This window comes from Flavobacterium sp. S87F.05.LMB.W.Kidney.N (genome assembly GCF_004366435.1).
Lineage (GTDB): Bacteria > Bacteroidota > Bacteroidia > Flavobacteriales > Flavobacteriaceae > Flavobacterium.
In genome coordinates this window covers 173,015-230,685 of the sequence record NZ_SODX01000006.1, presented here as the reverse complement: position 1 = coordinate 230,685, position 57,671 = coordinate 173,015, and the positions used below count along the sequence as shown (strand labels likewise).

Genomic DNA, 57,671 nt, shown 5'->3' with positions numbered 1-57,671 from the left:
GAAATTTGGAGGACGTGTTTCTTCTGTTTTAGACGTTACACAGCAAACCGGCGATTTTGAAAATTATAAAGTTAACGGAGGAATCGGAATTATTTCCAGCCGACTTTTGGTTCAAGGACCAATACAAAAAGAGAAAAGTTCGTTCATCCTTTCCGGACGTGCTTCGTATGCGCATTTGTTTATGAAACTGGCAGATAATAAAAACTCTGCCATGTTTTATGATTTGAATGCTAAATTCAATTACCGTTTTAACCCAAATAACACACTTTCTTTTTCTGGTTATTTAGGAAATGATTTATTCGATATCAACGAACGTTTTTCGAGTACTTACGGAAGTACAATGGGTATTTTAAGCTGGAAACATAAATTTTCTGATCGTTTAAACAGTAATCTTTCTGGTTTTTATAGTGACTATAAATTCAACTTAGGACTTTCTACAGAAAATTTCGAATGGGAAAGCAGCATCAGCAGTTACGGACTAAAATACGCTTGGAATTACCAAACATCAGAAAAATTTAAAATTAATTACGGAATTGATGGTTTGTATTACAACTTCAATCCAGGAGTTGTACAGCCAACAAGTTCAGATTCTCAGTTCAATTACAAACAGCTGGATAAAAAATATGCATTAGAAACTTCTGCTTACATCGATTTTGAAAATCAAATTACCGAAAAGCTGAATTTCCGTTACGGACTTCGTTACAGTTCATTTTATCGTTTAGGAGGCGAAGAAATCAGTACTTATGAAAATGGTCAGGCCGTAGTATTTAATCCGCTTTATAAAATTTATGAGGAAGGAACTCCAACGGGAACCATAAGTTATAAAAAAGGACAAGCCATAAGCACTTTCAATAATTTTGAGCCAAGAGCTGCTTTGTCTTATGCTTTTAATGATGAAACTTCTGTAAAAGCAAGTTATAATAGAATGGCGCAGTATATTCATATTTTATCAAATACACAGTCTCCACTGCCTATGAGTATCTGGACTCCAAGCGGCCCTTTTACTAAACCTCAGCTTTTGGACCAATACGCAATGGGTTATTTCCAAAATTTTAAAGACGGTGATTATTCTTTTGAAGGAGAATTATTCTATAAAAAAGTTCAAAACCGTATCGATTATATTGATGGAGCCGATGTTTTGGCCAACAATAATATCGAACAAGTAATCCTGAATGGTAAAGCCAGATCTTACGGACTGGAATTGTTATTTAGAAAAAACGCTGGTAATTTCACCGGATGGGTTTCTTATACTTTGTCTAGAGCAGAACAAAAAACCGTTGGAAGAACGCCTGAAGAACCAGGAATTGCAAATGGAGATTGGTATTTATCTGGATATGACAAACTTCATAATTTAAGTGTTGTAGGAAGTTACGAACTGAATCCGAAATGGTCTTTTAATGGAAATTTCACTTTACAGTCGGGTCAGCCGGTTACTTATGCCAATGGACATTATGAATTTGGCGGCATCAATGTTCCTAATTATTCTTTAAGAAACGAAAACAGATTACCTCTTTTCCACCACTTGGATGTTGCTGCAACTTACACTCCAAAACCAGACAAAAAGAAAGGGTGGCAAAGCTATTGGGTATTCAGCCTTTATAATATTTACAACAGAAAAAATGCTGCTTCTATGAGTTTTACAACTAATGACGATACAGGAGCAAATGAAACCAGAAGACTTTCGATCTTCGGAATTGTACCTGGAATTTCTTATAATTTTAAATTTTAATGCGATGAACAGATTGAAAAAATATAGTACAATAAACAAAGCGCTGGCAATATTAACACTTTTCCTGGCTTTGTCTTTTACTTCTTGTGAAGATGTTGTAAACCTTGATTTAGAAACTGGCGAAACAAGATTGGTAATTGATGCTGAAATTATCTGGAAAAAAGGAACTGCAGGAAACGAACAAACTATAAAAATCAGTAAAACAGCTCCGTATTACAACGATACAACACCAAAAGTTTCGGGAGCTCAAGTACGCGTTGAAAATAGTAATGGCGACGTTTTTACTTTTACTGAATCTGAAGCAGGGGTTTACAAATGCAATAATTTTGTTCCTGTAATCGACATGGATTATAAATTATTTGTTGAAGCCGAAGGACAAAGTTTTACAGCAACAGAAAAACTAACTTCTGTAACGCCAATTACGAAGGTAGAACAAGCCATTGTTCCCGATTTTGGCGGAGAGGATGTTATCGAACTGACTTTTTACTATACTGATCCCGCAGATCAAGTTAATTTTTATTTAACCGATTATCAAAGTGAGTTTTTAATTTTTCCAGAATACGAAATTACAAATGATGAATTTTATAATGGAAATGAAATCAGTACAAGGTTTTCTGATGAAGATATGAAGTCCGGAAATACGGTAAAAATTACACATAGAGGTGTTTCTAAAAACTTTTTCAATTACATGAAATTAATTTTAGAAGCTTCAAATTCAAATCCGTTTTCTGTTCCTCCTGGAAACATTCGCGGGAATATAATCAATACCAACAATGCCAATAATTATGCAATGGGTTATTTTAGACTTTGCGAAGCTGATCAGGTTGATTATTTGGTGAAATAAAAATGGTTATCCATAAAAATACAAAAGCCTTAAACGAGAATGTTTAGGGCTTTTGTGTTTTGGTGTATTAATGGAAAAGCCTTGGGTTAGGAAATGAGGCTTGTAGAAAAGTTTTGTTTGTATTGTTGTTTATTCTGCTTGTAGTAATCTTTCATTAAAGAAATTGCATTTAGCTTGCGGTTAGTTTATGGAAATCTTGACTCGAAGTACACTTTTTCAAAACCTTTATTTTAAACAATGTAAAATACACAGTATTTATAGCATATTTGAAGAATTTTCAGCGGAACCATTGTATCCGTAAAACAAAAAGTGCTAAAAATATACGGACACTGCAATGATTTATAAAAAGTAATATTACAAAACTTTTCTTATCTTAGTCTTCAACTAGCATAAACATATTTATTAACGAGTTGATAATAATCTAGTCATGTCAATACCCGAAGCACAATTACAAACCTGGTCAAACCTAGGCGCGACAGTTTCATCTTCTACTACATACAACTCTATAAAAACTTGTATTGAAGGTCATACATGGAACGATGATATTAGTTTCAATATATATTTGCAAGGATCTTATCGTAACTCTACTAATATCAGAGGAGATAGTGATGTTGATGTTGTTGTTGAATTTTACTCGATATTTTACTCCAATAAGGATGAATTAAGTTGGCAGCAGCTACAGGATTTTAATGAATGTTATTCTGATGGGAAATATTCATTGACTTCTTTTACAAATGCTATTATTGAAAGATTAAAATATTATTTTGGGGATGCTTATGTAAAGGTCGGTAATAATTCAATTAAAATACTTGCTAATTCAGGAAGGTTAGACTGTGATGTCATTTGTTGTGCTGAATATAGAGAATACAGAAGTTTTAGTAAAATTAACACGACCAATTATGCCAAAGGCATAGTCTTTTGGACCAATGAAACTGATGAAAAGGTTGTGAATTTTCCTAAAATACATTTTGATAATGGTACCTTAAAAAATCAAGTTTGTAATTCTAATTATAAATCTACAATAAGGATAATTAAAAACATAAAGTCAAAACTTGTAAATGGTGCTACAATTCAGAGTTCACTTGCTCCTTCATATTTTATTGAAGGATTAATGTTTAATATGCCTGACAGTAATTTTCAGAAGACCAGCCACTATGCAAGAGTTTTAGCAGTATTAAATACATTCTACAATTATTCTGATTCTCAATTAGAAGAGCTAGTATGTCAAAACAAACAACGTTACCTGTTTGGAAATACGAATCAGCAATGGAGTGTTGCTGATTGTAAGATGTTTAGAAATCAATTAATTAAATTTTGGAATGATTTTCAATAAACTATGAGCTATGAATGTATTAGTATTAGATGGCGGAGGATCTAAAGGAGTATACACTATAGGAGTTTTAAAAGAACTTGAATTGAGACTCGGTAAACCCTTATGTGAATTTTTTGACCTAATTTATGGAACAAGTACTGGCTCGATAATAGCTGCTTTAATCGGTGTAGGATTTTCACTAAACGAAATTCAAGTGCTCTATTTAGAACTTATACCGACCATAATGAGAAATAGAAGTAAAGCAGCAAAAAGCAAAGCTCTTGAAAGAGAAGCGAAAAAAATTTTTGGCGATAAAAAATTCGATGCATTTAAAACTGATGTTGGAATTGTAGCTTTAAATTTTGATACTCAAATGCCATTGATCTTCAAAACAAATATTAAACAAGCTCACGGAATGAAACAGTCTTTTATTCCAGGCTTTGGTTGCAGTATTGAAACCGCAATTCGTTGTTCGAGTGCAGCATATCCATTTTTCAATAAAGTGAAAATTGAAACGGAAAATCATGGAGAGATTGAAGTTGTGGACGGAGGATTTATCGCAAACAATTCAACCTTGTATGCAATGATTGACGCATACAAATCTATAGGAATCAATGAGCAGGATATCCATATTTTAAATGTTGGCGTAGGACATTACATCGAAAATACATCAGGCATAATTTCGAGACTTTTAAAAAGAATAGGGATTTTTAACTTTTTTGAGCGAGTTTTGAACGCCAGTACAAACAGTAACACAATTGTTTCTAAATTATTGTTTCCAAATTTAGACATGCTGAGGATTAGTGAGTCTTTTCCAGAACCTAAACATGGAACAAATATGTTTGAGTACGACTTGAAAAAGTTAAATAAAATGATTCAGCTTGGAAGAGCTTCATATGCCAAATATGAAAAAGAAATTTTAAAACTCTTAAACATTCCATAAATATATTGTTCTTATATAAATAAGGAGAAATATTATTAAACTATCGCTATTTGACAGTCCTCAAATAATGCCAGTTGCTTCTATATTTTTTTGCACAGTTTTTATACTAGTAGACTAATTATTCAAACAATTTGTGGAAGAAATCTCGTTTTTCATCACTACTTTCAGATAATTTTTTATACATTCTTCGTAATTATTATTGTTTATCTTCAGTTTTAAAATTAATCATAATATCTTGTCTCTTGGACCAATCGCAAAGGGGCCAACCTTGCGTTTCAAAAAAGTCGCCAATTTTATTTTCATTAGTCAAGCAGACATGTTTAATATTAAGCAATAGTTCGCTTAAATTAATCGAAATTGTTTGCTTTTTATCCACTGTTTGCAATGTGATTGAACTAATTTCATTAATAATTTCGCGGTTTTCAGGTATCTTAAAAGTCAACTTAAATCCATAAGCAATACCACTTACCAGTGCTTTTGGTGTCAAAACTTCGGTATTTAAATTTTTGTGATACCAAACCAAAATTCCATAGAAAGGTGATCTGTTTTCATACATTGACTCATCTATTCGTTCATGCAAATGCTGAATAGTATTTCTAAATGCATTTACCTCTAAAATGCTTTCAAGTATTTTGTGATTACTTTCTGAAGGAAGTTTTTGAAATAATTTAATTAGTCTAGAACTATGATCAATAATTGCCCATGCACGAGAGAAAATTTCAGATGTATTTTCTTTAACAACATCATCTTGTGATAACTCATGAAGTTTATTTTCTAACAATGCATAATCTACTTCTAACATTTCAAACGTAATTCGAATTGCGTCGAAAATCATTCTTTGATATTCATCCATTTGTAAAGGAAGCATTTTAAAAGGTGACCTTTCAGAAAGTATTTTCATATTTAATTAGTTATTTTATTTATAATTAATTCTATAAAATCATTTTTGCCTCCCTTAAGTTCTTATCGTATTCTCATATCATACTTATTATTGTCTCTCAAAAATTGTTTTAATTCAGGATGAAAAACCACAACTTTTTTATCAATATAGTTCTGGATGAAAGGGGCAATTTCATATTGACAATCTTCAGGAGGAGTCAGACCACATTCCAAATGATCAATCATATCAGTTGAAGCTATTAACGGAGCCTCTGTCATAATTATAAGAACCAAAAATAAAGTAATTATATAGGATGTCCTGATATTTATATTTTTTAGATAAATATCTAGATTTTGATTATATTCCTTTATTAAATTGTGAGATGTGAACTGAATTCCATTATTATGGACATAGTCATTAAGCCTACTTCTTAATGTTTCCCAATAATGTTCCAAATTATAATTTTCAAGTGTTTTAGTTATGTCTTCATTTTGCTTCAAATATTTCATATAATTTTCAAAGCTTAATTTCATTTTGATCTTGTTGGGAAGTTCCGAAACTGTATTACCAAGCCATGCTTCAACTGCTTTTTCGTTTTCAGTGAGAATAGAATCAAATTTTAAATCTAATATTGAATTTGTTCGCTTATTTGCAACATCCAAAATATAAATATATAGGATTAAATCATCTCTTAGCTTCCTAATCAAGGTATTTGCGTCAGCAAAACTCCCAATTGAACAACACAATTTAATACTCTTTAATGTCTGGACTGAATTATCTAACAACGTTGTGCCAATGTTGTAAATTTTTTTATCCGTAAAAAAGGAAATCATTCTCCCTCTAAAACATATGAGATCAGAAAAATTATCAAGAAAATCAATATTACCATTAAATTCTTAAGTAAAAATCTCAAATGATTTTGTATTTCCAACTATGTTTTCACTAAAATTCATTTTATATATTTTTTGTTATTGTAATGAACTCAATCCATTACAATTAAATTTTTAAAACTGTTGTCAATAATATGCTTAAAAAGCTCTCACACATCAGTTGAGTTTTAGAATGTATCAAGTAAACTTTGAATAACATTAACGGATTTTTTATCATGAATTAGTGTGTTAAAACATTTTGTGCAAATGAAATTTTCAATTTGATAAAATAATTCTAAATCCGCCCTTTCAATTTGATTATTATGTTTGCAAACAGGACATTTAAACATTAAATGATTGTAAAAATGCTTTAAAATTTTTTCATTCTTTTTTTTAGTTGAAATATTAGCAAACTCAGTAAAAAATAAGTACGCAATTATTCGACGAAACTCTTTTATAACTTTAACTTGTTTGTTTTTTTCATCCTGTAAGAAATTAAAAGCTATTTCATCGATAACGGAGACTGCATAAAATAATAAATTAGGTACAACAAAATAATAATTTGCAAAATAGTTATCCATATCCTCTTTTATAGAAAAAACAAAATTTAGATTTTGCTCAGCAGTTTTGTAATTTTTATCTTTTGTAACAATATGTAAAGCTTGGTTAGTATAACTATTTATTCCTGACTCAAAGGATTTGTTATACCTTAAATCATAAATTAAGTCAACATCATAAAAATAATTAAATCTAATCTTACTTATAGCTTTCTCAATAATTTCTTTTTTATCAATTTTGGAATTACTTGGATCATATTTTTCTGGATTACCATCATGAAAAAATCGTTTAATGAAATCAGTTCGATCTACCAATAATTGTTCTAAAATAAATAATTCATCCAAAAAAGGTTTCCTTAACAGAGAATATGCTACAGTCATTTTCCCTCTTTTAGCACAATGTAATGACTCAAATATGAAATTTATAAGATCTGATGTTACAGCTAAAAAAATATGTTTTGAAATTATCAATTCTATTTCATGATCTAAATTATTTGCCTTTAAATAATCTAGCGCATGAATATCTCCCGCATTTAATTCATCAATAAATTTTTGATGTTCTTCCGTTATAATTTCAGTTTTAAGAAGATTTTTATAATTTTTCTCTATATAAATTTCTGTAAGTTGGTCGTATATAATTGCACATAAATCATTTATTTTTTGATATTTTTTTGATATAAAAACTTCTTCTCCCTCTTCAATGGATAATGTTAATCGCATATATCTTTTAGTATTTATTTAAGTGTCTAGTTTATCGTTATTACTCAAATCTATTTTCCTCTGCAAACTAGCAACTAAATGTTTATCATTTACTTGGGAATGCAAAAAATTGATACTTTCTTTGCTATGCTCATCTTTAGGATTTCTTTTCCCACCGTAAATACCTATTTGCTTATCAAATTGATCATCTTCAATACTAGCAAGTATTAACCTGATTTCTTCACAAATTAAGACGTATTCAATCGACAACTCTCCAATATCTCTTGTTTTTAAATCTGAAATAATATAGCGATGTACCATTCTATTGCGATCACTATATAAATATTCTAATCTATTAAATATATCTTGATTTATAATTACTAGCTCTTTCGCTAGCTTATAAATATGTCTTTCAAATATGGGTTTATCATTTTCTTCTTGATATAATAATCTAATATCAATTTCATTTGTGTTTGATATTAATTGTTTTTTCATAACAATTGCTAAACGCAAATAAGCATCAATTTGATTTGCTATAATTATTATTATTTCAATTTCTGAGCTGTTTTTATAGGCTATATTTAATAAATCAAAAGACGCCGCAAGAGAGGACATGAATTTTTCATATTTATCAATCTCAATAGCTTCGGCTCTCCTTTCAGATGACAGTAATTGAAGTGTTTTTAAAGCTTTCATAACTTTAATTAACTCTTCTGAAATTTTTTCTGACTTTTCATCTTTTGTATCGTAAATATACTTTGCCATAAACAAATGATCTTCAACCACAGCATAAAATAAGTGCATATTGAATCCGCCTCCATCCATTCTCTTTTGAACAAAATCAAGATTATCCTTGTTGCATTTTTGCTTCTCTAGATTTTTAGGAATACTTTTTTCATTTTCATGATAAATGCTAATTTGAAAACAACCTACAGTCTCTTCATAAAGTTCAAAACTAAACGGAGGTTCTTCCTTTTCTCCAACAGCAACATTTTTATACTGCCATTCCACTGGTAATGCTATAATAAATTTCCCTTCTGGGTGAGTAAAGTGTTTTATCATTGAAAATTGTTAATTGAAAAAGAACCAAAGTATTTTAAAATATAAAGTTTATTCAAAAAATCTTTTTTTTAAGAGTTGATTAAACATAAAATAAATATAGTCAAATTTCTCAAAATGATATAAAGATAGAATCTTCGTGGTTACGAAATTTTAAGACCGATTCCAAGCTTATTTATAATATAAAAAAAAGACTGATTTTAAAAATCAGTCTTTATTACTTAGGGGGACGAATAAATCTTACTAAAGCAAAGTAGAGGAAGTACCCGAACCCCTTTCTGTATGTTTAATTATTTTTTCTACTTTTATACAAAAGTAATACAATAATAATTAAATGCAAAATATAGATCTTCAATACCCAACTAATAATTTAGAAAAATTGTTTATAGAAAAATCTGTTGAATCTTTATATCAAAATACAATAGATAGTTATAGACTCCGATTACATAATCCAAAAACATTAATTGAAGAATTAATCACTGTCACTCAATCATCAATAAACGGAATCTTAACTAATAACGATTACGTCAATTATACTTCCAAAGAACTAAAGAAAATTTTAAATGAGAACAATGACGAATTAAAATTTATAAAGATTAACAAAAAACATTACACTGGTATTTTAGAAAAAGCTGAGAGAAAAAATTACAAGTTAATTATACAATCAAGTAAACTAATTTTAAAAGATAATCAAGAATACTGCTCCAATATATTTGACAAAATTAAATTAATAACAGAATCATATTCTAACTTTTTTGATGAAGAAGGCAACTTTATTGAAGCTCAAAAAAAGATATTTGATGATTTAAAAAAAAACTTAATTGTCCTTGTTGATTACCTCTATATTGAATTACTTAGTAAAGGATTTACCAAACAGTATCTTTACAAAACATTTCAGAGTATATTTATTTACAATAGTAATACCCCAACATTCTCAGATAAAATAGCTGTTTTTAAATCTATAATAGACAAAATAGATGAAAATTTCACAGTTATATTTTTAATTAATGATAATTCATTTCAATTTCCAGAACTAAAAAAAATTGACAATTCTTACAATTTAATTGATAAAAAATATAGGCGAATTAACAAAACTAAAATTTCAGACGAAGTCTATAATTTTTTAGAGAAAAACAAAGAAAAAATCCTTATATCCCTTGATTTCAAAAGTAAAGACTATTTCAAAGCAATTCAATTAGGAATAAATAAGCTATCTAAAGATTTAGACATTTATCATCTCGGATATAATAATAAACATTTTAAAATTGATTCACAATGTGCCACAATTGGAGAAAAAGAACCTTTAAAAGCATCTATTAGTCCTAGCAATTTTCAAATTGATGGTTACTTTAAGAGCGATTCTGATGTTTTCGCAGATCTGTTGCAAAAAATAACTACTATAAAAACAAAAAATATTGATCCTGAAAGTTTTGACAAAATCCTTAGTGCTATTAGATATTACAGGACTGGCAGTGAATCACCTGAACTTGAGACAAAATTGTTAAATTATTGGATTGGACTGGAATTTATTTTTACTTCTTTCAATTCTGATGAAAAAACTATTGATAGAATAAGAAACTATTTCCCTAAGTGTCACAGTTTAATCTATGTAAAACGCAACTTATATGATTTTCATAGATCATTGAGAAGACTTGGATTAAAACCCAATATTACAAATTACAATGATGATCTAAAATATTTAATTGATCACAATAGTTATAACACAATCAACAATAACACTAATTCTGAGCTACTTAAATTTAGAACTGCTTTTTTTAAGAAATGGCATGAAGAGCCAAACAAAATTGAAGATGTTTTAAAAAAACACCAAGATAATCTGATATGGAACATAACGAGATTATATCGTATCAGAAATGAAATAGTTCATAACGCCGCGATAAAAAATGGAATCCACACACACATCGCGCATCTAAAATATTATTTATCCTTTACCTTAAATTCAATTTTAAATTTTATGTCTGATGTTACTGTTGATGTTAATAATGATGGAAAGGTATCGATTGATGACTATTTTATTACACAAGAAATTATATTGGGTGCTTTGAAAGGTGAAAAATTAGAAAAATTCTTAGAGATTGACAATCCCAATGAAATTTTTCAATAAATTTCAATCAATAATAGAGGCTCAATCAATTCTTTTTTAAGATAAACTGAAACATGATACAATTTGATATTTATAGAGATGCTACAAAAGAAATTTATGCTGATGATATACCTGAATTTTGCACTTCTGAATACTGGGGAAATTTAAGCAACAAGGTTCATTTTGTATTCAGTAGGTTAGATTATCTTAACGATATTTTAGTTTCGATATGTGAAAAAGTAGAGCTTTATAACATTAATTTAAAACAAAGAAATGGCTTAAATAACAAAAGGACGGTTATTACTCCTTACATTGAGATTATACATGTAATGTCAGATTTGCGAATGATAATCGATGAATTAATAGCTTTGTTGTATATAGTTGAAAAAAGAAAAGAATTGGGAGACTATCCGAGAAAAATAGAAGTAGAAAGCATTGGTAATTTATTAGGGAAATGGAATGAGAATAAATTTGAAGAAGTGAGTTTTTTTCTTGATTATAAAACCCTTTTAAAAAACGTAAATGACATTACAAATACTTACAAGCACTCATTCATTAATGATCATGTACTATTCTATAGACAACTTGAAAAACCTACAGTTTATGCTATAAGAAACTTTAATTCGGAATTTGATAGACAAAAAAATAAATTACTTACAGTACCATTAGAGAATTTAATAAACGATTTTAATATAATGTTTAAAAATTATATTTCATTACTAAAAGAAATGACAAATGAACAAATTGTAATTGATTACGAGAACAAGAAGAAAAATTCAAATAAGTGAAAAATTCAAAAATCCCCATTGAATAACGATAAAAAAACATAACTAAGCCCTGATATCAATACGTTATTAATATTTCAAATATTATCGGTAAATCTTACAGTAGTAAAAAAAAAAACTTAAAAATCAATAATATACTGGAAATACCATTAAAGAGTTTCCTCAAACGCATTCATATAAGGCCTGAGATCAAGGTACATTTGTCTGGTATCCTCGCCTTTGTCTTTTTCTGTTAGAAAATTAAAGCCTAGTTTTGTATAAAAATCTAGCGATTCACTGTAGGCATCAACAGTAATTAGCTGACATGCGCAACTACTGTTTTGTTCCAGTGCTAAATTGATAACATAGTTAACAAGACTTCTGCCTATTCCTTTTCTCGTTTCTTTTGTTTGTTTACAAACAGCTAAACGACCTATTTTAATTGCAGGGAACTGCCTTAAATGTCTCTTTGGATGGTCGATTATTTTTTTTACAGTTCTTTCTAATGCACTCTTTGACGCAAAGTTCTTTTCCTGAACAGCCAAGGCATCATTATATATGCTAAGATATGCGATAGTCTTTTCTTCGCTTTCAAGTATATATGTTGTAGCAAGCAATTCTTTTTTGTAAGCAATAGCTTTGTTAGAAAGAAAACTATTTAAATCTTCATCACCACATTCAAAAGGAAGAATATTAGTAGCAGAATTTAGCTTAGAAAATTTGAAACCAGTAAACGGCATTAGTTCACCTTTAGAAGTTCTTTTAGTTTTTGAGCATCAGTTCTAACTGAATTCAAAGCTGACGCACTAATTTTCTTATCTTGATTTAAATCAATAGATTTGTAAAAGGTAACGGCTTCTTTACCTCTTAATACGGGAGTATTTTTGATTGGCTTTGCCATTGTGTAGTGCTTTTGATTAAAAAATGAGTTTGTTGTCTAAATACCTCAAATTATATATACGTATATTTACGGAAAACCGTACTATTCAAGTATTTTCGACTTCGCAAATATAAAAATGTTAAGTTACCGTTAATCGTTAAAAATTAATTTAGAACCAATCTAAATAATACATCGCATGCTATAATAATTAGTCAGCAAAAACAACGCCAATACTTATATTGTTAATGTTAATATTTTGCTATAAATATATCGTCCAACAATTATAGATCGACTCTTACTCTAAAGGTACAAATTAATTATCAATTTTTTAGGCAAATCTATATTAAATCTTGGTTTAACAAGTACGTAGAAATACCTGTTTTTTTGGTTTATTAAAATTCGGTGGAGCGAGCACTACAAAATTGATATGATTTGTTTTGGGTTAGAATTTCGATATCATTAAAAATTATTTTAGATAATAAGCATTGTTCGAGAACTTACGGAGTAGTTCGATCATCGAAAATTTATATAAAATCAATTTGATCTTCTTAAAACCTCAATATTCAAGATAGATATTCGCTTTTTTTACTTTATTAAACCTATATTTCTCAACGAAATTGATAAAAATTTCGAGGTACACTTTTTTTTCTGTGCTGGCTCTTAAATAGCAGACAATCTTAGTATTTACAAGGCTGGTTAATAATTCAAAGCGGAACCTCTTCATCCGCCAAAGAACCTCAACAGCGATGCTTATTATTACTAAATATCTCTCTTTAAAATCATTAAATCCTAGAGTAAAAAACAATCATATAAAAGCCTTATTTTTTAATATCTAACTCAACTCTAAAAACCTCATCCAACAACTCCATTTCATCATTAGGCAAAAGTTGCAAAGCCATTTCAACCAAAACCATAGCATCAGAGAAAGGCTTGGTAGAATTTTCGCTTTGGAGCATTGTAATACTTGCTTTCAATAAAGCGGTAACTATAATATTCAATTCACTGTAACAAGACACATTCAACGTTGCGGATAAAGAATCATTGTTAGGTTTGAGTTTATTAAAATAGTTTCCTTTATTCACTATTTCTAATAATTCTGTTACGGCTTTTTGTTGTGTTTCCATAATTATAATTGACGTTTTTTGATAAGTCAAAATTGAATTATTATTCTGGAATAGAGGTTATCACATATGATAACTGCTCAAAAAAGTAAAAATAAAATTCATTAAAACCAAAAAACCTCCAAAATCAAAAATTTGACTTCGAAGGTTTTTCACTTTATTTAAAACTCTTATTTATATTCGGCTTCTTTCTGAGCGTACCAATCTTTCATTACATAAAAAGCTTTCTTTTTAATTCCTTGATCGGAGATTAAACCTTTACGATTAAAGAAATCCTGAATATTTGGCAATTGTCTTCTTGGTGATCTAAAGTCAACTAAAATCCAAGGCGAAACTCCTGCTAAACCTTCGATTCTATTGAACATCTGTGTGTTTTGAATATATAATTCTTCTTGATATTCTTCGTTCCAGCGTTCTTTTTTATCGCCGTGACGACCTTGTAAAGCCTCGCCTCCAAATTCACTGATGATAACCGGCTTGCTATACGGAATTACCCATTGCATGTCTTTGCACGATTCGTTTGTTCCTCTGTACCAGCCTAGATATTGGTTGAAACTCACAATGTCTACATATTCGTTCATATTATCGTGAAGTGTATTAACATTGTTTGGACTTTTGGTTACTTCCATTGCCATACTTATTAAACGAGAATTATCTTGTGTACGCGCATATTTGGCCAATTTACTCAAGAAAATATCTCTGTCATCTCCATGCGGCGTTTCATTTGCAATTGACCAGATTACAATGCCGCAGCGATTTTTATCTCTGTAAATCATATCGTGCAATTGACGTTCTGCATTCGCGTAAGTGTCTGGATTCGTCCATGAAATGGTCCAATAAACAGGAACTTCAGACCAGATCATCAATCCCATTTTTTCAGCTTCTTTTACCATTTTTTCGTTATGCGGATAATGCGCCAGACGAACATAGTTACAGCCTAATTCTTTTGCCCAAGTCAATAAAGTAACAGCATCTTCTTCTGACCAGGCTCTTCCTGATCTGAAAGGGGCTTCTTCGTGAATACTAATACCGCGTAAAAAGACTTTTTTTCCGTTTAACAGAATCTCTTTTCCTTTGGTTTCTATAGTTCTAAAACCAATTTGATCTGCAATATTTTCGTCGGCTTTGCTAATCGTTACTTCATATAATTTTGGTTTTTCTGGCGTCCATAAAATAGGATTGGCTTTAATTTCAAAATACGCCATTCCTTTGGCATCAGTCGTAACACTCTTTTTGATTTTTAACTCTGGAATCGAAACCGAAACAGACTGGTTTGCTGTTTCACTATTCAGCTTTACCCAGCCGGAAATTTTTCCTTTTTCTTTTTTGTCCAATTGTACCAAATAATCTTCGATAAAAGTATTCGGGACTTGCGCTAAAGTCACATCTCTTGTAATACCGCCGTAATTCCACCAATCCATATTTACGGTCGGGACATTATCTTTATGGCGTTTGTTATCAACTTTTACAACAACAAAATTATTGCCGTCCACCAATAAATCGGTTACATCAAAATTGAATGGTGTATAACCACCAACGTGAGTTCCTGCCAGTTTTCCGTTTACATAAACCTTTGCATCGTAATTGACTGCTCCAAAATGAAGAATACCTTTGCTTTGAGAATTCTTTTTGTAATTGAAGTCTTTCTGAAACCAAACTGTTCCTTCGTAAAAAAACAATCTTTCGTCTTTACTATTCCAGTCAGATGGAATATCCATCGTTGCAGAAGTCGCAAAATTATATTCGGTTAAATCTGTGGTATTCCATTTCTTATTTTCGAAAAATCCGTTGTTTTTAAACGGCATTAAACGGTAATCGTAATATCCGTTTTCGAGCGGGTCTACAATATAACTCCATTTTCCATTTAAAGTAATATTGTTCCTCGACGAAATGTTGGAAACTAACGGAATTTCCTGCGCCATTGCTTTCCCCATCAGCAGAAAAGTACAGCACAGCATTATTATTTTTCTCATATTCTAAATTGTTTTTTATTTTTAAGTGATTTTAATCCATTTTTCACAACGATAATCATAATCTTGTCATTTCGACGGAGGAGAAATCTCCGCAGGAAGCTCGACATACATAATCGCCAATCTTTGTAGAGTTTCTTGTGGAGATTCCTCGTTCCTCGGAATGACAAGATTACGCGTACTTCCGTTAAAAAATTAATATTTATTTCTTATCAAAATAACGCGTCAATTCAAACGCATTATCGTTGATTATTTTCATCTCTTTTAATAAAGGCGCGTAAGGCTCAAATGCACTGTTCACAATACCTTTATTCGAATCTCGGTTGGAATAATCGGTGGTTAAATCTTCTGGATCGTTATCCATATATTTGAACCAATGCCAGCCGACAGAATTTTTATTTTTAAGTAATTCCAAAGTGAAATTCTGATAGAAAAGTCCTCTTTCTTTCTGCGTTCGAACCAGCCAGCCCGCGCCGGTATTATTGGGCAGTCCAGAATCTTCTCCTTTGGTATACCATTCTGTAATTAAAAAAGGTTTTCCAGACCATTCTCCCCAATTGTTCATTAATTCCTGACTTGGCTCCCATTTTCTATAATGATTTATTGAAATGATATCCATGTATTTTCCAGCCACTTTAAAAATCTCAGGATTTGTCAATTCCTGTTCCTTATCCTGATTGAAACGGCACCCTAAATAAAGATGGTTCGGATCTGCTTTTCGAAGTGCTTCTGTGACTTTCTTCATATAAGTTTCAAAATAAAAAGCGGTAAACGCCATTCTATCTTCCTGATTTACATCAGAAATTGAAGCATTAGAGCCTTTTCTTTTGTCCAGCCAATCTTTTGCTGCAATATATCCTTGTTCATCTTTGGCCAATAAAGTTAAATGTTTATCTAATGCGTCGTTATACCAAGGAAGTTCATTATCAGTAAAATAACCCATCAAATACTTATCATTTTTATATTGAGAAACGTCTTTTACGGATTTTTCTACGTAGGCATCAAATTCTTTATCGAAAACCATTACGAGATCAAAACGGTAATTCTGCCAGCTGGCTTCTTTGTATTTTCCTCCGTATTTTTTAATATGATCGGAATGATACATGCCCATTGGCGAAATAATTATGGTATAAACCAATGGATTTTCAGTTTTTCGAACCAAATCAATATTCGACCACGCGCCTACTCCATTAAAACCATTGTCACGAAGTAATTTTGTTTCCTGCTTCAGCCAATTTTCTGGACTTCCGTATTTTTTATCGAATGCTTTCTGCTGATTTACAGAGCGTCCTGCGTTGAAAACTGCAACACCTTTGTAAATGAACGGATAACCTTCTGGATCAATAATCCACCATCTGTTGTTTACTTTCTCTGTTCTAAAAAATCCCGTCGCTTCTTTCTGCCAGACTTTTGATCCGCCATAAATCGAAATCGGTTCTTGCTTTTTAATTTTAAATCCAGGCAGCTTGTCAACTGTCTTTGCATCGTACGCAACCCATTTTGGATCTAATGCATTTTGTCTGGCTTCTACTTTTTGGTACGTAATGTTATTCTGTGCATTTGCAGTAATGAGGCTTATAAAACAGAACAATACATAAATGGAATGCTTCATTAAATTTGTTTTTTAATATGTTAACACATAGAAACATAGATTCTATTTTGGGCTGAGAAAGGCGTTTTAGCTGATACATGCAAATAAATTTCTATGTATGAGAAACTAATTTACTTTTACTCTTTCAAGCCTAAAAAACCTATGCCTCTATGTGTTTGAAATTATTTAGATAAATAGATATGATCGAAATCGAATGTGTAGTTATTTAAAGCTCTTACATCTTCTGGATCAACACTTCTTAATACCAAAATATCTTTGATTTTTGTCAAGTCTAATGACGGATTTTGTTTTTTGTAATCAGCGATTGGAATTTTAACCATGTTCCAGCTGCCGTCTCTTTTTAGTCCGTATAAATTACTTGTGGCATCAAATTCTACATATCCGGTATTGGAAGCATCTTTCATTCTAAATCTGATTTTTCCAGTACTGGTAGTTCTTACCGCCATATTGATATAAGTGTAAGAAGAAATATCGGTAAAATTTACAAACGATAGAATTGCCATTGCCCATTTAGCTTCTGCTGCAGGCGGTGTTGCTGGAAGAGAAAAATTTCTGTAAGCTCCTTCATAACCATCAGTAGCAACTTCTTTAATTACAAATTGATTGCTTGAAACCCAGTTTAAGACAGGAGCTGTTTTTGTGAAATCAGGATTTTCAGAATAAATTTTAAGGGCATCAGCCGGAATAACGATTGGCGGAGTTGCAGGTGCTTCAACTTCAACATTAAAAGTTTTCTTTTGGGTGGTATTGTCAACAAATGTAATTTCTAAAGTGGTTGTAAAAGTACCGCCTTTGGCATATTTTACCTCAACATTGGGTTCGATAGAAGAACCTGGAGAGCCGCCTTGAAAAGTCCATTTTACAGCACGCACTTTTGTCGACGAATCGGTATATGTAATGGTTTCTCCTGCTTTAACAGAGGTATTGGTGGATTCTGCTTTTAATTCTCCTTTTTTATAAAGATATACTTCGCGTACATCATCTTCACAGGAAAACAAACTTGCAAAAAGTACTAAAAGGAAATATTTCAATTTAGCGATATGATTTAGTTTTATAGTCATGGTTTTGTGTTTTTTGGTTATTTTTTTTAGAAATGATGCTTCATTTAGAATATAGAGTATAGAACATAGAGAAAAGATTTTCTAAGAATCTTAGATCTCGCTTCTTGCCTCTATTTTCTATACTCTATATTCTATATTCTACACTCTTAAAAACTCTATTTCAATCCATCTAAAAATCCTTGGTATGCTGGTTTCTTATTATAGTCGGCATCTAGGAGTAACGGGTACTCTTTTGAGTGCCAAAAACCGGTTAACCAAGTATATTTGTCGGTTACGCCCCAAGTTGAAATGGCGAATTTTTGGGTTTGAGGCAATTCTTCGTACATCGTTGTGATGTATTTATAGGTTTCAGCTTGTTTTTGTGCTTCGGCATCTGTAAAAACATACGAATCCGATTTAGCTGTGTTTACTTTAATGTCTAATTCTGAAATATGAATTAACAATCCTGTTGAAGCCATATCAGTAAACCCAGTTTTCATGGTTTGTCTGTTTGTATCTGTTGAATAGTGAAATTGATCTCCTACACCATCAATTGGAATTCCATTGGCTTTGAATCTGGTTACCATTTTTTTAATGGCAGCTCTTTTTCCACCATCTAAAACTACGCTGTAATCGTTGTAAAATAATTTAGCCTCTGGATCTGCAGCTTTTGCATATTTAAAACACCTGCCGTAAAAACCTATTGGGTCATTAAAAATTGGTTTGATTACGGTTTCATTTCTTAAAGCTCCGCCATCGGCAAAAACTTCATTGACAACATCCCAGCTTTTTACTTTTCCTTTGTAACGGCCGACAACATCTGTAATGTAAATTTTGACTTTTGACTCAAATGCAATGGAATCGTATTTTGCGTTTTTAAACCATTCTGGAAAGGAATCGTACCAAACTAAAGTATGTCCGTGCACTTCCATATTATTGTCTTTTGCAAAACCAACTAAATAATCGGCGGCTGTAAAATTATAAGCTGTTGCAGATGACCAGATACTAGCCATTTTCATTTCGAACTCAGCCGTAATCTGGTTATAATGTTTTAAAACTGCATTTTTATAATTGGCTTCTCCTTGTAAATCTTTCATTTTAACCGCTGCTCCAATCTTAAACTTTGCCTTTTCTTTCAAGGTTTGAGTAATCGGATTTGGATTGCCGGTACCGCCGTCTTCATCTGCATTTATAAAAACTACTTTTTCGTCGTTGCTGCAAGAAGCAAACAGCAAAACAGTTAATAGACCTAAAATATATTGTTTATTTATCATCGTGTTTTTTTTAGTTTGATCCGGAAATCAAATTTTATTTTGTTTCCCGGATCGGGTTATTACTAACTTTAACCTTAACTCTTTGGAAAACATATAAAAACATCGTTTTTCAAACTCGAAAAAGGCGTCCAATCTATGTTACTATGTGCTAAATATTAATTGTATCCTACATTAAATCCTTCTGGTTTTCCCATCAAATCGATTTGACTTTGCGGAATTGGCATATTGATCATTGCAGGAGTCATTTTTAAGGGCACTTCTCCAGTAATAGTTCCAGACGGACTTGAACGGAAATATAAATTTTGTCTTTCTACCAAAAGTCCAAGTCTTTTTAAGAGAAACCATCTGTTGTTTTCAAATGCTAATTCTCTAGCCGATTCGTCTAAATAATTATTTAAAGTCCAAGCTGTTAAATCAAAAGTGGTTACGGTGCTTTCAGGATTTCCGGTATAACCTCTTCTTCTTACTTTATTTAAATATGCAAGGGCTTTTGTATCGTTTCCTAAATTGTGATAAGCTTCAGAAGCCAACAAATACGTTTCTGCCAATCTGTAATACATATAATCTTTGTAACTGTTTGAAGTCATTGGCAGTTTTTCTGTATCGTGGTATTTTTTCAAACTCCAGTGCCAAGCTCTGTAATTTCCATTTGGAGCTGCAATTGCGGGATTTGTAATTGGCTGTCCGAATTTTGGATTTCCTGGAACATTAATTTTATAATCCTGATAATTATCGGAATAATAATAGGTTTTAAATCTCAAGTCGTTTGTTTGATCGTAAAGTGATTTCAAATAATTATTTGGGTAAAACCAGCCTAAAGCCTGACCTCCGTATGCCACATCCTGAACCAATTCGCTGGTATTCAATTCATAAGTTCTGTGTGTAAAAACACTGCTCAGCCAAGAACCGCCGCCTCCAGCTAAATTATCATCAGGACCTAATAAAAAGTCTTTTTGATAGGTAAAAAGAGATTCTTTATGATTTCCGTTTTGTCCCCAAACATCTGCAAGTGCAACTAAACCGTGAGTTCCGTCATTGATAATAGCATCAAACTGCGCCGCCGCACCTGCCCAGTCTTGCTGCCATAAAGCACTTTTACCGCGAATATGTCGGGCAACACCCTGACCGTAACGTCCTGGATCTACTTTAAAAGGAAGATTAGCAATTGCATAATCTAAATCAGCATCGATTAATCTGTAAACATCTGCGTCACTTGCTACTTTGTATTCTACAGGATCGTTAATATTTTGAGGAGTTGTTGGAATCGTATCGATTAAAATACCACCATACATTTGTTTTAAATCCAAATACAATTCACCTCTAATAACTCTTGCCTGCGCTACTAATCTTTTCTTAGCTGCGTCATCCATTTGAATTGATCTTGCAGCAGTGATAATTGCCGAACATCTGTCGATAATCTTATAGCCCTGAATCCATTTCGAACCTGTGAACGACTGCGGATTATGACCTGTCCCGTATGGTGTATTCCACGTTCTGTGCAATCCTAAATCCGTTGCCACCATAAAGAATACATTGGCCCACAAATCGCTGTTGTCACCAGATGGCAGATTGTAATAACGCATCTGATTGTATAGTGCATTAACTCCAACTTCTAATCCTGCTGGAGAACTGTAGACATAATCTACAGAAACTTGATCTTTTACCGTTTCCTCTAGAAAATCTTCACACGAAGTAAGTCCCAAAGAAAGACCGAATATCAAAACAAATAGAAAATTTATATTTTTCATGATCTTGTTATTTTTTATTTTATGAATGTCTTAAGCTGCGTTAAAAACCTACCTGTAAGCCAATAACACAAGTAACAGGTTCAGGATAATCGTATATTTCTTTTTCTGGACTATAAGACTGGTAATCTGTAATGGTAACCAAGTTGCTTCCTGTTACATATAGTCTCATATTGCTTAATCCTAGAGATTTAATTGTACTCTCTGGAAATTTAAATCCAACCGAAACGTTTTGAAGACGAATGTATGAAGCGTCTTGTAATCCTAAAGTATTGATGTAAGGCGGATCATTTCCATCTCTTGGTCTTGGCCAGTTTCCTCCCGGATTTTCTGGTGTCCAATAGTCTTGTTTGATACCGTTTTTAACCCCTCTTAAAGATCCTCCTCTTACATAATCATATAAAAATGGATTGTCTCTTGTAATGCCTTGAACCGTATAAATATCAGCTGAAAAATCGAATTGTTTGTATTCTAAAGCCAAAGAGAAAGTACCAAACCAATCTGGCATTTTGGAAGTGATCACTCTGTCCTGATCCGGATTTGGATTGGCACCATTTGACGGATCTGCATCATATAATTTGATATCTCCAGGATACAAAGTTGTTCCTGTAACCAGCGGAATATTTTCGCCTTCCTGATAAATTCCAACTGCTTTGTATCGGTAATAAACATCAATTGGTTTTCCAATAAACCATAAGTTTCCAACTGCATCATCTTCTCTTCCGTCTCCATCTGCATCTTTTCCGTAGATACTTACTATGCTGTTTTTATTTTTAGTGAAAGTTGCTCCAACATTTAACCTGAAATCTTTCTTTTTAATTAAGTCTCCGTTCAAAGTAACCTCCAGACCTTTATTGTTTACTTTTCCAATATTTGAAAGTTTCAAAGTATATCCCGTATTGGCATTTAATGTTTCATAAATCAGCAAATCTGAAGTATCGGTATTATAAACCTCAACTGTACCTGTTAATCTGTTTTTGAACAAACCAAAGTCGGCTGCAAGGTTGAGCTGTGTTGAGGTTTCCCATCTTAAATCTGGATTCGATAATTGCGTTCCTGGCACATATCCTGAAACTTTTACACCATTGATAATATAATCTCTCTGAACGGCAGTTGCCATACTTTGGTAAGGATCTTTTGGCTGGTTACCAACTTTACCATAACTTGCTCTTAATTTTAAATTGCTGATAACTGGAACGTGTTCTTTCATGAATTCTTCATTTGAAACATTCCATGCTGCATTTACCGCTGGGAAAAATCCCCACTTATTATTCGCTCCAAATACTGAAGATCCATCGGCTCTTCCTGAAACTGTGAAATAATATTTACTGTCAAAATCATATTCTAATTTTCCTGCAAACGAAATAAGAGATCTTTCGTTTCCTCCAATTAAAGGTGTATTTAAGAAAGCACTTTCTAAACCGTAAATACCCAAAATATCACTTGGAATTCTGCTCGCTGAATTACTAAAATCACTATACTCTGATGAGGTAATTTCATAAACCCCAGTTGCATTAAAATGGTTTTTTTCGGCTAAGTTGAAGTTGTAATGCAAAATATTACTTAACTGATATTCTACATTGTCTTTATAAGTAATGCTGCCGCTTCCCTGTCCTGAGTTAGCAATCCCAGAAAGCGATTTTGAAGTATTAAAAGACAAAGCTTTATAATTCCACGATCTGCGGCTGGCATTTAATTTATAGGTAAAACCTTTTGCCAGATTAATATCTAAGAACATATTCATGATGTCATTACGGTTCTGCTCGTTTGTTGTCGTTTCATAAACATCAATAAGCGGATTTGGTGTTTCCTGAATTCCTCCTGGAAGATAACGGAAAGAGCCGTCTGGATTATAAACCTGCCCTAACGGTGATGTATTTATAGCATTATTTAAAATGTTACCCACATTAGGACGATTTGATTCTGAGAACTGAAGCGAAACATTCATCCCTACTTTTAACCAATCTGTAACTCTCTGATCCACATTTACCCTCATAGCTACTTTATCATAGTCTGAATTTGGAACCACTCCTGAAGTATTGATATAGTTGATGCTCGAAAATATACTTGTTTTATCTGTTCCAGATGAAATACTCAAACTATGGTTATTAGTCACGCCTGTTCTTAAAACCAATTTTTCCCAATCAATATATTTTCCAGATTGAACAGATTCTAATTCTAATGGAGTGAAAACCTGATTGTCTGGTCTGTAAACGCCGTTATTACTAGTTCTGTACGCTTCTCTTTTCAGCTGTGCAAATTCTTCTCCGCTGTAAACATCAAAGTTTCTATTGACAGTTTGAACGCCAGAAAAACCATTATAAGAGATTTTTGCTTTTCCTGTTTTTCCTCTTTTGGTAGTAATCAGAATAACTCCGTTGGATGCTCTTGCTCCATAAATAGATTGTGCAGCCGCATCTTTTAAGATTTCTAGAGAAGCAATATCATTCGCATTAATATCATTAATATTTCCAATTACGATTCCATCGGCGATTACGATTGGTTCGTTGCTTCCGTTAATAGATTTTTTCCCTCTAATTTGAATTGAAGAAGAACTTCCCGGTCCGCCATCGGCCAAACTTACCTGAACTCCTGCTGCTTTACCTCTAAGCATTTCACCAACATCAGAAGTTGCTACTTTGGTCATGTCTCCCGGTTTTACCGATGCAACAGAACTAATTACGTCACTTTTCTTTTTCGTGCCGTAACCTACAACGATAATTTCGTCCAGCGCTTGAGAACTTTCTTTTAATACTACTTTTAAATTTTTCTTGTTTTCGGTATCAATAGAAACTTCATCCATTCCGATAAAAGAAAAAACTAACGTACTTTTTGCCGGGACACTGATTGTAAAATTCCCGTCGAAATCGGTTTGTGTACTTTTTGAGGTTCCTTTAGCATGTACATTTACACCCGGAAGCGGAAGTCCGGCCTTATCGACTACTTTTCCTGTAATCGAACTTTCTTGTGCACTCACTGTGGTTGAGAGAATACACATAAAAAGCAATAAAACTAGTTTTAGATAATTTCCTCCAAGAAAAAACATCTTTACATGTTTGTTTTTTTTCATAAGTTATTTTTTTGGTTAGTTAGATAGAAATCAGTCATGATTTATGTTGCAAATGTGACTAATAAATGAAGTTTACAGGGGAGAAAAACATTCGCATTTGGGGGCGTCAATGTGTTTATTTGCGAATTTAACACGTGACATACCCTTAAAAAACGGTATTCGTAATAAAAACCTTAAAAAATTATTGGGTACTTAATTTCATTTTTTTATAATTAAAATTTTAACCGCAAAGTCCAAAAGGAAAAACGCAAAGTCCGCAAAGCTTAAAATTAAACTTTGCGGACTTTGCGTAAACCTTGGCGATCTTTGCGTTTAAATATGCGGTTAATTTTTAACTTGAGCGCTTTTATATTCAGTAGGAGAAAGATTGTAGAACTTTTTAAATTCTTTACTAAAGTGTTTTCGATCATTAAAACCAACCATATACGTTACTTCAGAAACGGAATAACTGGTATTGGACAAAAGACTTGCCGCTTTCTTTAATCTCATGTTTTTGATAAATCCTGCCACGGAATGATTTGTCAGCATTTGTACTTTTTTATAAAGAACTGTTCTGCTCATTCCAATTTCATTTACTAAATCATTTACATCAAAATCTGTATTATCGAGATTGGCTTCGATGATCTGAGTTAGTTTTTTTACAAACTGACCTTCCGGCGTACTTGCATTTTCCTGCTCAGCATCTGCAATAAAACCTTCGCCGTATTTTTGACGCATTATTTCTTTGGCAGATAATAAATTGGCAATGGTTAATTTTAATTCCTCAATACTAAAAGGTTTCGAAATATAAGCATCTGCGCCTGTCGAAAGTCCTTCAATTCTATTTAAAGTCGAAGATTTTGCCGTTAAAAGTATCACTGGAATATGATTGGTATTTTGACTCGTTTTTAAAATTTTACACAATTCAAAACCATCCATTTCGGGCATCATAACATCTGTCAGGATAAGATCTGGAATTTCTTTCTCCATATATTCCAAAGCTTTTATGGCATCTGTAAATCGCAGCACTTTATAATCGCTGTATAAAATATCGTTTATAAACGAAAGTACTTCTTCGTTGTCCTCAATTACGAGAACTGTCTTTTTTGTACTGTTTTCAGGTTCGTCCAGATATTCCGGTTCATAAATATCAATTTCGGTTTTAACATCAGAAATCGGATTGGCGTTTTCATCTATTTTAATTGCATTTTCAACAATCTGCGATTTTTTAAAATGCTCTTTCCCTTTCTTTAATGTAATGGTAAAAATCGTATTGAAATTGGCATCTGCTTCTGTTTGTACTTTAATTTCTCCGTGATGCAGTTCTACAATACTTTTACTTAAAGCAAGACCAATACCGCTTCCCAAATTGGCGCTGCCACGTTCGTCTAACTGAAAAAAGTTTTTGAAAATTTTCTTTTTTCTATTTTCGGGAATACCAATTCCGTTGTCTTTTACTTTTATTTCGATAGAATCAGAATCTTCTTTTTGCTCTACAGCCAAAGTGATTTTTCCATTTTTACTAGTGAACTTAAATGCATTCGAAAGGAGATTGTAAATCACTTTTTCCATCTGATTTTTATCGAAATAAAGCAGCGCGGTATTAATATTAAGTACAAATTTGTAATCGATCTTTTTCTCAACGGCAATTCCGCGGAACGATTCATAAATATCAAAACAGAACGAAACAATATCCTGCTGTTCACAATAGATTTTCATACTGCCTTTTTCGGCTTTTCTAAAATCCATTAGTTCATTGACCAATTTTAATAAGCGGTCAGAATTACTTTTAATGGTTTTTAATTTATGTTCCAGATTCGAATTCTTTTCGGCACCGCTCAAAAGTTCTTCGACTGGTCCGCTTATAAGCGTAAGAGGCGTTCTAATTTCGTGCGAAACATTCGTAAAAAAATCGAGTTTCATTTTATACAATTCTTCTTGTCTTTCTTTCTCGACCTGATCCAAATAATAGGTTTGTTTTAATAATTCTCGGTTTCGTAAAAAACGGAATAATAAAACTGCGGCGCCGGCCAATAATCCTAGATAAAGAATATAAGCCCACCACGTTTTCCACCACGGCGGCAGCATAATAATTTTTAGGGTTTTAATTGTCGGATTCCATTCTCCGCCTCCATTTGAAGTTTTTATTTTTAGCAGATAAGTTCCAGAATTCAAATTCGTTAAATTGATATAATGCTGCGAACCGATATTATGCCAATCGTCTTTATTAAACGAACTTTCTAATTTATAAGCATATTCGCTTTTTTCTGGCGAAATAAAATTCATCGCACTAAATTCTATTCCGATATATCCCTGATCGTGTTTTAAGGTGATTTCTGAAGTTTCGCTAATTCGTTTTTCCAGCGTGACTTCTTTATTTCCTGGTTTAATTTCTTCGTTATTAACGATAAGCTTCGTCAGGACAATTGGCGCTTTATCTTCTGTTTTGATTAATTTCGAAGGATTAAAAAGCACCAAACCATTTGAACATCCAAAAACCAATTCTTTTGCATTGAGCTGTAAACTGCAGTTGTTCGAAAACTGTTTGACTTTTAAACCATCTTTGGAAGAATACGATGTGATCTCAAAATCAGAAATTCTAAAAGCTGGACTTAGGTTTTTGGTTTTTATTTTATAAAGCAGGTTATTGTCGCTAATCCAGATATTTCCCTCAGAATCTTCTGAAATACTTTTTATAGTCTCATCCGTAAAACCCATTGAGCGGTTAATCTCGAAAAAACGGCCTTTCCGTTCGTCAAATAAATTCACACCTCCGCTTTCGGTACCAATCCAAAATCTATTTTTAGAATCGGTAAACATGACCGTTAAACTGTTGTTCGACAATCCGTTTGCAGAACCTGTTTTAAATACTTTGGTAACTTGTTTTAATTTTTTATCAAAATAGTTTAAGCCATATTGTGTGGCAATCCAAAGTCCGTCTTTCCTGTTGATAATATCTGTAATGAAATTATCGCTCAGTGAATTGGAAGTTCCATCTGCCATGTAAATTTCAACCGTTCCATCTGGCATTACTTTTTTTAATCCGTTGCCATTTGTACCCACCCACAAATCGCCGTTATCCATTAAAAGAGACGTAATTGGACGTTCTCGTTCTTTGGAATCTTTTCGCGAAAGCGATATAAATTGAAACGTTTTACTGTTTTTATTGAACTTAAATAATCCGTTGAAAGTTCCGCAAAACAAATACTGCTCGTTTTGGTTGACCAAAGCAGTTATCATATTTACGCTTTTGTCAAAATCATAACTTTCAATAGCATACGAAGTACTTTTATTGTTTCTAAAATCAAGATAATTCAAACCGCCGCCGTTGGTTCCCACCCAAACCGATCCGTCATTTTCTCGTGCAACGGCATTTACAAAAGCAGTATTTAATCCGAAATTTGGTTTTATAACTTCTCTTACGCTGGTAAAATTGGTGTTGGTTTTTTGAAAAAAGTTGACACCGCCGCCGTTTGTTCCAATCCAAATATCATTATGGCGGTCTTTAAGAAAACATTTCACATCATCGTCTGAAAGACTGTAACTCTCCAGCGCATTATGACCGTATTTCGTGAATTCATTTCTGTCTTTCTTGTAAACACATAGTCCGTTTTTTGTAGCAAACCAGATCGTATTGGAATCAACCTCAACAATATCATTCACCCAATTTGACGACAAACTTTTTCTGTTACTGGTGTTCAGCAGAAAATTGGTTATTGAATTCTGACTTGCATCAAAATGGAATACGCCATTGGCTTCGGTTGCAAACCATACATCGCCATTTTTTTCTTTTAGAATCTTCCAGATTTTAGATTTTAACAAAGCTGTATTATTACTCCAAATTTTTGGCAAAGTTTTCTTCGAACCGTTTTTAGGATCAAAACATTCTAAACCTTTAGAAGTACCGACTAAAACGCCATAATTACGATCGTAAAACAAAGACAAAACTCTGCTTTTCCTAAATGGCGAATTATAATCGTTTGAGATTTCTTCCAATACATATTTTTGCCTGTCCAGACGTTTGATACCGCCAAAAGTCCCAACCCAGATTCTGTTTTGATCGTCTTGAATTATGGATGAAATGTAGTTTCGTCCACCTTTGACTTTCTGAACATCAACTCGTAGAAAACTCTTTTCATTTTTATTAAAAAGGTTTAAGCCATTATTCGTTCCTACCCAAATTTCTCTTTTATTATCTTCTAAAATTACATTAACATGATTGTTGCTGATGCTGTTGAGAATATCTTTATTATACACATATCGCAGAAAATCATAGCCATCGTAACTAATCAAACCATTCGCTGTTCCTATCCAGATAAATCCTTTTTTGGTTTGATGAATACTCGAAATCATGCTTTGGGAAAAACGGGTATCATAATTAATATGATCAAAATACAAATCTGAACTTTGAGCATACGAACTCACAGCAATTGCAAAAAAAAGAATAAAACTTAAGATGCCGTTTTTAATGTTTTTCATAAACGAAATTTAATAAAAGCTCGAGTAATTTAATTGCAATAAACCTATGAAAAAAATCAATCGAATGCTTTGCAAAATAGAGCTTATGCAAAAAAAAGAGGTGGCAGTTTTTTCTTTTTAAGGGGTGTAGATGTACTTTTGAGCAGGTTTGAAGTTGTTTTTTATAATTTGAAGCTAGTTCCAGCTATATGCTATATCTTTTATGGCGAACCCCGCCATAACAGGATGCCGCTCCTATCTGGGCTAGGGCAATCATTTTCAAAAGTCTATTTTTTAATGAATCAAAATCGAAATACTTACATATTGATTTTTAATTTATATTTAATCAAAAAAAAGACTGCTTTTCAAAACTAAAAATGGACCAATTAGAAAATATAATAAAATACGTTTCAACTAAAAATAAAAGAAATCTTTTTACCTTTTTGACAGGAGCCGGACTTTCTTCAGAAAGCGGCATCCCAACTTATAGAGGTGTTGATGGCATTTGGGTTAAAGGCACTCAATTTCATAAACCAGAGGAGTTTGGTACTTTTAAATATTTTAAAGAGCATCCAGAAGAAGTCTGGCAATATTCTTTATTCAGAAAGAAAATGTTTCAAAATGCTAAACCTAATGAAAGTCACTATGACCTGGTGGAAATTGAAAGCATCTTAAAAGACCGATTTCATCTTATTACTCAAAACATTGATAACTTACACAGACAAAGCGGAACCGAAAGAATTTTCGAAATTCATGGTAACAATAGAGAAATAAAATGTTCCAATGGCTGTAAAGGAATTGTAAATCTGCCAGAAGAAATAAAAGGAAAAGAAATAGATGAAGACCTAACTAAAAGAGAAATTGAGCTTTTAAAATGTAAAAATTGCGGAAGCTGGATGAGACCGAATATTTTATGGTTTGATGAGTATTATGATGAGCAAACAAATAAAAAATTCAGTTCTTTAAACATTGCTAAAAATTCAGGAATATTATTTATTCTAGGGACTTCGGGTGCAACAAATCTTCCCATTGCAATTGCAGAAACCACCTTAAAATATGGTGGAACTATTGTCGATATTAATATAGAAGATAATCAATTTACAGCTTTGATAAAGGACAAAAAGAATAAAATTATCATTCGTAAAACATCTACTGAAGCTTTAAAAATGATAAAGGAAATCATTAAAAGTATCCACCTCACTTAAAAAAACAAGTATAAATCTGTTTTTTTGATTTTACTATGTTTTACTATAAGTTGCTCGAATAGTGTAAGTGATATTACTAAAGAATTACTGGACTCTGTATATGAGATACCTATACAGAATAGGGCCAGTTATTCATTTAGAGGAATTGAAGAATAAGATTACTGATAAAAAGAAATAGCTTCTCTATTCAAATGAATTATTATCATTCACACAGGGAAAGTATTTAGAAATGGTCAAATTATTGATAATTAGACTGATAATTCGAACAGATATGATAATTATTTTATTTTGAGAGGTGCAACTTATGGCGTTAATGCTAGAAATATTACGAAACCTGTTAATAAAGAAAAGGCAAAAGCATTTGGATTATAATAAAAAATATATATTTATGAAAATACCTATTTATATTAAACATCCATTAACTCAAATATTATTGTACGTAATTTTAGATCAAATAATTTTATGGATAGTAAATCAGTACAAGCTGATTCATTTAGATGTAAGTATTGGAATTAGCTTAAGATATCTTTTTTATTTATTCTTGTTATTCAGCATCATACAGTCTATTATTTTGTTTTTTAAAAATGAAAGCAAAACATTTTATTTAGCAACTTTATATTTAATACTCTCGTTTGTTTTTTTTGGACTTAATAGCAAATTAATATTAATAATAATATTATTATCATTAATTTGTTTTTTAGTTTCTCAAATTATTTATAATAATAAAAAGGGATAATATATCATATGTTGATGGTTAATAATTACATTGTAAATTGTCAGATAGTAATATCGCATAAAAATTAAAACAGCCTTCGGTTTGTACAAAATAAAAAAAAATCCATTTCAACTAAGAAATAACCTCTGTCTCTTCAATCAATCCCAAAATTTTACCATAAGCAATAGCGGCTTTATGCACCTGAACGGTCCAATCTTCGGCTGCATTATCATTGGCGCCATCAGAAATATATTTAAGGCATAAAAACGGAATGTTTTCTTTCATGGCGATCATGGCTAAAGCATAAGCTTCCATATCTACCACTTGATAAGCATCAGAACAATGACCCATTTCGAAGTTGTCGCCGGTTCCGCAGATTCCTTCATGCAAATTATCCATTAATAAACCATATTCTAGAACTGGAGGCAAACCTGACAATGGCGTTTCATATTGTGTAAAACCTAATCCGCGAACATCCATATCACGCTGCACAAATTTGGTACAACAGATAACTTCGCCTTTTTGAAAACAACTACTTCCCGCCGATCCAAGATTTATAATTATCGAAGGCTTTTTCTTTTGAATTGCTTTTGTCAATTCGTAAGCCGCATTTACTTTTCCGATTCCTGTAATTAAAGTATGATGGCCTTTAAAAACTTCGGCCGCCTCAGACTCTAGGGCAAATGAGAATAATATGTCTTCTATGGCAAAAGATGCCGTTTGATTAATTTGTATCATGCGTAATGGTAATTTTCAGTCCACAAAAATACGGTTAAAAGATTACGTAATAAAGCTTCTGGTGAATTTCTAAAAAACACGTTAAATTCTGTTTTCTATGGTAGATTTTAAGTTAGAAAAAATACTTTTGTTAAAATCAAAAAACAAAGAATTTCAATCCTTAAAAATCAGAAAGCGCAACTGTATGGATAATGAAAAATTTATTTTCTGCCTTGAAGGTGTTAAAGATATAGACGACATCAGCCCGACACATGTGGTAAAATGTCTGGAAGAACTGGCGATTGACCAAGGTATTTCGAGCATTCATAAAACTTGCGACACGATTGAAGGTTTAGAAGAAAGTTTGAATATTTTACTTTATGAAGACCATAATTTCAAGGATTATGAAATCATCTATCTGGCAATGCCGGGACAGGAAAATAACATTTGCCTTCATGATTATTATTACAGTTTAGAAGAAATTGCCGAACTTTTTGAAGGAAAAATGAAAGGCAAAATTATTCATTTTGCAAATCTTAAAGTTTTAGATTTAAATGAAGATGAAGCTCAATATTTTCTAGATATTACGGGCGCAAGAGCTATTTCTGGGTACGGATCTACTTATAATAAAATTGCGAGCTGCAGTACGATTGATAAAGCATTCTTTAGTTTGTATCAAGAGAACGATAATCTTTTTGAGGTTGTCGAAGATCTTTATATGAAACACTATAATTTGTGCAAACTGCTTGATTTTAGATTATACTATTAAGCATGAAAACAAAGGGAGCTGAAAAAATAAAAACTTACGAAGCAAAAGGATTTCGGGAGAAATTTTTAGGAGAAGACAATCCGATACATTTGCTTTTCAAATCAAATTCTGATCATTTCTTTTGTCTTGAGATTGAAGAAGTAATGCAGATGCAGCATCCTGTTCCGCCTTCTAAACATTCTTGTCATACCTTAATTTTCATTTCATCAGGAAGACATGTCATGAAACTGGGTTATCAGGAATATACAACGACCGATAATGAAATGATTATGATACCTGCGGGTCAGATTTTTTCGCTTGACAATGTTAACAATATACACAAAGGCTATGTCTGTCAATTCCATCCCGATATTTTAATTCGAAAATACGGCAGTCGTGAATTGCTGAATGATTTTGATTTTTTAAAAATATCTGGGAATCCTAAAATTACACTTACTCCTCCAGAAATAAATCCTATTACCAATATTTTGGATCGATTGAAAAAAGAATATTCAGAAACTGCATTTACAGATTTGAATATCGTTCAGTCGTATTTGATTACTTTGTTTTATGAAATGAATAAAAATGCTGTTAAAACTTCTAAAGGTATTTCGGCCGCTGAGGTAATCACAGGAAAATTTAAGGAACTTATTCATGATCAAATAAAAACACAGCATCAAGTTAATTATTATGCGTCATTGCTAAACGTAACACCTAACCATTTGAATAAATGTGTCAAAACAGTAACTGGAAAATCGGCAGTAAAATGGATTGACGACAACATATTATTAGAAGCCAAATATTTACTGTTTCAAACGTCACTTTCTATAGGTGAAATCGCAGTGCAAGTAGGATTTGAAGACCAGTCTTACTTTAGCCGTTTTTTCAAAAAAGCAGAAGGAATTTCACCCATTCGCTATCGAAAAATGATTGATAAGTCCTAATTATTGATTAAAGAATCCTAACAAACAGCTTTACTTTTTTCAGAAATTTGCCAGTTCAAAAAAGCAAATTATGATTTATGTATTTAAAACTTCTGTTGACAGTCCATCAAAATTTGAGTCGGCTTCTGTTCTGCTTCATGAATTATTGCCAAATACTTTATGGAATTTTGATCTTGAAGACTGCGACAATATTTTAAGGGTTGACAGTGAACTTGATATTCCAAATCTAATTCTAAACAATGGCATTTTTGAATGCATCGAATTAGAATAAAAATCAAAACGCCTTCAACATCTTTTACCAGATAATATGGAAACTAAATTTTATTGCAAAAGTTTGATTTTGCTATTGAATAATTTTTTTAGTATTCACTGACAGTTTTCAGTTACGGTAAAACTGGAAAATGAAAATAATAACAAAAAAGCGGCATACAATTTTACTTGTATACCGCTTTTCCTATTTATTAACCATGAATTTTTATTTTATCCAGCGTGGATCTCCAACTCTATTGTCTTTTAAAGTTTGGTTACCAAGTGTAAAATCTCCAGTTGCAGCATTTGTAAACTGCGGATTTGCAGTAGTTGCAGATGCATCAATTTTATTATTTGTAATTGTACCATCAATAAAACTTGGCGCTTCGTAGTAGTAATTTTTACTAAATGTCGGCATCGTAGTAGCTGGCTGATTTGTATAAATTCCAGTTGTAGAAACGATTAATGTATTTTTCACAGTTGATGAATTTGATGCAAAACGAACATATAAAATTCTTTTTGGCGCAACTGTATTTGATACTTTATATAATGTACAGCTATCAATTAATACATTTGTAGTTAAACCAGTTCCTGAGAAACCGTTTGCAGGCGCTACAGCATCTGCTCTAACAAAATCACGTCCGACTGAACAAGTATCAAAAGTACTGTTCTTAACAACTATACTTGCAACATACGTATTTCTAAAATCTATAAAATCTGCTTGTGCATTAGTATTGACATTTTTAACAATACTATTGTCTACTGTGAACGAAGCTACTTTTGCAGCACTAGCATTACCATAAATTAATGCTCGCAAATAATCATGAACGTAGCAACCGCTAATTAAGATATCTCCATAAGAAGTACTTCCACCAGAAATTGTAATAAAATTACTGTCGCCTACACCAGAACCTTCTAAATCTAAATCAACTAAAGAAAGATTTGCTGTTCCCGCATTTACGGTAAATTTCACATGTAATTTTGGTTTATCACCTGGACGTAATCCTCTTAGTGTAATTGGTTTATTTAAAATAATTTCACCTTTAAATACTTGGTAATCTCCCGGCATTAATACTAAAACTGAACCAGCTGCCGCTTCAGTAATTTTTGCATTTAAATCATCTTCAGGCTTAACTAAAATTCCTGTTCCAATGTCGATTCCTGTTTTAAAGGTTCTTTCTCCTCTTTTCTTTGTTCCGTTAAACAAAGAAGCAGTGTAATCTGTTTCTCCTACAAGTCCTGTAACTATAGCAACTCCAGCTGTTTTTTCTGCAGGCGTGATTGCATGAATTACGTTTCCTGGATTAACTACAATTTGCGTTACATTACTATTTGGAGTCCATCTTAAAGTAACCTGTTTTGCTTCGATATCCGCATCTTGAACAACGCTTAATAACTGTTCAGATAAAGTAGTTGCAGTTGTTACAGACCATTTCGAATCTCCTAAACCTGCAGCACTTACAGCTTTTACCCTAATAGAATAAACTGTTTCTCCTTCAAGCGGTACTTGTACAGGTAATTCTGTTGGAGCAACATTTACTGTTTTAAAAATCGTTTTAAAATCTGGATCATCTGCGCTAAATTCTACTACATAATGATCAGCATCTTCTTTAACAGTCCAATTTAATTCTACTGTAGTTTGATTTCTAACTGTAGCCTTCAGTCCAATTGGCGAAAATTCTCTGCTTACATCCAATTCATTTATTAAAGCTTCGTTATAACTTTCACAGCTTGAAAAAGACAGTGCCAGCAATAGCATAACTATTAATCCTTTAAATATATATTTTGTTTTCATAAACATAATGTCTTAATAAATTAATGATACTCTTTCTTGAGATTTACTTAGTATAATTGTAATCGTTAACTAATTTTCCATTACTAGATTCAATAAAAACCTGCCAGATTGGCCAGAATTGTCTATCATTTGGATTCATACCTGGTTTATACAAAGTATTTATCTTAGTATCTGCAGTTGCGCCCGTCCAAGTCCACGGAATAGATGAATAACCTGTACCAGGGTTAGTACTTTCACCACGATTAAGACCATAAATCTCCAAGCTTACATTATCTGCTTTATATCTATAATAAAGAGTGGCAGGGACATCAGCATATCGTCCAGTACGATCAGCTAAATTTTTCATATTTACTTTAGCTTCGTCTAATTTTACTTTTAACAAATTCCAACGAATAAGCGCTTGCTTACGCTCCATTTCACCTGTAAATTCAAATTTATTTTCTTCAACCAACGCATTAAACATTGCTTCTTTGCTGGTCAATTGATCTACATAATTATCAACTTTTACTGATTGAACTGCAGCAGGAAAAGCTCTTCTTCTTATTTCCTTTAAGTATGGAGCTGCTGCACCTGGACCTTCTAATTCGTTTGCTGCTTCAGCGGCAATCAAAAGAACTTCTGCATAACGCATGTAAATTTTATTCACTCCATCATCGTTTGTTGAAGTAACAAAACGAGTCATCCACTCGTAACGATATTTTCCAAAATACCAAGTGTTTAGCGCTCCTAATTCTTGCTTAGCAATGTTGTTTACAGCTGTTCCATATTTGTACGGAACACAAGTTACGTCTCTTCTTGTATCTGCTTGATCGTAATCATAAAATACAGTAGGAAGCGGTCCTGCAGTTCCTCCACGATTAGCTCCATTAGCATGGAATTGATCGTTTGTGGTGTGACGAACAGCAAAAGTAAATAACATACGGCCTCTACCATCTGAAAAAGGAAGTTCCCATAAAGATTCTCCTCCCGCTACTAAATATTCTTGATTGTATTTTTTCCAAAATGTTTCAAATGAAGATTCTAAATGAGCCTTTCCACTTGAAATAACAGAACGAGCTTCTGATAAAGCCAATGCATACATATTTGCAACAGATAATTCTGGATCTGTACTTCTTCTTATACCGTCTGGATATTGCTGATAACCACTAGCGGCTAGTGCTAAACGTGCACGAAAACCTTTTACAAATGCCTTATTAATTCTTTCTACACTACTTGTAGCTGGAGTTTCTCCAGGCCAAGGAACTAAAGTTGATGCTTCTCCTAAATCGGCAATAATTTGTTTATAAACAACATCACGACTAGATTTAGGAATATAAATTGTTGCTGATTCAATAGGCTCAAAACGAGCAGGAACATCTCCCCAAGCTTTTACTAAATCTGCGTAATAGATCGCTCTTAACGTTAATGCTTCTCCCAGCAAATACCCTAACTCAGTACCTGGACGAGGATCACCATATGCACGCAAACCACGAATACAAACATTAGCACGCTCAATTCCCGAGTACATCATTGCCCAGGCATTATTTGTGGTATTCATTTGAGAATTCTCTGGTTTTGGATCATAAGTACATAAATCTGATGCATCACTAACAGTCTGAGAAGAGTTATACCATTCAACATCTGTATTTAAACCATAAAAAGGAAGAAAACGACCTCTGTAAGAGTTAGTTTCTGCAAATGGAATTTTAATTCCATCTATTGCACCTTCAGCTAATCCAGGGGTAGAAAAAATTAAAGCTTCATTTAATGTTGATTTTGCCTCTCCATCTAAATAATCGTCTGAACAGGAAGTAAAAATACTTGCTAAAATTAATCCTGCTATAAATATTTTATGTTTCATCTTGTGAAATTTTGTTTAATTAAAAATTAAGGTTTAAACCAAAAATCAATTGTCTGCTTCTCGGGTATGCAGAGTAATCTACACCCGGTGTAAGAGCCGAACTTCTTCTTGTAGAAGCTTCTGGATCTGGTCCAGAATAACCCGTAATAGTGAAAACATTACTTGCAGTAAAATAAAATCTCAATTTAGATATTCCTAATGCAGAAGTTAAGGAACTTGGAGAGGTATATCCTAAAGTCAATGTATTTAATCTTAAGAATGAACCATCTTCTACTGCCCAGTCACTAAAAACATATCTAGCCATATATGGAGACCACATGGTTGTATTAGCATTAAGCGCAGTTAATGCTGCTGGATCTGTTACTAATTGTCCTGTTGCAGGATCTAAATTTGTCCATCTTTGTCCATCTGCCATTTCTGAAGTTAAATTTCTATATTGTCCATTCGGGTTTGAAGTAGTAAATTCAACTTTATTAGCGTTGTAAACGTCATTCCCAATACTCCAATTGAATGCTGCCGAAAGATCAAATCCATAAGCATTTGCATTTAAAACTATACCTCCGGTACTTTTTGGATTTGCATTTCCAATAATTGTGCGGTCATTTACATCAACGACACCATCATTATTAACATCTTGTAATTTCATAGAACCTGGTGCTATTGTCCCTACAACTGTTGATGCGCTTGCAACTCCTTCTGGATTTCTTGTAACACCATCTGGCAAGAAATACGGTTTTAAAGTGTATTTTGTTCCATCATATGTAAAATCAGATACTTCATAACGTCCTGCACTTTTATATCCGTACATAATACCGACAGGTTGTCCAACATTCACTAAATAATCATTTCCAATTGCAGTAGAGGCCCAACCTGAAGGAAATCCATAATTATCCATTACACCAATAGAATTGATGCGGTTTTTATTAAATCCAGCATTAAAAGATAGACTTAATCCATACTTTGGTTTTTCTATAAGATTTAGGTTTAAAGTCGCCTCTACACCAGAATTTTGAATTTCTCCCATGTTTCTGTATTGAAAATCATAACCGCTTCCTGGAGTTGGAAAATTCATTAATAAATCTTTTGTGATATTTTTATAGATCTCAACAGATCCGGTTACCTTATTTTTAAACAAGTCAAAATCTAATCCTAAATTCTGCGTTACGGTTGTCTCCCATTTCAAATCAGGATTTGCCATTGTTTTAGAAGCAGCCCAATAATTATCAACTCCATTAATCCAAGTTGAGGTAGATGAAAAGAAACTCTGCACCATTTGTCCAGTTGGAATATTATTGTTACCTGCTTCACCATAACTTACTCTCAATTTAAGTAAATTAACCCACGAAGCATTTTTCATAAATTCTTCCCCAGAAATTTTCCAAGCTGCTGCTGCAGCAGGAAAGAATCCCCATTTATTGTCACCTAAGAATTTACTAGAACCATCTGCACGATAAGTTGCTGTAAAAAGGTAACGATCTTTAATGTCATAATTTACACGGCCAAAGAAAGAAAGTAATTTATCATCTGGTGCATAGTAATTATCAACAGATATTGGAGTTCCTTGAGTTGTTAACTTTTGAGCTTGATCAAAATTAAAGAACAATGGAAAGCCTTGTATAACACTACTAACATCATTTCTTTCGTAATTAATAGACTCTTCTCCTAATAGAATTCTCAAGCTATGATCTTCACCGAGGGATTTTTTGAAGTCGTAATTTAATGTATTAGCATTTCTGAAACGAGTATCTTTTCTATCTCCCATCATTAAGGCTGGCATACCTTGTCTTTCGGCTGCAGGATTATTATTAACATAATAAGTAGAGCGTCCGAAAAAACGATAATCTTGATAATTATAATTATCTAAACCAAGTTCACTTTTAAATACCAGTTTATCAGTTAACTTCCATGAAAAACTACCTAGAGTATTAAAGTTCTTTCTAAATTGCTGACGATCTGTATCTGCAATAGCTACAAATGGATTGACTAAATAACCAGAAACTGCTTCATCAGTATCATCTGTAGTTAAACCAGGAAGTGGAATTGGCGCATAACCCACGCTATGTTTTAAACGTGAATCTGCAGAAGAAACTTCATTTTGTTCGTTTAAACCTCCACCATCAATCTCGGTATCTGAATAACGTACCGTGAAAGAAAGATCAATTTTATCAGAAGCTTTAGAATTTAACGAAAGAGACAAATTGTTTCTTTTATATCCTGAACCAATCATTATAGCATCTTCGTCATAATGAGCATAATTAAAATTGAAGTTCATTTTTTCTGTACCCCCTCTTATAGACAAATCACGGCTTTGAACCTCTCCAGTACGTCCAAAAGTTTGTTTCTGCCAATTGTTTCCTTTCATCCCTTTATACATATCGTAATCCTGCCAATTACCAAAGTATTTTTCATAAGAACTTAAATCAGTATTATCTTTAAGCAAAGCATATTCGTAATTCCATTTAACATAATCTTCCGGAGATAAAACATCAAAAGTATTTGCGATTTTTTTCATGCCATAAAACATATTATAGTTCACAGCAATCTTTCCGTCTTTACCTTTTTTAGTTGTAATAATAATTACCCCATAAGCACCTCTTGAACCATAAATCGCTGTAGATGAAGCATCTTTTAATATTGTCATATTCTCAATATCAGAAGAAGAAATATCATTTATACTATTTACTGGAAAACCATCTACTATATACAAAGGAGATGCATCCTGTGTAAGAGAACCGTTTCCTCTAATTCTAATTCTAACTTCAGAATCAGGCGATCCTTCAGAAGAAGTTACTTGAACCCCAGCTATACGGCCTGTTAGAGCCTCTGCCACGTTTGGAACTGGAATCTTTCTAACTTCACTTCCTGAAAAAGTAGCAACAGCTCCAGTTAAATCAGATTTTTTAGATGTTCCGTATCCAATTACAACAACCTCATTTAAGTTATTAGAATCTTCAGTCAAAGTTGCATTTACTTTAGATTTTCCTTCTGTAGAAACATCAATGCTTTTAAATCCTATAAAAGAAAAACTTAAGACAGCTTTTGGGTTGGTTAATTTTATTTTATAGTGACCGTCAAAGTCAGTAGAAGTTCCGTTCTTAGTTCCTTTCTCCAAAACGTTTACGCCTGGTAAAGAAAGTCCTGCAGCATCTTTCACGGTTCCCTCTATCGTTGTACCCTGCGCATGTAGTTGACTGCCGATCAATAAGCACAGTAAGAAAACAAGTTTAAAGCAAAAATCTGCTCCTTTGTTTAATAGATCTTTAAAGTTCATGGTTGATTGTTTAAGTTAATTAATTTTTTTTCGTTTTTAGTTTAAGTGGTTTTTTGTGGTTACGTTCAATTTATTCTCTTTAATTATTACAGATTTTTATTTGCGGTGAATTTTCCAGTATTCAATAATGGTGTACTGTTTATCTTTTATCAGCCTTTAGTACTTAATCGATTTCGTATCTTAGAAAAAATTGTTGTAATCGATTACACAAACATAGATATTTTTTTTAAACGAAAAATAAAAATTCATAAAAAATTCATAAAAAAAATTATATATCCGAAATTTTAATGTTTTTTTATGTGACATGTATAATTTTAGTCAAGATAAAATATTAAATATATTATTATTTAATTGTTCATTTGATTCGATTTTTATAAAAAAAACAATCGATTACATGAATATTAATTATGAAATTATTAGGTGTTATTTTTACACTTAAAATTGAGCTTAAGGCGAAAAAAAAATTAATTTTTAATCGAAAACCCATTAGAATTTAAAATGTATTTTCTGACTTAACGCATTATAAAAAGGTTAGAAATAAAATTCTCATTTAAGACCAGTACGTTTAAAGCACAAAAAAAGCCCTTAAACAAAAGTTAAGGGCTTTAAAAAATTATAAAGATTTATTTAAATGTGCTGTACAGCTAATTGCTTACGATGTAGCTTCATCAAAATGAACGTTATAATCATTCCGATAATTGACATTCCTACTCCAATTAAATTGGGAGAAGAATAACTTAGTCCTGCAGCCAAAGGCAGTCCGCCTAAAAAAGCTCCTAATGCATTTCCAATATTAAAACTTCCTTGAAGCGATGCCGAAGCAATCATCTCTGCGCCTTTTGCAGTACGAATCATCAGCATTTGAATTGGCGCAATAACTGAAAATGATATTGCTCCTGTTAGGAAAGTTAGAAATAATGAAAAATATTGGTTAAAGGAGAAAAAGTAAACCAAAACCAAGTCAACTGACATAACCAGAAGCAATGCTAGCGTTGTTGGCGCTGGAGAAAATCTATCTGCTAGTTTACCACCTGCAAAATTTCCAACTACCATTCCTAATCCGGCTAAAATCAGAATATAAGAAACATCTTCTGGCGAAAATTTTGACACATTAATTAATAGCGGGGCAATGTAGCTGATCCAAGCAAATAAACCACCAAAACCAATCGCTGTAATTCCGATAATTAACCATGCTTCTGTTTTCTTAAAAAATTGGAGTTGTGTTTTCATATTCACACTTTCACCCTTTTCCAGATTAGGCATCCATAAATAAATAGCTAAAAAGGTCAGCAAACCAACAAAAGCAATTAATACAAAGGTATAACGCCAAATAAAGTGATGACCAATATAAGTTCCGATTGGGACACCTATTAAATTCGCGATAGTCAATCCGGCAAACATGATCGAAATTGCCTGCGCTTCTTTTCCTTTATCTGCCAAACGGCTTGCGACTACCGCTCCTACTCCAAAAAATGCTCCGTGCGGCAGACCAGAAAGAAATCGAGAGGCAAATAGAAAATTATAATCTGGAGCAATAATAGACAAAGCATTAAAAACAGCCAGCATTAAAGCTAATATTAAAAGCATTTTTTTAGGTGCATAATTTCTTCCTGCGATTACTAATAAGGGAGCGCCAATAACAACTCCAAGAGCGTAAGAGGAAATTAGATATCCTGCCACCGGAATTGAAACTTTCATATCCGAAGCAATATCAGGCAGCAATCCCATCATTACAAATTCTGTGATTCCAATAGTTAACCCTCCTAAAGAGAGTGCAATAAGACTTTTTTTCATTTCATTAAAAGTAGAAAGGAATAAATTTCTACTTTGCAAAATTAACATCATTAGCAGTGATAGAAATTGTATATTTGTGATATAAAATTGTATATTTAAGTTATGCCAAAATTAAATCAATTTAAAACCCTTGTTCTGGATGAATTTGAGGAAGAAAAGTTTCATCTGCCTCCGCATACTCATACCTATTATGAGATTATTTATATCAAAAAAGGAAGCGGAATTCATCACCTAAATAACAACCTACTACCCTATAAAGCGGGAGATCTATTTGTAATTTCGCCAGACGACAAACACTATTTTGATATTAAAAAGAGTACCAAATTTACTTTTATCAAATTCACAGATAATTATTTCAACTCCAAACAAAATCTAACCTGCGATGAATTCCTCGTGAATACACCAGAAAGTTTTATGCGGGATAAAATTCTCAAAGAAACGGTTTTGAAGTTTGACGAACCCTGTAAAACTATCCTGAAAAATACTGTTGAAAACATCGTTACCTATGGTAAATATATAGATGTCACCTCTTCGCCGATTGTTTTTTACCAGATTCTTTCCATTTTTGGTTTGATTAAAGAAACGATTCGCGGTATGAATCTGCAGATGAAATCGACGCATTTAGACAATGAACAGATTGCCAATTATATTCATCAAAATATTTACCAGCCCAAATTGGTGCAGATAAAAGTTATTGCAGATCATTTTAATATTGCCCAGACTTATTTCAGTGCTTATTTTAAAAGGACTTTCAGTATCAGTTATCGCGAGTACATTCATAATCTGAGAACAACTTTAATCGAGAAAAGGTTCCATAACAATCAATTACCAATTAAACAAATTGCATATGAATTTGGTTTTACCGATGAAAGTCATCTAACTAATTATTTTAAAAAACGCAAAAACATGAAACCAACTGATTTTAAAAAACTCTAGTTATCAAAATCTTAAAAAATGATTTACTCGAGTATTTTTAGTTAAATTTGTATTTCAAAAAACAATTTCCTTGCCTAGAAAAATCCACATATTCATGTTTTTAATGACACTCAGTTTCTTTTTAACTCCGAGTTTTAATTATGCATGCAATAGTGGTCACAACATGGAAATGACTTCTAAAAAGGAAAACAGCTGTTCTAAAAAATGCTGTGAAAACAAAAACACCAAAAAAGAAAAACACAATTGCAACGGAAAATGCACTCATACAGGCTGCAATACTTCAGCATTACAATACATTATTTTAAATTCAAATGATTTTGATTTACCAAATGATGTATTTAATTTTTCTCTAAAAAATACTTTTTCATTTTATCCTGAAGTAACTATTTCTTCTGGCTTTACTTCTATTTGGCTGAAGCCGAAAATATAAGAATTCTATTTTTAACAGCCCATATTGGGTCTTTTTTAAAACGAATTTTTAACTAAAAGGACATTCTTAATACTTTTTAAAACATAACAACAATGAAAAAATCAATTATAGCTATCACAGCAGCAGTCACTCTATTATTTTCTGCAAATAACATTCAAGCTAACACAGCTAAATCTGAAATAACAGCAATTGAAGCTGCAGATTCTCAATTGCAAAATGTGTATGACGCTTATTTTACCGTAAAGGATGCACTTATAAAAAGTGACAGCAAATTAACTTCGGCGAAAGCCAAAGATTTACTAAATGCCATTACTGCGGTAAAAATGGACAAACTAAAAAGCAACGAACATACGGTTTGGATGAAAGTTGTAAAAAAACTTACTGCTGATGCCAAAAATATTTCGGCAACAACAGATCTTAAAAAACAACGTGAGACTTTTAAATCTTTATCTAAAAACACATATGACCTTATAAAAGTTTCTAGTCCAGAACAGCCAATTTACAAACAATACTGCCCAATGGCAGATGCTGATTGGTTGAGCAAAGAAAAAGCAGTTAAAAATCCGTATTACGGTTCTTCTATGCTGACTTGCGGAAATGTGGTAGAAACGATTAAATAATATGAAGCTTTACATCAAAAATATGGTGTGCAGCCGATGCAAAATGGTTGTGAAGTCTGAGTTCGAAAAACTAGGACTTCAAACTATTGCTGTTGAATTGGGTGAAGTCGAACTGGAAAAAGAAATCAGCGACGAGCAAAAAGAAGTTCTATTAGAAAACCTTCAAGTTTTAGGTTTTGATTTAATTGACGATAAAAAAACAAAAACCGTCGAAAGAATAAAGAACTTAATTGTCGATTTGGTTCATCATAAAAACAATGATTTAAAAATCAACTTGTCCGATTATTTAGCCGAAAATCTAAATCAGGATTATAATTCGCTGAGCAATCTCTTTTCTGAAATTGAAAACACAACAATCGAAAAATATTTCATTAGTCAGAAAATCGAAAAAGTAAAAGAGTTATTGATTTACAATGAGCTTTCTCTTAGTGAAATTGCTGATATTTTAAATTACAGTAATGTGGCACATTTGAGCAATCAATTCAAAAAAATTACAGGCTTTACTCCCACTTCGTTCAAACAATTGAAAGATAAAAAACGTATTCAGATCGAGAATATATAGTTTTTGATTTAACCGCAAAGAGCGCAAAGGTTTACACAAAGTTTATTAGCCGCAGATTCTAAGGATTAAAAGGATTTTTAAATCTGTGTTAATCTTTTTAATCTGTGGCTAACTTTTATGCACAAAGTTCATAAAGCTAAAGCTTTGAGAACTTTTAAATCTTAAAAAAATAGCCCTTCGTGTGCTTTGCGTAAACCTTTGCGCTCTTTGCGTTAAAAAACTGCATTTAGTAAATCTTACAAATCATTCTCAAAATTCTACAAACCGAACTCAATAATAGTTTGGAAATTTGCATTGTAATACTTAAAACCAATATAATGACTCACCAATATATAATTTCAGGAATGTCTTGCAATGGATGCCGAACCAAAGTAGAAAAAACTTTAAATGAAGTTGAAGGCGTTCAGGCAGAAGTAACTCTGAATCCACCAACCGCAACCATAACAATGGACAAACATGTTCCAACCGAAAAATTCCAAGAAGTTTTAACTGCGGCGGGAAATTATACTATTGAAATGGATTCTCCTAAAAATCATGGCGAAGCGGCTAAATCTTGCTGTTCTGGTCACAAAAAAGAGAATCACGATCATCATAAAACAGAAACTAAAAAAGTACATCAGCACAGCGCAAATGGTGTTTATTACTGCCCAATGCATTGCGAAGGTGACAAAACATACAACAAACCTGGAGACTGCCCAGTCTGCGGAATGGATTTAGTACCACAAGTTGCCATAACAGCAACACAATTTACTTGTCCAATGCATCCTGAAATCATTTCAAATGAACCCGGCGATTGTCCGATCTGCGGAATGGATTTGGTTCCGATGCAAGCTTCTGAAAGTGAAGAAAACAAAACTTATTCTGATTTATTGAAAAAAATGAAAATTGCGATTTTGTTTACGCTTCCAATTTTCATTATCTCTATGTCAGAAATGATTCCGAATAATCCGCTCTATACTATAATGTCTATCGAAAAATGGAATTGGGTTCAGCTTTTATTTTCGATTCCAGTTTTGTTTTATGCAGGATGGATGTTTTTCGTTCGCGCTTACAAATCTATTGTGACTTGGAACTTAAATATGTTTACTTTAATTGGAATTGGAACCAGCGTTGCTTTTCTATTTAGTATTGTTGGAATGTTTTTCCCAGATATTTTTCCAGCAGAGTTCAAATCGCATCACGGAACGATTCATTTGTATTTTGAAGCTGCGACTGTAATTATCACTTTGGTTTTATTGGGACAATTATTAGAAGCCAAAGCACACGGACAAACTAATGGAGCCATAAAAGAATTATTGAAATTAGCGCCGACAGAAGCCACTTTAGTCGAAAATGGAAATGACAAAGTAATTTCTATTCACAATATTAAAAAAGGCGATTTACTTCGTGTAAAACCTGGAGAAAAAATTCCGGTTGACGGGAAAATTACTTCTGGAGAAAGCAGTATAGACGAATCGATGATTACCGGCGAACCTATTCCAGTAGATAAAAAAACGGGCGATGCGGTAATTTCTGGAACTATAAACGGTACAAAATCGTTTGTAATGCTTGCAGAAAAAGTAGGATCAGAAACCATGTTGTCACAAATTATTCAAATGGTAAATGATGCCAGCAGATCTCGCGCTCCCATTCAGAAATTAGCCGATCGTGTTTCTAAATATTTTGTTCCTACAGTTGTTATTATTTCGATTGTAACCTTTTTTGCATGGGCAAAATTTGGTCCAGAACCCGCTTACATTTACGGTTTAATCAATGCCATTGCCGTTTTAATTATTGCCTGTCCTTGTGCACTTGGATTAGCAACTCCAATGTCGGTTATGGTTGGTGTTGGAAAAGGCGCTCAAAACGGAATCTTGATCAAAAATGCCGAAGCCTTAGAAAACATGAATAAAATTGATGTTTTAATTACCGATAAAACAGGAACCATTACCGAAGGAAAACCATCTGTAGAAAAAATATTTGCAATTCATAATGACGAAGATTTTCTGCTTCAAAATATTGCTTCTTTAAATCAGCATAGTGAACATCCTTTGGCGCAAGCTGTAGTCAATTTCGCTAAAGCAAAAAACAGTTCTCTTAAAGAAGTTCAGGGTTTTGATACCATTGCTGGAAAAGGTGTTTTAGGAAACATCGAAAGTAAAAAAGTTGCTCTAGGAAATAAAAAATTAATGGAAGAAATAGGCGCTTCTGTTGCTGATGATTTAGAAAGTAAAGTAACTGCCGAACAAAATCTTGGAAAAACCATTTCATATATTGCTATTGAAAAAGAAGTTTTAGGCTATGTTGCCATTACCGATGCCATCAAAGAAAACAGTGCAAAAGCCATTAAAGAATTAATCGCTCAAGGTGTTGAAGTAATCATGATGACGGGCGATAATCACAATACAGCAAAAGCCGTTGCTGAACATTTGCATTTGAGTTCTTTCAAAGCAGATTGCCTTCCGGAAGATAAATTAAAAGAAATTGAACGCCTTCAATCACAAGGAAAAATTGTAGCAATGGCAGGCGACGGAATCAATGATGCTCCCGCTTTGGCGCAATCCAACATTGGAATTGCGATGGGAACAGGAACTGATGTTGCGATTGAAAGTGCCAAAATTACTTTGGTTAAAGGCGATTTAAACGGAATTGTAAAAGCAAAAAACCTCAGCCATGCTGTGATGTCAAACATCAAACAGAATTTATTTTTTGCCTTTATCTACAATACTTTAGGCGTGCCCATTGCAGCAGGAATTTTATATCCATTTTTAGGAATATTGCTTTCGCCGATGTTAGCCGCGGTTGCAATGAGTTTGAGTTCTGTCTCGGTAATCGTAAATGCTCTGCGATTAAGAAATTTAAAATTATAATTTTATGAGTAAGATCAAATATATACTTATACTTTTTTTAATTGCTTTTCAGTTAAAGGCACAAAAAGTAGTGCGTTACGATTTGCATGTTCGCGATACCATTGTCAATTTTTCGGGTAAAGAAAAACGAGCGATTTCCGTGAATGGACAGATTCCCATGCCAACTCTAACTTTTACGGAAGGTGATATTGCAGAAATTTATGTGCATAACGAACTTAAGAAAGAAACTACTTCGATGCATTGGCACGGATTATTTCTTCCCAATAAAGAAGACGGCGTTCCGTATTTAACTCAAATGCCTATAGAACCTGGAACAACTCATAAATATACATTTCCGATTATTCAGAACGGAACCTATTGGTATCACAGCCATTCTGGTCTTCAGGAACAAATTGGTTTATACGGACTTTTTATCATCAATAAGAAAAAAGGCGACTCAACAATCAGAAAAGGAATTGACGATTTACCGACCATTCCAGTTATTTTAAGCGAGTGGTCGGATTTGAAACCTGAGAATATTCAGCGAATGCTGCACAATGCCAACGATTGGTTTGCTATCAAAAAAGGAACAACGCAAAGTTACGCCGAAGCCATAAAACAAGGACATTTTTCAACCAAGGTTACCAACGAATGGAAACGAATGAATGCCATGGATGTAAGTGATGTTTATTATGAAAAGTTTCTTCTTAATGGTAAAAACGAGCAACAACTTTCTGATTTTAAACCCGGTTCGAAAGTCCGCTTAAGAATTGCAAACGGAGGCGCTTCCAGTTATTTCTGGCTGACTTATGGCGGAGGAAAAATCACCGTTGTAGCTAGTGACGGAAATGATGTTGAACCTGTAGAAGTGGATCGTTTAATTATTGCCGTTTCTGAAACCTATGATGTTGTGGTTACAATTCCAGAAGATAATAAATCTTTTGCTTTTTTGGCTACAGCCGAAGATCGAACAGGATCTGCTTCTTTATTTTTAGGAAATGGAGAAAAACAGCCCATTCATCATCTTTCGAAACTTAAATATTTTGAAGGCATGAAAATGATGAACGATATGATGAAAATGAACGGCGAAATGAATGATATGGGTATGAATATGTCTTTGAATAAAATGGACATGAATGCCGTAATGTATCCCGAAATTTCGGGCGAAGACGAAAATTCAAAATCAATGGATCATTCTACTCATAATATGGAAGACATGAAAATGGAAAGTGATAGCACTGAAACCTCCGAAATTGTGACTTTGAATTACGGAATGTTGAAATCGCCTTTTAAAACCAATCTTCCAAAAGATGCTCCCGTAAAAGAATTGCGCTTTACGCTCTCTGGAAATATGAATCGTTATGTCTGGAGCTTGGATAATAAGGTGGTATCTGAAACCGATAAAATTTTAATTAAAAAAGGAGAGAACGTTCGTATTGTTTTATATAACGGCTCAATGATGCGCCACCCGATGCATTTACACGGACATGATTTTAGAATATTAAACGAACATGGCGATTATTCATCGCTCAAGAATGTGATTGACATTATGCCAATGGAAACCGATACAATCGAGTTTCAGGCAAATGCTGATGGTGACTGGTTTTTTCACTGTCATATTTTATATCATATGATGGCCGGAATGGGGAGAATTTTCAGTTACGAAAATTCAGCACCAAATCCGTTGATTCATCATCCTGAAATGGCTTTCAAAATGTTGAAAATGGACGACCGTATGTTTCATTTTATGGCAGAAAATGATTTTGCCAGTAACGGAAATGATGGTGAAGCGATGTTCAGCAACACCCGTTGGAGCATTGGAACGGAATGGAGATTGGGTTATAACGACAAACATGGTTATGAAACGGAAACACATATTGGACGTTACATTGGAAAGAATCAATGGTTAATGCCTTTTATAGGTTTTGACTGGCGATACCGAAAAATGGGAATGGACGAACAGGAACAAAATATTTTTGGTCAAAAAAACACCAAAGACAATCGTTCGGTTTTTAGTGCGGGTGTAGAATATACTTTACCAATGCTCATAAAAGCTCAAGTTGAAGTTTATACGGATGGAAATGTTCGTTTACAATTTGAACGAAAAGATATTCCGCTTTCGCAAAGACTTCGAATGAATTTGATGTGGAATACAGATAAAGAATACATGGCTGGCTTAAAATATATCGTTGCCCGAAACTTCGGAATTACAACACATTATGACAGCGATATGGGAATAGGATTTGGATTGAATTTGAATTATTGATTGTTTTTGAACCATATAAGTAATTTAAGTTCACATCAAAAGTGTGTCTAAAAAACAGATTTTAACGACGAATAAATTTTATATATTAGCTTAATAAAAAGTTTAATTCAATCTTTTATTAAGTTAAAAATCATAACTTTTCAATAATCTAAATATGGAAAATCAATATTGTTATATAGAATTCGATTTTACAAATGAAGGGAACTTTAAAGATTTAAAAGCGACATTTGAAGTTATAAAAGATTCTAAAAACAATTCTATTGAAAGAGATGATAAATTTTGGATTGAAGCATTTCCGAAATATTCCTTAGAAAAATTCACATTCTTAGATTCTGATTTAAAACCAAATTTTGATACAGCTGAAGAAACTGAGCTAAGTTGGCATTTCTATTCGCTTATTGAATTATTATCAATAAATTATGAAATAGAATATATTAATTTGAAAGAGACGAGTCATAATAAAGGTATATTTCTATACGATGCATATTCTTATCCTTACGGAGGAATAAATGGACTTATTGTATTTCTGGAATCTTTTAGTTGTAACCCCAAAATATACGATGACGGCGCAGGAGTTTATAATTATTCACATGAAGAATTAAATAAAACTAAAAAGTCTAAATGGAATTTTTCCAGCTTAAAAAGCCTTTTTAAAACTGCGATGTTATTATTGTTTATCAGTTTAATTGCTAGCTGTAATAATAAAGAGAAAGATTTACAATTTGAAAAAGAGGTGTTTTATGAGGTTTATCCAGCTCTTATTGATTCGGTTTGGGTAAATGCTGTGCTAAATTATGTTCCGCCAGCACCTCCGGGAATAGATCCGTCGGAATATAAATTGAATAGGCGAAATGAATCAAACAAACGATTCAATAAAGAACTAGCAGAATTTAAACAAAAGAAATTTCCTGTTGATCTTGTTTTCTTTGATGAAGTGGTTATAAGAGAACATTATAAAGAACTTCAGGAACATTATAAAGATGCTGTAATATCAAAAAACAATGTTGCGGATACGCTTGAATATAAACTAGACAGAAAAAAACTGGATGCCTATACCCCTTTTCATCTCAAATATGTTTCCAGAATACCGCGTGGAAATAACAGGAAATTTTATAATGAATGCTGTTATTCTGTGCGAGGAATAGTTATTCTAAGTAGAATTCAATTTGATGATGAAAAAAAATACGGCGTTCTCACCGCAGGAATTGAATGTGGCGCTATGTGCGGATATGAATATCTAATCTATATTAAAAAAGTAAATGATAAATGGGTCATTGATAAAATAGATGATGCCTGGATTGCTTAATTAGATATATTTAAGAAACGTGAAAAACAAATAACTATGACATTAGAAGATTTCAAAAAGAATTTCAACAACCAAATTACAAATGAATTAGCACTATTTTTCGAAATAAACGACGAACTAGGATATGAAAGTTATTCTCAAGGTTTTGGTCTTTATGAAGATCATAAATCTGGAATTTCAAGCTGGTCTGAAGATGAAGCTTTTTTAGATAAACTTATGCCTTTTGCACAAGCAAACGGATCGGGTTCTATGTACGTTTTATGGAATAATGACTCGAACAAATCTTTAAACGAATTACCTGTAGTGGTTTTTGGTGACGAAGGCGGTTATCATATTGTTGCAAAAAACATTTTTGATTTTATGCAATTACTGACCTTTGATACTGAAATCAGCGTTGATCACGAAGAAGCTTACTTTTATAAAGATGAAGATTATGAAGAAAGCGAAAATCTACAAGAGTATATTAGCTGGTTAAAAGAAAACTTTAATCTAGATCCAATAGACGAAACAGAACCAATTCTGGAAAGCGCGCAAGAAAAATACAAAGCTGATTTTGACAATTGGGTTTCTCAGTTTTATTCTCAAGATTAGTATTCATTTTACAAAAACATTAACATTAAAACTATTCTTACAGGAAGAAAATCAATTTATATTTGACTTACCAATTATAATCTTTCTAACATAACATTTCAAACAAAATGACAAAAGTAATCACAATTTTGACTGTTGCTTTATTTTCAATTGGAGTAACCGCTCAAGAAACAAAACCAGCAGCAAAAGAAAAAGCTAAAAAAGAATCGTGCTGTAAAAAAACAATAGATAAAAAAGACAAAAAATCTTGTTGTGCAAAAAAATAATTGAAACTCAATTTCAAAGAAAAAGGCCTCAAATATTTGAGGCCTTTTTTTATGGTCTTCTTTCGCCACGAATTCCATTAATAAATGCTTAATTCATTTGTAAAAATAATTCGTGAAATTCGTGGCAAAATATTAAAAAACTATTTTAATCTTACACTCCACTCAAAATCCATCTCAGAAACTTGAACTCCTTCTTCATTAGTTCCAATAGATTTCATCCAGAAAGTCTGCCCTTCTCCTGTTTCAATTGTTTTTTTGATGGCATCCGCAATTAAATGTCCATCATTGCAGACAAATGTAATTCTGCCAGTTGCTTTTTTAGTAAAGTTTCCTTTGTTATTGGCTACTAACATTGAAATCTTTCTACCGCTTTCTTGAATTTGTGATATCACCAAAGCTCCAGTTGTCAATTCTGCCGCCATTGCCTGAACAGCAAAGTACATAGAATTAAACGGATTCTGATTGATCCATCTGTGTTTAACACTAACCACACATCGGTCTTTGTCGATTGCTTTTACACGTACACCGCAAATGTATGCAGATGGTAATTTGAATAATACAAATTTGTTGAGTTTGGAAACTGAAACTGCCATGTGATATATTTTTTATGTAAAAATACAAAAAAACTATGCACGCACAATATATTCTTTAAATATGGAAAAAACCTCAATAAAATCAATACTTAGAAATGATTTTCAACAATTTAAACCGCATTTTAAAAGTTTATAATTGTTAATATTTTGTTAATATTTGGTACTATGCAAAACAAGATACTGTCTTTTAGACATATATTTGCATAAGAAATTACTATATACTTTTAATCATGGAAACAACAACACCACTCATCATGGAAAAAACATCAGAAAAGAATACAGCATCATTTACTCATTTGAGTACTTTAAGTCAATATATAATTCCGTTTGGGAACTATATTTTTCCGCTAATCATTTGGACAAATTATAAAGACAAGTCTGAATTTGCAGATCATCACGGAAAACAAGCTTTAAACTTTCAGTTAAGTATTTTGCTTTACAGTTTGATCTTAGCACTTATTGCTATACCAATTTTCTTAACTGTTTTCTTGCAGAATATTCCATTGGAAGCTGTTTTCAATGACTACAATATTCACATCAGAAACTTTAATTTCCAAGCCCATATTGGAATGCTAAGTGTAGGAATTACAGCTGTAGTGCTTTTTGGATTACTAAAATTTGTTGAATTCTTTTTAGTGATTTATGCTTCTATAAAAGCTTCAAACGGAGAATTGTACAAATATCCGCTAACGATTCCTTTTATAAAGTAATCATCGAAAAGGTTAAAAGTTATACGTTATACGAACTCATTCTAATAGAATAAATTCGAGATCAATCATCAATCAATCATCATCAATCAAAAAACGAATTGTTCAATCAAAAAAAAACAAAATGAAATTATGAACATTGAAAACACAAAAGCACAGATGCGCAAAGGTGTTCTTGAGTTTTGCATCTTATCTGTATTAAAAGAAAAAGACGCATATACATCTGAAATATTAGACACTTTAAAAAACGCAAAATTACTAGTTGTAGAAGGAACCGTTTATCCGTTGTTAACTAGATTAAAAAATGACGGTTTACTAAATTATCGCTGGGAAGAATCGACCTCTGGGCCACCACGAAAATATTATGGATTAACCGAAATAGGACAAACATTTTTAAACGAACTTAGCGGTACTTGGACAGAATTATCCGACGCTGTAAACTTAATCACCAATCAAAATCAATAAGTCATGAACAAAACAGTAAATATTAACTTAGGCGGGATGTTTTTTCATATCGATGAAGACGCATACTTAAAATTAACACGCTATTTTGACGCAATAAAACGATCACTTAACAACTCTTCTGGACAAGATGAAATTATTAAAGATATCGAAATGCGTGTTTCTGAATTATTATCAGAAAAACAAAAAAGCGAGAAACATGTTGTTGGACTGAAAGATGTTGACGAAGTGATTACGGTGATGGGACAACCTGAAGATTATAGAATTGAGGACGAAGAAAGCACCAATCAATCTTACAATGATTTTGGGCAAAGAAAACACAAAAAATTATACCGCGATAAAGAAAAAGGTTTAATTGGAGGTGTCGCTACAGGGCTAGGACATTATTTTGGAATTGATGCTGTTTGGATTAAAATTATATTCTTAATCTTCGTTTTTGCAGGTTTTGGAACTGGAATTTTAGCTTATTTTGTTCTTTGGATTGTAACGCCTGAAGCAGTGACAACTTCAGAAAAATTAGAAATGACTGGAGAGCCAGTAACTATTTCGAACATCGAAAAAAAAGTGCGTGAAGAAATTGATTCATTATCTGAAAAATTCAAAAATGCAGATTATGACAAAATGGGAAACCAGGTAAAGTCGGGAGCTGGGAGAATAAGTAGTTCATTTGGAGACTTTATCATGACGGTTTTTAAAATTTTTGCTAAGTTTTTAGGAGTTGTCCTAATCATAGCTGGAATTTCAACTTTAATCATGTTATTGATTGGTGTTTTTACTTTAGGAACAAACATTTTTATTGATTTTCCTTGGCAGAATTTTGTAGAAGCTGGAAACTTTACAGAATATCCAATCTGGTCATTTGGTTTATTGATGCTTTTTGCTGTCGGAATTCCGTTTTTCTTCTTAACACTTTTAGGTTTCAAATTGTTATCTCCGAACTTAAAATCAATTGGAAATATTACAAAGTATACTCTTTTAGCCGTTTGGATTATTGCAATCGCAATTGTAATTAGTATCGGAATTAAACAAGCAACTGAAATTTCTTATGATAACAAAGTCGTAGAGAAAAAGCTTTTTGGAATCAAAGCCGCTGACACATTATATATTAAGTTTAAATACAGTGACTATTACACAAAAAGTCTAAATAATTACAGAGATTTTGAATTTGTACAAGACTCGGCAAACAATGAATTAATTTATTCAAATGATGTTCGCTTACATATCTTACATACAGATGAAACTACTCCTTTTATTCAAATAGAAAAAAGTGCAAGAGGAAATTCTTTTACAAATGCTAAAAAAAGAGCAGAAAAAATTAATTATAAGTTTCAAATTAGCGGAAATCAATTAATTTTGGATAATTATTTTCTGACAGATGTTAAAAACAAATTTAGAGGACAAGAAGTAGATGTTTATTTGTACGTTCCAGACGGACAATTAATTAAACCAGATTCTTCAATAAGAGATTACTATAATTCTGATGATGATTTCTTCAATCTAAATTATGACGGAGATTACAATTATAAAGTGGAAGGATCAAAAGTGAGATGTTTAAATTGTCCTGCAGACGATAATGATGACAATGATTCTGACGAAGTAAATACTATTGAAAACGACACAATAAATGAAGTTTCGGTTAAAATTAATGGAAAAGAAGTTTTAAACGGAAAAAAAACTAAAGGAAAGCTAACCACTGACAAAAACGGAGTTATAATCAAAATAAACTAAAGCCATGATAAAAATAATCATTCATATTACGAAATTTATAATTGCTGCTGTTACTGCCTTATTATTTGCTTCTTGCAATTTTAATATGAACACAATCGAAGGAAGCGGGAATGTTACAACCGAAAAAAGAACTGTTCAAGGTGATTTTAAGAATATAAGAGTCAGTAATGCTATTGACGTAGTAATCGAACAATCTGATTCTAGAGAAATTACGGTTGAAGCCGATGATAATCTTCAAAAAGAAATTGAAACTAAAGTAGAAAACGGAACATTGGTAATTAGTTGCAAATACAATTCTTTCCGCAACATTACAATGAAAAAAGTAACCGTAAAAATGCCGGTTGTTGACAAAATAGAGGCTTCAAGTGCATCATCTGTTCAAAGTAAAAATGTTATTGAAGGGCAAGATATAATTTTAGAAGCTTCAAGCGCAGCATCGATGCAAGTAAACATTGAATCAGATAAGATCTCTGTAGATTCTGGAAGCGGAAGTTCTGTAACTATTGAAGGCAAAGCTTTAAATCTTAACACTTCGGTTTCAAGCGGCGGAAGTATTGATGCGGCTAAATTAATGGCAAACGATATTCATGCAGAGGCTTCAAGCGGCGGTACTGTTTCTATACATCCGATAGTAAGTTTAAAAGCGGAAGCTTCAAGCGGAGGAAACATCGATTACAGCGGTTCTCCAAAAACAGTTGAAAAATCAGCAAGCTCTGGAGGAAACATTAACAAAAGCTAAAAAGAAGTAACTGTTAAATATAAAAGAAATCATTCATCAAAAGTGGATGATTTTTTTATATTTGTCAAAATCAAATCTAGAATTAATGAAAAAAAGTACAGCGCTGCTCCTATTATTATTGGTTACAACATTAACTTTTGCACAAAAAAGAGAAAAAATTAAAGGTTCTAAAGTTGTAACGACTTCGATAAAAGAAGTTGGTAGTTTTGACGCCATTGAAGTCGATGATAATTTGGAAGTTTATTTGGAACGCGGAGAGAAAAATGAAATTAAAATTGAAGCCGATGATAATCTACACGATATTGTTGGAATGGATTTAAGAGAAAAAACGCTTCGACTATACACTAACAAAGAATCGTCTATTTTTAAAAAATTATCTGTTCGAGTTACTTATACTAGTTCATTGAATAAAGTTATTACAAAAAATGAGGCTATCGTTTATGCTATTCAAGAATTACAATTAGACGACATCACGATGAACTGTCTTGACTTTTCTAAACTGTTTTTGAATGTTAATGCTAAAAAATTCGCTTTAATTGCAGATGACAAATCTAAAACAGAATTAAATTTAAAAGCAGATGATGGAAGTTTACAACTAAGTAAAAATGCATCTGTTAAAACTTTGGTTTCGGCTATCAAATTTAAATGTGATTTGTACCAAAAAGCAAATGCTGCGATTGAAGGTATTGCCGAAAAAGCTACAATTAGATTAGACAATAATTCTGTATTTACAGGAACAAAATTCACACTGAAAGATGCAAATGTTACTGCGGAAAATTATGCTGTAGGAACTATTTTTGCCGAAACAACACTTTCATTGGCTATTGGAGATAAAGCAGAACTTTCTCTTTTTGGAAATCCAAAAATCGAATTGACTCGTTTTTCTGAAGAAGCGAAATTATTCAAAAAGGTTAAATAAACTTATTGTTTCAAGTCTTTCTTGTTTCAAGTTTCAAGTTGAAATTAAGACATTAATATAAAGAAGAAAATCCCAGCCTAATTTAGACTGGGATTTTTTTTATTGTAAAGATTTCAGCGCTCCAATAACCTGAAACAAAAGAAAACTTGAAACTTGAAACTAAAAAATTTATTCTTTAGAAGCCAAATATCTCTCAGCGTCCAAAGCTGCCATACATCCTGTTCCTGCAGCAGTAATTGCTTGACGGTAAACCTGATCTGCAGCATCACCAGCTACAAAAACACCTGAAACATTTGTTCTAGATGTTCCCGGAGTATTTACAATATATCCCGTTTCGTCTAGCGTAATGTAATCTTTAAAAATGTCTGTATTTGGTTTGTGTCCAATTGCTACGAAGAAACCAGTTGCTGGAATTTCGATCGTTTCACCAGTTGTTTTGTTTAATGCTTTAATAGCGTGTACTACATTATTATCACCAAGAACTTCAACAGTATCATGATTCATTAAAATCTCAATGTTTTCTGTTTTACG

General features: G+C 32.5%; 45 protein-coding genes (2 of these 45 running past the window's edge). 24 read left to right on the top strand and 21 right to left on the bottom strand.

Annotated features, from left to right (window positions below):
• The 4 genes from EDB96_RS18195 to EDB96_RS18180 all read left to right on the top strand — a co-directional run.
• Positions 1-1,729: the 3' portion of a TonB-dependent receptor gene (locus EDB96_RS18195; RefSeq protein ID WP_134142462.1), read on the top strand. Its footprint begins 893 nt before the window's first position; the window shows 1,729 of its 2,622 coding nt (coding positions 894-2,622); the start codon falls outside the window, past its left edge; its stop codon occupies positions 1,727-1,729.
• A 4-nt stretch (positions 1,730-1,733) separates the two neighbouring features.
• Positions 1,734-2,573: a DUF4249 domain-containing protein gene (locus tag EDB96_RS18190; protein WP_243839379.1), complete on the top strand. Its 840-nt coding sequence runs from the start codon at positions 1,734-1,736 to the stop codon at positions 2,571-2,573.
• 427 nt (positions 2,574-3,000) lie between these two features.
• Complete coding sequence (locus EDB96_RS18185) at positions 3,001-3,906, top strand: nucleotidyltransferase (RefSeq protein ID WP_134142460.1); 906 nt, start codon at positions 3,001-3,003, stop codon at positions 3,904-3,906.
• Between the two features lie 10 nt (positions 3,907-3,916).
• Entirely contained in the window at positions 3,917-4,828 is a 912-nt protein-coding gene (locus EDB96_RS18180; protein WP_134142458.1) for a patatin-like phospholipase family protein, read from the top strand.
• Between the two features lie 196 nt (positions 4,829-5,024).
• Here the strand turns inward: EDB96_RS18180 and EDB96_RS18175 are convergent, their stop codons facing one another.
• The 4 genes from EDB96_RS18175 to EDB96_RS18160 form a co-directional block, all read right to left on the bottom strand.
• Entirely contained in the window at positions 5,025-5,729 is a 705-nt protein-coding gene (locus EDB96_RS18175; protein WP_134142457.1) for a hypothetical protein, read from the bottom strand.
• A 62-nt stretch (positions 5,730-5,791) separates the two neighbouring features.
• Positions 5,792-6,370: a hypothetical protein gene (locus EDB96_RS18170; RefSeq protein ID WP_134142455.1), complete on the bottom strand. Its 579-nt coding sequence runs from the start codon at positions 6,368-6,370 to the stop codon at positions 5,792-5,794.
• A 395-nt stretch (positions 6,371-6,765) separates the two neighbouring features.
• Positions 6,766-7,854, bottom strand: a complete 1,089-nt coding sequence (locus tag EDB96_RS18165) for a hypothetical protein (RefSeq protein ID WP_134142454.1) — start codon at positions 7,852-7,854, stop codon at positions 6,766-6,768.
• Positions 7,855-7,872: 18 nt separating this feature from the next.
• The gene (locus EDB96_RS18160) at positions 7,873-8,895 is read right to left on the bottom strand and encodes a hypothetical protein (RefSeq protein WP_134142453.1); all 1,023 of its coding nucleotides are present in this window, start codon (positions 8,893-8,895) and stop codon (positions 7,873-7,875) included.
• A gap of 331 nt (positions 8,896-9,226) precedes the next feature.
• Here EDB96_RS18160 and EDB96_RS18155 point away from each other — a divergent pair, with 331 nt between their 5' ends.
• A complete protein-coding gene (locus EDB96_RS18155) occupies positions 9,227-11,017 on the top strand; it encodes a hypothetical protein (protein ID WP_134142452.1) in 1,791 nt (596 codons plus the stop codon).
• Positions 11,018-11,070: 53 nt separating this feature from the next.
• On the top strand, positions 11,071-11,784 hold the full coding sequence (locus EDB96_RS18150) for a hypothetical protein (RefSeq protein ID WP_134142450.1): 714 nt from the start codon (positions 11,071-11,073) through the stop codon (positions 11,782-11,784).
• A gap of 146 nt (positions 11,785-11,930) precedes the next feature.
• Here the strand turns inward: EDB96_RS18150 and EDB96_RS18145 are convergent, their stop codons facing one another.
• The 10 genes from EDB96_RS18145 to EDB96_RS18105 form a co-directional block, all read right to left on the bottom strand.
• The gene (locus EDB96_RS18145) at positions 11,931-12,500 is read right to left on the bottom strand and encodes a GNAT family N-acetyltransferase (RefSeq protein WP_134142449.1); all 570 of its coding nucleotides are present in this window, start codon (positions 12,498-12,500) and stop codon (positions 11,931-11,933) included.
• On the bottom strand, positions 12,500-12,661 hold the full coding sequence (locus EDB96_RS21095) for a hypothetical protein (protein WP_166669327.1): 162 nt from the start codon (positions 12,659-12,661) through the stop codon (positions 12,500-12,502). Before EDB96_RS21095 ends, EDB96_RS18145 begins: the two co-directional genes overlap by 1 nt.
• Positions 12,662-13,458: 797 nt before the next feature.
• A complete protein-coding gene (locus tag EDB96_RS18140) occupies positions 13,459-13,764 on the bottom strand; it encodes a hypothetical protein (RefSeq protein ID WP_134142447.1) in 306 nt (101 codons plus the stop codon).
• Between the two features lie 167 nt (positions 13,765-13,931).
• Positions 13,932-15,734 carry a glycoside hydrolase family 2 protein gene (locus tag EDB96_RS18135; protein WP_134142446.1) on the bottom strand — a complete coding sequence of 601 codons (1,803 nt, stop codon included), beginning with the start codon at positions 15,732-15,734 and terminating at the stop codon, positions 13,932-13,934.
• 199 nt (positions 15,735-15,933) lie between these two features.
• Complete coding sequence (locus EDB96_RS18130) at positions 15,934-17,343, bottom strand: hypothetical protein (RefSeq protein WP_134142445.1); 1,410 nt, start codon at positions 17,341-17,343, stop codon at positions 15,934-15,936.
• 161 nt (positions 17,344-17,504) lie between these two features.
• Positions 17,505-18,404, bottom strand: coding sequence for a hypothetical protein (locus EDB96_RS18125; RefSeq protein WP_134142443.1), 900 nt, complete (start codon positions 18,402-18,404; stop codon positions 17,505-17,507).
• Between the two features lie 155 nt (positions 18,405-18,559).
• A complete protein-coding gene (locus tag EDB96_RS18120; RefSeq protein WP_134142441.1) occupies positions 18,560-19,657 on the bottom strand; it encodes an endo-1,4-beta-xylanase in 1,098 nt (365 codons plus the stop codon).
• A gap of 155 nt (positions 19,658-19,812) precedes the next feature.
• Positions 19,813-21,405, bottom strand: coding sequence for a RagB/SusD family nutrient uptake outer membrane protein (locus EDB96_RS18115; RefSeq protein ID WP_134142440.1), 1,593 nt, complete (start codon positions 21,403-21,405; stop codon positions 19,813-19,815).
• 40 nt (positions 21,406-21,445) lie between these two features.
• Positions 21,446-24,472: a SusC/RagA family TonB-linked outer membrane protein gene (locus tag EDB96_RS18110; protein ID WP_134142439.1), complete on the bottom strand. Its 3,027-nt coding sequence runs from the start codon at positions 24,470-24,472 to the stop codon at positions 21,446-21,448.
• A 324-nt stretch (positions 24,473-24,796) separates the two neighbouring features.
• Positions 24,797-28,930 (bottom strand): hybrid sensor histidine kinase/response regulator transcription factor, encoded by a 4,134-nt coding sequence (locus tag EDB96_RS18105; RefSeq protein WP_134142438.1) that lies wholly within the window; start codon positions 28,928-28,930, stop codon positions 24,797-24,799.
• Between the two features lie 356 nt (positions 28,931-29,286).
• On the opposite strand from EDB96_RS18105, the gene EDB96_RS18100 reads away from it, so the two are divergent.
• Complete coding sequence (locus EDB96_RS18100; protein ID WP_134142436.1) at positions 29,287-30,114, top strand: SIR2 family NAD-dependent protein deacylase; 828 nt, start codon at positions 29,287-29,289, stop codon at positions 30,112-30,114.
• Positions 30,115-30,961: 847 nt separating this feature from the next.
• Here the strand turns inward: EDB96_RS18100 and EDB96_RS18095 are convergent.
• Positions 30,962-31,567 carry a nucleosidase gene (locus EDB96_RS18095; RefSeq protein WP_134142435.1) on the bottom strand — a complete coding sequence of 202 codons (606 nt, stop codon included), beginning with the start codon at positions 31,565-31,567 and terminating at the stop codon, positions 30,962-30,964.
• 184 nt (positions 31,568-31,751) lie between these two features.
• On the opposite strand from EDB96_RS18095, the gene EDB96_RS18090 reads away from it, so the two are divergent.
• The 3 genes from EDB96_RS18090 to EDB96_RS18080 all read left to right on the top strand — a co-directional run bounded on the left by EDB96_RS18090 (position 31,752) and on the right by EDB96_RS18080 (position 33,509).
• On the top strand, positions 31,752-32,315 hold the full coding sequence (locus EDB96_RS18090; protein WP_134142434.1) for a DUF6642 family protein: 564 nt from the start codon (positions 31,752-31,754) through the stop codon (positions 32,313-32,315).
• A 2-nt stretch (positions 32,316-32,317) separates the two neighbouring features.
• Positions 32,318-33,238: a helix-turn-helix domain-containing protein gene (locus EDB96_RS18085; RefSeq protein ID WP_243839378.1), complete on the top strand. Its 921-nt coding sequence runs from the start codon at positions 32,318-32,320 to the stop codon at positions 33,236-33,238.
• Between the two features lie 70 nt (positions 33,239-33,308).
• Positions 33,309-33,509 (top strand): hypothetical protein, encoded by a 201-nt coding sequence (locus EDB96_RS18080; RefSeq protein WP_057117709.1) that lies wholly within the window; start codon positions 33,309-33,311, stop codon positions 33,507-33,509.
• Positions 33,510-33,713: 204 nt separating this feature from the next.
• Here the strand turns inward: EDB96_RS18080 and EDB96_RS18075 are convergent, their stop codons facing one another.
• The 4 genes from EDB96_RS18075 to EDB96_RS18060 all read right to left on the bottom strand — a co-directional run bounded on the left by EDB96_RS18075 (position 33,714) and on the right by EDB96_RS18060 (position 42,187).
• The gene (locus EDB96_RS18075; protein ID WP_134142432.1) at positions 33,714-35,282 is read right to left on the bottom strand and encodes a DUF5123 domain-containing protein; all 1,569 of its coding nucleotides are present in this window, start codon (positions 35,280-35,282) and stop codon (positions 33,714-33,716) included.
• Positions 35,283-35,325: 43 nt separating this feature from the next.
• The gene (locus EDB96_RS18070) at positions 35,326-37,122 is read right to left on the bottom strand and encodes a RagB/SusD family nutrient uptake outer membrane protein (protein ID WP_057117707.1); all 1,797 of its coding nucleotides are present in this window, start codon (positions 37,120-37,122) and stop codon (positions 35,326-35,328) included.
• Positions 37,123-37,141: 19 nt separating this feature from the next.
• Entirely contained in the window at positions 37,142-40,393 is a 3,252-nt protein-coding gene (locus EDB96_RS18065) for a SusC/RagA family TonB-linked outer membrane protein (protein WP_134142430.1), read from the bottom strand.
• Positions 40,394-41,020: 627 nt separating this feature from the next.
• Positions 41,021-42,187: an MFS transporter gene (locus EDB96_RS18060; RefSeq protein WP_134142428.1), complete on the bottom strand. Its 1,167-nt coding sequence runs from the start codon at positions 42,185-42,187 to the stop codon at positions 41,021-41,023.
• 102 nt (positions 42,188-42,289) lie between these two features.
• Between EDB96_RS18060 and EDB96_RS18055 the strand changes: the two genes are divergently transcribed.
• From EDB96_RS18055 to EDB96_RS21090, 9 genes are all read left to right on the top strand, one after another.
• Complete coding sequence (locus tag EDB96_RS18055; RefSeq protein ID WP_057117704.1) at positions 42,290-43,123, top strand: AraC family transcriptional regulator; 834 nt, start codon at positions 42,290-42,292, stop codon at positions 43,121-43,123.
• 70 nt (positions 43,124-43,193) lie between these two features.
• Positions 43,194-43,553 carry a hypothetical protein gene (locus EDB96_RS18050; protein ID WP_243839377.1) on the top strand — a complete coding sequence of 120 codons (360 nt, stop codon included), beginning with the start codon at positions 43,194-43,196 and terminating at the stop codon, positions 43,551-43,553.
• 92 nt (positions 43,554-43,645) lie between these two features.
• Positions 43,646-44,173, top strand: coding sequence for a DUF3347 domain-containing protein (locus tag EDB96_RS18045; protein ID WP_057117702.1), 528 nt, complete (start codon positions 43,646-43,648; stop codon positions 44,171-44,173).
• A gap of 1 nt (position 44,174) precedes the next feature.
• Positions 44,175-44,735, top strand: a complete 561-nt coding sequence (locus tag EDB96_RS18040) for a helix-turn-helix domain-containing protein (RefSeq protein ID WP_134142426.1) — start codon at positions 44,175-44,177, stop codon at positions 44,733-44,735.
• A 317-nt stretch (positions 44,736-45,052) separates the two neighbouring features.
• On the top strand, positions 45,053-47,584 hold the full coding sequence (locus tag EDB96_RS18035; protein ID WP_134142424.1) for a heavy metal translocating P-type ATPase: 2,532 nt from the start codon (positions 45,053-45,055) through the stop codon (positions 47,582-47,584).
• A 4-nt stretch (positions 47,585-47,588) separates the two neighbouring features.
• Positions 47,589-49,829 carry a multicopper oxidase family protein gene (locus EDB96_RS18030; RefSeq protein WP_134142422.1) on the top strand — a complete coding sequence of 747 codons (2,241 nt, stop codon included), beginning with the start codon at positions 47,589-47,591 and terminating at the stop codon, positions 49,827-49,829.
• 154 nt (positions 49,830-49,983) lie between these two features.
• On the top strand, positions 49,984-51,135 hold the full coding sequence (locus EDB96_RS18025) for a hypothetical protein (RefSeq protein WP_134142420.1): 1,152 nt from the start codon (positions 49,984-49,986) through the stop codon (positions 51,133-51,135).
• Positions 51,136-51,171: 36 nt separating this feature from the next.
• Positions 51,172-51,726, top strand: coding sequence for a hypothetical protein (locus tag EDB96_RS18020; RefSeq protein ID WP_134142418.1), 555 nt, complete (start codon positions 51,172-51,174; stop codon positions 51,724-51,726).
• 107 nt (positions 51,727-51,833) lie between these two features.
• On the top strand, positions 51,834-51,992 hold the full coding sequence (locus tag EDB96_RS21090; protein ID WP_166669326.1) for a hypothetical protein: 159 nt from the start codon (positions 51,834-51,836) through the stop codon (positions 51,990-51,992).
• Between the two features lie 140 nt (positions 51,993-52,132).
• Here the strand turns inward: EDB96_RS21090 and EDB96_RS18010 are convergent, their stop codons facing one another.
• Positions 52,133-52,585 carry a DUF4442 domain-containing protein gene (locus EDB96_RS18010; RefSeq protein ID WP_057117696.1) on the bottom strand — a complete coding sequence of 151 codons (453 nt, stop codon included), beginning with the start codon at positions 52,583-52,585 and terminating at the stop codon, positions 52,133-52,135.
• Between the two features lie 254 nt (positions 52,586-52,839).
• Between EDB96_RS18010 and EDB96_RS18005 the strand changes: the two genes are divergently transcribed.
• The 5 genes from EDB96_RS18005 to EDB96_RS17985 all read left to right on the top strand — a co-directional run bounded on the left by EDB96_RS18005 (position 52,840) and on the right by EDB96_RS17985 (position 57,140).
• Positions 52,840-53,295, top strand: coding sequence for a DUF4870 domain-containing protein (locus tag EDB96_RS18005; protein WP_134142414.1), 456 nt, complete (start codon positions 52,840-52,842; stop codon positions 53,293-53,295).
• A 129-nt stretch (positions 53,296-53,424) separates the two neighbouring features.
• On the top strand, positions 53,425-53,757 hold the full coding sequence (locus EDB96_RS18000; RefSeq protein WP_008464689.1) for a PadR family transcriptional regulator: 333 nt from the start codon (positions 53,425-53,427) through the stop codon (positions 53,755-53,757).
• Positions 53,758-53,760: 3 nt separating this feature from the next.
• Positions 53,761-55,482 carry a PspC domain-containing protein gene (locus EDB96_RS17995; protein WP_057117695.1) on the top strand — a complete coding sequence of 574 codons (1,722 nt, stop codon included), beginning with the start codon at positions 53,761-53,763 and terminating at the stop codon, positions 55,480-55,482.
• A 4-nt stretch (positions 55,483-55,486) separates the two neighbouring features.
• Complete coding sequence (locus tag EDB96_RS17990; RefSeq protein ID WP_134142412.1) at positions 55,487-56,221, top strand: head GIN domain-containing protein; 735 nt, start codon at positions 55,487-55,489, stop codon at positions 56,219-56,221.
• A gap of 85 nt (positions 56,222-56,306) precedes the next feature.
• Positions 56,307-57,140 carry a GIN domain-containing protein gene (locus EDB96_RS17985; RefSeq protein ID WP_057117693.1) on the top strand — a complete coding sequence of 278 codons (834 nt, stop codon included), beginning with the start codon at positions 56,307-56,309 and terminating at the stop codon, positions 57,138-57,140.
• A gap of 168 nt (positions 57,141-57,308) precedes the next feature.
• Here the strand turns inward: EDB96_RS17985 and trxB are convergent, their stop codons facing one another.
• Positions 57,309-57,671 carry the 3' portion of a thioredoxin-disulfide reductase gene (gene trxB / locus EDB96_RS17980; protein ID WP_057117692.1) on the bottom strand. Its footprint extends 585 nt past the window's final position, so only the last 363 of its 948 coding nucleotides appear in the window; its start codon lies beyond the right edge, outside the window; the stop codon is at positions 57,309-57,311.

Excerpts from the sequence above, each read along its gene's own strand:
- EDB96_RS18190 (WP_243839379.1), top strand. The coding sequence starts at position 1,734 with ATGAACAGATTGAAAAAATATAGTACAATAAACAAAGCGCTGGCAATA.
- EDB96_RS18185 (WP_134142460.1), top strand. The coding sequence starts at position 3,001 with ATGTCAATACCCGAAGCACAATTACAAACCTGGTCAAACCTAGGCGCG.
- EDB96_RS18180 (WP_134142458.1), top strand. The coding sequence starts at position 3,917 with ATGAATGTATTAGTATTAGATGGCGGAGGATCTAAAGGAGTATACACT.
- EDB96_RS18175 (WP_134142457.1), bottom strand. The coding sequence starts at position 5,729 with ATGAAAATACTTTCTGAAAGGTCACCTTTTAAAATGCTTCCTTTACAA.
- EDB96_RS18165 (WP_134142454.1), bottom strand. The coding sequence starts at position 7,854 with ATGCGATTAACATTATCCATTGAAGAGGGAGAAGAAGTTTTTATATCA.
- EDB96_RS18160 (WP_134142453.1), bottom strand. The coding sequence starts at position 8,895 with ATGATAAAACACTTTACTCACCCAGAAGGGAAATTTATTATAGCATTA.
- EDB96_RS18155 (WP_134142452.1), top strand. The coding sequence starts at position 9,227 with ATGCAAAATATAGATCTTCAATACCCAACTAATAATTTAGAAAAATTG.
- EDB96_RS18150 (WP_134142450.1), top strand. The coding sequence starts at position 11,071 with ATGATACAATTTGATATTTATAGAGATGCTACAAAAGAAATTTATGCT.
- EDB96_RS18145 (WP_134142449.1), bottom strand. The coding sequence starts at position 12,500 with ATGCCGTTTACTGGTTTCAAATTTTCTAAGCTAAATTCTGCTACTAAT.
- EDB96_RS21095 (WP_166669327.1), bottom strand. The coding sequence starts at position 12,661 with ATGGCAAAGCCAATCAAAAATACTCCCGTATTAAGAGGTAAAGAAGCC.
- EDB96_RS18140 (WP_134142447.1), bottom strand. The coding sequence starts at position 13,764 with ATGGAAACACAACAAAAAGCCGTAACAGAATTATTAGAAATAGTGAAT.
- EDB96_RS18135 (WP_134142446.1), bottom strand. The coding sequence starts at position 15,734 with ATGAGAAAAATAATAATGCTGTGCTGTACTTTTCTGCTGATGGGGAAA.
- EDB96_RS18130 (WP_134142445.1), bottom strand. The coding sequence starts at position 17,343 with ATGAAGCATTCCATTTATGTATTGTTCTGTTTTATAAGCCTCATTACT.
- EDB96_RS18125 (WP_134142443.1), bottom strand. The coding sequence starts at position 18,404 with ATGACTATAAAACTAAATCATATCGCTAAATTGAAATATTTCCTTTTA.
- EDB96_RS18120 (WP_134142441.1), bottom strand. The coding sequence starts at position 19,657 with ATGATAAATAAACAATATATTTTAGGTCTATTAACTGTTTTGCTGTTT.
- EDB96_RS18115 (WP_134142440.1), bottom strand. The coding sequence starts at position 21,405 with ATGAAAAATATAAATTTTCTATTTGTTTTGATATTCGGTCTTTCTTTG.
- EDB96_RS18110 (WP_134142439.1), bottom strand. The coding sequence starts at position 24,472 with ATGAAAAAAAACAAACATGTAAAGATGTTTTTTCTTGGAGGAAATTAT.
- EDB96_RS18105 (WP_134142438.1), bottom strand. The coding sequence starts at position 28,930 with ATGAAAAACATTAAAAACGGCATCTTAAGTTTTATTCTTTTTTTTGCA.
- EDB96_RS18100 (WP_134142436.1), top strand. The coding sequence starts at position 29,287 with ATGGACCAATTAGAAAATATAATAAAATACGTTTCAACTAAAAATAAA.
- EDB96_RS18095 (WP_134142435.1), bottom strand. The coding sequence starts at position 31,567 with ATGATACAAATTAATCAAACGGCATCTTTTGCCATAGAAGACATATTA.
- EDB96_RS18090 (WP_134142434.1), top strand. The coding sequence starts at position 31,752 with ATGGATAATGAAAAATTTATTTTCTGCCTTGAAGGTGTTAAAGATATA.
- EDB96_RS18085 (WP_243839378.1), top strand. The coding sequence starts at position 32,318 with ATGAAAACAAAGGGAGCTGAAAAAATAAAAACTTACGAAGCAAAAGGA.
- EDB96_RS18080 (WP_057117709.1), top strand. The coding sequence starts at position 33,309 with ATGATTTATGTATTTAAAACTTCTGTTGACAGTCCATCAAAATTTGAG.
- EDB96_RS18075 (WP_134142432.1), bottom strand. The coding sequence starts at position 35,282 with ATGAAAACAAAATATATATTTAAAGGATTAATAGTTATGCTATTGCTG.
- EDB96_RS18070 (WP_057117707.1), bottom strand. The coding sequence starts at position 37,122 with ATGAAACATAAAATATTTATAGCAGGATTAATTTTAGCAAGTATTTTT.
- EDB96_RS18065 (WP_134142430.1), bottom strand. The coding sequence starts at position 40,393 with ATGAACTTTAAAGATCTATTAAACAAAGGAGCAGATTTTTGCTTTAAA.
- EDB96_RS18060 (WP_134142428.1), bottom strand. The coding sequence starts at position 42,187 with ATGAAAAAAAGTCTTATTGCACTCTCTTTAGGAGGGTTAACTATTGGA.
- EDB96_RS18055 (WP_057117704.1), top strand. The coding sequence starts at position 42,290 with ATGCCAAAATTAAATCAATTTAAAACCCTTGTTCTGGATGAATTTGAG.
- EDB96_RS18045 (WP_057117702.1), top strand. The coding sequence starts at position 43,646 with ATGAAAAAATCAATTATAGCTATCACAGCAGCAGTCACTCTATTATTT.
- EDB96_RS18040 (WP_134142426.1), top strand. The coding sequence starts at position 44,175 with ATGAAGCTTTACATCAAAAATATGGTGTGCAGCCGATGCAAAATGGTT.
- EDB96_RS18035 (WP_134142424.1), top strand. The coding sequence starts at position 45,053 with ATGACTCACCAATATATAATTTCAGGAATGTCTTGCAATGGATGCCGA.
- EDB96_RS18030 (WP_134142422.1), top strand. The coding sequence starts at position 47,589 with ATGAGTAAGATCAAATATATACTTATACTTTTTTTAATTGCTTTTCAG.
- EDB96_RS18025 (WP_134142420.1), top strand. The coding sequence starts at position 49,984 with ATGGAAAATCAATATTGTTATATAGAATTCGATTTTACAAATGAAGGG.
- EDB96_RS18020 (WP_134142418.1), top strand. The coding sequence starts at position 51,172 with ATGACATTAGAAGATTTCAAAAAGAATTTCAACAACCAAATTACAAAT.
- EDB96_RS21090 (WP_166669326.1), top strand. The coding sequence starts at position 51,834 with ATGACAAAAGTAATCACAATTTTGACTGTTGCTTTATTTTCAATTGGA.
- EDB96_RS18010 (WP_057117696.1), bottom strand. The coding sequence starts at position 52,585 with ATGGCAGTTTCAGTTTCCAAACTCAACAAATTTGTATTATTCAAATTA.
- EDB96_RS18005 (WP_134142414.1), top strand. The coding sequence starts at position 52,840 with ATGGAAAAAACATCAGAAAAGAATACAGCATCATTTACTCATTTGAGT.
- EDB96_RS18000 (WP_008464689.1), top strand. The coding sequence starts at position 53,425 with ATGAACATTGAAAACACAAAAGCACAGATGCGCAAAGGTGTTCTTGAG.
- EDB96_RS17995 (WP_057117695.1), top strand. The coding sequence starts at position 53,761 with ATGAACAAAACAGTAAATATTAACTTAGGCGGGATGTTTTTTCATATC.
- EDB96_RS17990 (WP_134142412.1), top strand. The coding sequence starts at position 55,487 with ATGATAAAAATAATCATTCATATTACGAAATTTATAATTGCTGCTGTT.
- EDB96_RS17985 (WP_057117693.1), top strand. The coding sequence starts at position 56,307 with ATGAAAAAAAGTACAGCGCTGCTCCTATTATTATTGGTTACAACATTA.